The sequence below is a fragment of the Pseudonocardia adelaidensis genome (assembly GCF_039543345.1).
GTDB classification, from domain to species: domain Bacteria; phylum Actinomycetota; class Actinomycetes; order Mycobacteriales; family Pseudonocardiaceae; genus Pseudonocardia; species Pseudonocardia adelaidensis.
Genome location: NZ_BAABJO010000003.1, coordinates 333,170 through 376,804, shown reverse-complemented (window position 1 = coordinate 376,804; position 43,635 = coordinate 333,170). Strand labels below are relative to the sequence as shown.

Annotated in this window: 43 protein-coding genes (1 of these 43 running past the window's edge); 22 read left to right on the top strand and 21 right to left on the bottom strand. The window is 73.5% G+C overall.

Annotation, left to right across the window (positions count from 1 at the left end):
• The 12 genes from ABEA81_RS05655 to ABEA81_RS05600 form a co-directional block, all read left to right on the top strand.
• Window positions 1–989: HNH endonuclease signature motif containing protein (locus ABEA81_RS05655; RefSeq protein ID WP_345603713.1), on the top strand; the 989-nt coding region annotated here is incomplete at its 5' end.
• 100 nt (window positions 990–1,089) lie between these two features.
• Window positions 1,090–2,307 (top strand): CoA transferase, encoded by a 1,218-nt coding sequence (locus ABEA81_RS05650; RefSeq protein WP_345603712.1) that lies wholly within the window; start codon window positions 1,090–1,092, stop codon window positions 2,305–2,307.
• A 73-nt stretch (window positions 2,308–2,380) separates the two neighbouring features.
• Window positions 2,381–3,049: a GntR family transcriptional regulator gene (locus ABEA81_RS05645; protein WP_345603711.1), complete on the top strand. Its 669-nt coding sequence runs from the start codon at window positions 2,381–2,383 to the stop codon at window positions 3,047–3,049.
• Window positions 3,046–4,686, top strand: a complete 1,641-nt coding sequence (locus ABEA81_RS05640) for a thiamine pyrophosphate-dependent enzyme (RefSeq protein WP_345603710.1) — start codon at window positions 3,046–3,048, stop codon at window positions 4,684–4,686. Before ABEA81_RS05645 ends, ABEA81_RS05640 begins: the two co-directional genes overlap by 4 nt.
• Window positions 4,683–5,852 (top strand): mandelate racemase/muconate lactonizing enzyme family protein, encoded by a 1,170-nt coding sequence (locus tag ABEA81_RS05635; protein WP_345603709.1) that lies wholly within the window; start codon window positions 4,683–4,685, stop codon window positions 5,850–5,852. The genes ABEA81_RS05640 and ABEA81_RS05635 overlap by 4 nt, the downstream gene beginning before the upstream one ends.
• Window positions 5,849–6,805 carry an NAD-dependent epimerase/dehydratase family protein gene (locus ABEA81_RS05630; RefSeq protein WP_345603708.1) on the top strand — a complete coding sequence of 319 codons (957 nt, stop codon included), beginning with the start codon at window positions 5,849–5,851 and terminating at the stop codon, window positions 6,803–6,805. Before ABEA81_RS05635 ends, ABEA81_RS05630 begins: the two co-directional genes overlap by 4 nt.
• On the top strand, window positions 6,802–7,284 hold the full coding sequence (locus ABEA81_RS05625; RefSeq protein WP_345603707.1) for a RidA family protein: 483 nt from the start codon (window positions 6,802–6,804) through the stop codon (window positions 7,282–7,284). Before ABEA81_RS05630 ends, ABEA81_RS05625 begins: the two co-directional genes overlap by 4 nt.
• Window positions 7,281–8,324: a TRAP transporter substrate-binding protein gene (locus ABEA81_RS05620; protein WP_345603705.1), complete on the top strand. Its 1,044-nt coding sequence runs from the start codon at window positions 7,281–7,283 to the stop codon at window positions 8,322–8,324. The genes ABEA81_RS05625 and ABEA81_RS05620 overlap by 4 nt, the downstream gene beginning before the upstream one ends.
• On the top strand, window positions 8,321–8,848 hold the full coding sequence (locus ABEA81_RS05615) for a TRAP transporter small permease (protein WP_345603704.1): 528 nt from the start codon (window positions 8,321–8,323) through the stop codon (window positions 8,846–8,848). Before ABEA81_RS05620 ends, ABEA81_RS05615 begins: the two co-directional genes overlap by 4 nt.
• Complete coding sequence (locus ABEA81_RS05610; protein ID WP_345603703.1) at window positions 8,845–9,633, top strand: creatininase family protein; 789 nt, start codon at window positions 8,845–8,847, stop codon at window positions 9,631–9,633. The genes ABEA81_RS05615 and ABEA81_RS05610 overlap by 4 nt, the downstream gene beginning before the upstream one ends.
• Window positions 9,621–10,736 carry a TRAP transporter large permease gene (locus tag ABEA81_RS05605; RefSeq protein ID WP_345603702.1) on the top strand — a complete coding sequence of 372 codons (1,116 nt, stop codon included), beginning with the start codon at window positions 9,621–9,623 and terminating at the stop codon, window positions 10,734–10,736. The genes ABEA81_RS05610 and ABEA81_RS05605 overlap by 13 nt, the downstream gene beginning before the upstream one ends.
• Window positions 10,733–10,909, top strand: a complete 177-nt coding sequence (locus ABEA81_RS05600) for a hypothetical protein (protein ID WP_345603701.1) — start codon at window positions 10,733–10,735, stop codon at window positions 10,907–10,909. The genes ABEA81_RS05605 and ABEA81_RS05600 overlap by 4 nt, the downstream gene beginning before the upstream one ends.
• A gap of 12 nt (window positions 10,910–10,921) precedes the next feature.
• Here ABEA81_RS05600 and hutI read toward each other — a convergent pair whose 3' ends face one another.
• From hutI to hutH, 6 genes are read right to left on the bottom strand one after another with little or no spacing between them, the layout of a single operon-like run.
• On the bottom strand, window positions 10,922–12,088 hold the full coding sequence (gene hutI / locus ABEA81_RS05595) for an imidazolonepropionase (protein ID WP_345603699.1): 1,167 nt from the start codon (window positions 12,086–12,088) through the stop codon (window positions 10,922–10,924).
• Window positions 12,085–13,410, bottom strand: a complete 1,326-nt coding sequence (locus ABEA81_RS05590; RefSeq protein ID WP_345603698.1) for a formimidoylglutamate deiminase — start codon at window positions 13,408–13,410, stop codon at window positions 12,085–12,087. The genes hutI and ABEA81_RS05590 overlap by 4 nt, the downstream gene beginning before the upstream one ends.
• Window positions 13,407–14,585: an allantoate amidohydrolase gene (locus ABEA81_RS05585; RefSeq protein ID WP_345603696.1), complete on the bottom strand. Its 1,179-nt coding sequence runs from the start codon at window positions 14,583–14,585 to the stop codon at window positions 13,407–13,409. The genes ABEA81_RS05590 and ABEA81_RS05585 overlap by 4 nt, the downstream gene beginning before the upstream one ends.
• Entirely contained in the window at window positions 14,582–16,015 is a 1,434-nt protein-coding gene (locus tag ABEA81_RS05580) for a purine-cytosine permease family protein (protein WP_345603695.1), read from the bottom strand. Before ABEA81_RS05580 ends, ABEA81_RS05585 begins: the two co-directional genes overlap by 4 nt.
• Window positions 16,016–16,074: 59 nt before the next feature.
• Entirely contained in the window at window positions 16,075–17,751 is a 1,677-nt protein-coding gene (gene hutU, locus ABEA81_RS05575; protein WP_345603694.1) for a urocanate hydratase, read from the bottom strand.
• 12 nt (window positions 17,752–17,763) lie between these two features.
• Window positions 17,764–19,308, bottom strand: coding sequence for a histidine ammonia-lyase (gene hutH / locus ABEA81_RS05570; RefSeq protein WP_345603693.1), 1,545 nt, complete (start codon window positions 19,306–19,308; stop codon window positions 17,764–17,766).
• Between the two features lie 89 nt (window positions 19,309–19,397).
• Here hutH and ABEA81_RS05565 point away from each other — a divergent pair, with 89 nt between their 5' ends.
• Window positions 19,398–20,186: an IclR family transcriptional regulator gene (locus ABEA81_RS05565; RefSeq protein ID WP_345603692.1), complete on the top strand. Its 789-nt coding sequence runs from the start codon at window positions 19,398–19,400 to the stop codon at window positions 20,184–20,186.
• A gap of 12 nt (window positions 20,187–20,198) precedes the next feature.
• On the opposite strand, the gene ABEA81_RS05560 is transcribed toward ABEA81_RS05565, so the two are convergent.
• From ABEA81_RS05560 to ABEA81_RS05550, 3 genes are read right to left on the bottom strand one after another with little or no spacing between them, the layout of a single operon-like run.
• Entirely contained in the window at window positions 20,199–21,017 is an 819-nt protein-coding gene (locus tag ABEA81_RS05560; protein WP_345603691.1) for a citryl-CoA lyase, read from the bottom strand.
• A 46-nt stretch (window positions 21,018–21,063) separates the two neighbouring features.
• Complete coding sequence (locus ABEA81_RS05555) at window positions 21,064–22,596, bottom strand: class I adenylate-forming enzyme family protein (RefSeq protein ID WP_345603690.1); 1,533 nt, start codon at window positions 22,594–22,596, stop codon at window positions 21,064–21,066.
• Window positions 22,593–23,933, bottom strand: a complete 1,341-nt coding sequence (locus ABEA81_RS05550) for an MFS transporter (RefSeq protein WP_345603689.1) — start codon at window positions 23,931–23,933, stop codon at window positions 22,593–22,595. Before ABEA81_RS05550 ends, ABEA81_RS05555 begins: the two co-directional genes overlap by 4 nt.
• Window positions 23,934–24,023: 90 nt before the next feature.
• Between ABEA81_RS05550 and ABEA81_RS05545 the strand changes: the two genes are divergently transcribed.
• Together ABEA81_RS05545 and ABEA81_RS05540 are read left to right on the top strand one after the other, a co-directional pair.
• Complete coding sequence (locus ABEA81_RS05545) at window positions 24,024–24,839, top strand: IclR family transcriptional regulator domain-containing protein (RefSeq protein ID WP_345603688.1); 816 nt, start codon at window positions 24,024–24,026, stop codon at window positions 24,837–24,839.
• A gap of 167 nt (window positions 24,840–25,006) precedes the next feature.
• Window positions 25,007–25,675: a GntR family transcriptional regulator gene (locus ABEA81_RS05540; RefSeq protein ID WP_345603686.1), complete on the top strand. Its 669-nt coding sequence runs from the start codon at window positions 25,007–25,009 to the stop codon at window positions 25,673–25,675.
• Between the two features lie 5 nt (window positions 25,676–25,680).
• Here the strand turns inward: ABEA81_RS05540 and ABEA81_RS05535 are convergent, their stop codons facing one another.
• The 12 genes from ABEA81_RS05535 to ABEA81_RS05480 form a co-directional block, all read right to left on the bottom strand.
• Complete coding sequence (locus ABEA81_RS05535; RefSeq protein WP_345603685.1) at window positions 25,681–26,772, bottom strand: zinc-binding dehydrogenase; 1,092 nt, start codon at window positions 26,770–26,772, stop codon at window positions 25,681–25,683.
• Window positions 26,772–27,407, bottom strand: coding sequence for an alpha/beta hydrolase (locus tag ABEA81_RS05530; RefSeq protein ID WP_345603683.1), 636 nt, complete (start codon window positions 27,405–27,407; stop codon window positions 26,772–26,774). The genes ABEA81_RS05535 and ABEA81_RS05530 overlap by 1 nt, the downstream gene beginning before the upstream one ends.
• Window positions 27,404–28,354, bottom strand: coding sequence for a VOC family protein (locus ABEA81_RS05525; protein ID WP_345603682.1), 951 nt, complete (start codon window positions 28,352–28,354; stop codon window positions 27,404–27,406). The genes ABEA81_RS05530 and ABEA81_RS05525 overlap by 4 nt, the downstream gene beginning before the upstream one ends.
• 45 nt (window positions 28,355–28,399) lie before the next feature.
• Complete coding sequence (locus ABEA81_RS05520) at window positions 28,400–29,143, bottom strand: GntR family transcriptional regulator (RefSeq protein WP_345603681.1); 744 nt, start codon at window positions 29,141–29,143, stop codon at window positions 28,400–28,402.
• Between the two features lie 59 nt (window positions 29,144–29,202).
• Complete coding sequence (locus ABEA81_RS05515) at window positions 29,203–30,450, bottom strand: acyl-CoA dehydrogenase family protein (protein ID WP_345603680.1); 1,248 nt, start codon at window positions 30,448–30,450, stop codon at window positions 29,203–29,205.
• Window positions 30,447–31,757 (bottom strand): MFS transporter, encoded by a 1,311-nt coding sequence (locus ABEA81_RS05510; protein WP_345603678.1) that lies wholly within the window; start codon window positions 31,755–31,757, stop codon window positions 30,447–30,449. Before ABEA81_RS05510 ends, ABEA81_RS05515 begins: the two co-directional genes overlap by 4 nt.
• Window positions 31,754–32,728 (bottom strand): alpha/beta hydrolase, encoded by a 975-nt coding sequence (locus ABEA81_RS05505; protein WP_345603677.1) that lies wholly within the window; start codon window positions 32,726–32,728, stop codon window positions 31,754–31,756. Before ABEA81_RS05505 ends, ABEA81_RS05510 begins: the two co-directional genes overlap by 4 nt.
• The gene (locus ABEA81_RS05500; RefSeq protein WP_345603676.1) at window positions 32,725–33,981 is read right to left on the bottom strand and encodes an acyl-CoA dehydrogenase family protein; all 1,257 of its coding nucleotides are present in this window, start codon (window positions 33,979–33,981) and stop codon (window positions 32,725–32,727) included. Before ABEA81_RS05500 ends, ABEA81_RS05505 begins: the two co-directional genes overlap by 4 nt.
• 38 nt (window positions 33,982–34,019) lie before the next feature.
• A complete protein-coding gene (locus ABEA81_RS05495) occupies window positions 34,020–34,151 on the bottom strand; it encodes a hypothetical protein (RefSeq protein WP_345603675.1) in 132 nt (43 codons plus the stop codon).
• A 264-nt stretch (window positions 34,152–34,415) separates the two neighbouring features.
• The gene (locus ABEA81_RS05490) at window positions 34,416–34,838 is read right to left on the bottom strand and encodes a hypothetical protein (protein WP_345603674.1); all 423 of its coding nucleotides are present in this window, start codon (window positions 34,836–34,838) and stop codon (window positions 34,416–34,418) included.
• Between the two features lie 84 nt (window positions 34,839–34,922).
• Complete coding sequence (locus ABEA81_RS05485) at window positions 34,923–35,591, bottom strand: class I SAM-dependent methyltransferase (RefSeq protein WP_345603673.1); 669 nt, start codon at window positions 35,589–35,591, stop codon at window positions 34,923–34,925.
• Between the two features lie 259 nt (window positions 35,592–35,850).
• A complete protein-coding gene (locus ABEA81_RS05480) occupies window positions 35,851–36,645 on the bottom strand; it encodes an IclR family transcriptional regulator domain-containing protein (protein ID WP_345603672.1) in 795 nt (264 codons plus the stop codon).
• Window positions 36,646–36,772: 127 nt separating this feature from the next.
• On the opposite strand from ABEA81_RS05480, the gene ABEA81_RS05475 reads away from it, so the two are divergent.
• The 7 genes from ABEA81_RS05475 to ABEA81_RS05445 all read left to right on the top strand — a co-directional run.
• Window positions 36,773–38,044, top strand: a complete 1,272-nt coding sequence (locus ABEA81_RS05475; protein WP_345603671.1) for an aromatic ring-hydroxylating dioxygenase subunit alpha — start codon at window positions 36,773–36,775, stop codon at window positions 38,042–38,044.
• Window positions 38,041–38,541 carry an aromatic-ring-hydroxylating dioxygenase subunit beta gene (locus ABEA81_RS05470; RefSeq protein WP_345603670.1) on the top strand — a complete coding sequence of 167 codons (501 nt, stop codon included), beginning with the start codon at window positions 38,041–38,043 and terminating at the stop codon, window positions 38,539–38,541. The genes ABEA81_RS05475 and ABEA81_RS05470 overlap by 4 nt, the downstream gene beginning before the upstream one ends.
• 8 nt (window positions 38,542–38,549) lie before the next feature.
• Entirely contained in the window at window positions 38,550–39,518 is a 969-nt protein-coding gene (locus ABEA81_RS05465; protein ID WP_345603669.1) for a PdxA family dehydrogenase, read from the top strand.
• Window positions 39,515–40,552 (top strand): 2Fe-2S iron-sulfur cluster-binding protein, encoded by a 1,038-nt coding sequence (locus ABEA81_RS05460; RefSeq protein WP_345603668.1) that lies wholly within the window; start codon window positions 39,515–39,517, stop codon window positions 40,550–40,552. Before ABEA81_RS05465 ends, ABEA81_RS05460 begins: the two co-directional genes overlap by 4 nt.
• Window positions 40,553–40,634: 82 nt before the next feature.
• Window positions 40,635–42,005 carry an MFS transporter gene (locus ABEA81_RS05455; RefSeq protein WP_345603667.1) on the top strand — a complete coding sequence of 457 codons (1,371 nt, stop codon included), beginning with the start codon at window positions 40,635–40,637 and terminating at the stop codon, window positions 42,003–42,005.
• Between the two features lie 56 nt (window positions 42,006–42,061).
• Window positions 42,062–43,561, top strand: coding sequence for a purine-cytosine permease family protein (locus ABEA81_RS05450; RefSeq protein ID WP_345603666.1), 1,500 nt, complete (start codon window positions 42,062–42,064; stop codon window positions 43,559–43,561).
• A gap of 47 nt (window positions 43,562–43,608) precedes the next feature.
• Window positions 43,609–43,635: the 5' end (the start) of an SAM-dependent methyltransferase gene (locus ABEA81_RS05445; RefSeq protein ID WP_345603665.1), read on the top strand. 786 nt of this gene lie beyond the right edge of the window; only the first 27 of its 813 coding nucleotides appear in the window; its start codon is at window positions 43,609–43,611; the stop codon falls past the right edge of the window.

Sequence of the window (43,635 nt, the reverse complement as noted above, 5' to 3'; positions counted from 1 at the left end):
AGGCCGGCTACCAGTGGCTCACCCGCCTGGCCCTGGGTTGCGGCAAGGACGATCCGCGGGGCATGGACGCCCGCCGCGCCGACCTCGCCGCCGCCCTGCTGTCCGGCCGCCTCACCAACGCCGCACCCGACCCCGGCAGCGACACCGATGCCGACAGCGACAGCGGCGCCGCCACGGACGAAGGCGCGGACGAAGGCGCGGACGCCGACACAGACACAGACACAGACGCCGGAGGGTCCGGAGACGCCGACGACGAGGATTGCGGCGAGCCGGTGTGTGACGCGCAGGCCTCAGCGGCTGGTGAGGCAGGTGGATCCGACGACGGTGCGGAGGCGAAGGTTGCCGTCCCCCGGCCGGTCAACCCCGGCAAACCCCTCGTCCAGATCCTGATCCCCTTCACCACCCTGCTCGGCGCCGACGACCACCCCTGCGAACTGGTCGGGCACGGCCCCATCCCGGCCGACCTGGCCCGCGAGATCGCCGGCGACGCCACCCTCAAACGCCTGGTCTACGACCCACTGTCGGGCACCGTGCTGGACCACGGCCGCAGCACCTACCGGCCCCCGGCCGGACTCGCCGACCACGTCCGCGCCCGCGACGTGTACTGCCGCGGCCCGATCTGCCGCCGCCGCGCCCTGGACGGGCACCTCGACCACATCACCCCCTACCCGCACGGCCCCACCAACGACAAGAACCTGCACGGCTGCTGCGGACACGAACACCGCATGAAACACGCCCCCGGCTGGGCCGTGCGCGCGCTACCCGACGGACGGATCCAATGGATCACCCCCACCGGCCACCGGTATCACAGCCACCCCCACGACTACCGCACCGACGACGAAATGCCACCCGACAAGACCACCACCCGCAACGGCCTGCCGAAAGACCTCGCCGCCCGGCTGGAACACATCCAGCGCGCCCGCGGCACCACCGCCCTGCGGGACGGCGAGGCCATCCCGGACGACGGGGACGAGCTCCCACCCTTCTGACACAGCGCGCTCCTGCGCACGTTGCCGGTGCGCGCCCGTCGGCGGGCTACTGGCAGGACCTGATGGGTCGCGGCAGCCCGGGCTCGGGGAGACTCGGAACGTGACGAGCACACCGCACCGCCCGCTGGACGGCCTGCAGGTCGTGGAATGCGCGAGCTTCGTGGCCGGCCCGACCGGTGGCATGACGCTCGCCCAGCTCGGTGCCTCGGTGATCCGGATCGACCCGATCGGCGGCGGCCCCGACCACGGACGCTGGCCCGCCGCTGGGCACGGCACCGGCGACTCCTACTACTGGGCATCGCTCAACAAGGGCAAGCGCTCCATCACCGTCGACCTGCGCTCCGCCGAGGGACGCGAGCTCGTCCTCGCCCTCGCCACCGCACCCGGGGACGACCGCGGCGTCCTCGTCGACAACGTGGTGGGCCGCCGCTGGATGGCCAACGAGGCGCTCACCGCCCGCCGGCCCGACCTGATCCACGTCCGCGTCCAGGGCTACCCCGACGGCCGCCCCGCCGTCGACTACACCGTCAACGCCGAGGTCGGCATCCCCCAGATCACCGGCGGCGAGGACGGCGCCGCACCGGTCAACCACGTCCTCCCCGCGTGGGACCTCGTCACCGGGCTCACCGTCTCCACCACCGTGCTCGCCGCCCTGCACCAGCGCACCCGCACCGGTCGCGGCGTCTACTCCGAGATCGCTCTGTCCGACGTCGCCCTCGCGGGCGTCGCGAACCTCGGCTGGCTCTCCGAGGCCGAGGAACAGCATCGCGAACGCCCGCGCCACGGCAACCACGTCTACGGCAGCTTCGGCGTCGACTTCGCCTGCTCCGACGGCCACCGGGTCATGGTCGTCGCGCTCACCCCCGGCCAGTGGACCGCGCTGATCACCGTCACGGGCACGGAGGCGGTCTTCGCCGCACTGGAGAAGGCGCTCGACGCCGACCTGGCGGACGAGACCGAGCGCTACCGCCTGCGCGACACGATCGCCGCCGTCCTCAAGCCGTGGTTCCTCGCGCGGGACTCGGCCACCGTGGAGTCCGAGCTGAACCGGGCACGGGTGCTGTGGGGGCGCTACCAGGGCATGACCGACGTCGTCGACGAGTACCGCGGCGGGGCCCACCCGCTGCTCGCCGACATCCGGCTGCCCGGTGGGACCACCGGGATCACCGCCCGCTCCCCCATCCGCTGGGACGGCGAACACGGTGCCCCCGGTGCCGCCCCGCAGCTGGGCCGGGAGACCGACGAGGTCCTCGCCGACGTCCTCGGGCTCTCCGGGCCGGAGATCGGAGCGCTGCACGACCGCGGCGTCGTCGGCTGACCCGGGGATCCAGGCTGCGGGCACTGACGATCACTGTTGCGCTCGGGTGCGCTTTGTGTTTTATATATAAACTATGACAGGCCCGGGCATCCCTCGCGACGGTCTGACCGACCGCGCGTACGAGACCCTTCGCGACCGCATCCTCGACGGACGGCTGGCACCGTCCGAGCGCCTCCAGATCGACCGCCTCAGCAAGGAGCTCGGGGTCAGCCACACGCCGGTCCGCGAGGCGTTGAACCGCCTCACCTCCGAGAAGCTCGTGACACTGGCCCCGTACAAGGGGTTCAGCGTCACCCCGCTCCTCGACGTCGACAGCCTGCGCCTGCTGCTCGAGGCCCGCCGCGTCATCGAGCTCGGGGCGCTGGACCGCAGCGTCGTCCTCGCAACCGAGTCCGACCTCGACGGGATCCGGCAGGTACTGGCCAAGCTCGACGGGATCGTGGCCGAGCCGGATCTCGACATCGTCAGCTTCAACCAGCTCGACGCGGAGTTCCACCGGCTGACCGTCACCCCGTGCCGCAACCCCTACCTGATCGGCTCCTACGACGACCTGCGGGTCCACCTGCAGATCGCGCGGTACTACCGGGGGCGCCCGGCCACGGACTCCCAGCAGGCCCAGGTCGAGCACCACGCGATCCTGGACGCGCTGGCGGCCGGCGATCGGGACGCCCTCGTCGACGCCGCGTCCCGGCACGTCGACACGGTCAGCGGCCGGCTCGCCGGCGAGGGGCCGACGGCATGAGCACCGCCGCGGCAACCGTCATCGACCTGCTGGAACGCGCCGGTGTCACTCGCTTCTACACGGTCCCGGGCGAGAGCTTCCTCGAGCTCATGGACGAGGTCGACCGGCGTCCCGGCCTCCGGCTGATCTCGACGAGGCACGAGTCCGGCGCCGCTTTCATGGCCGAGGCCGACGCCAAGGTGACCGGCCGTCCGGCCGTCGCGATGGCCACCCGCGCCGTCGGCGCGGCGAACCTCGCCATCGGCGTGCACACCGCGCGCCAGGACTCGACGCCCATGATCGCGCTGCTCGGCCAGGTGGAGACCGACCACCTGGGCAAGGAGGCCTTCCAGGAGGTCGACCTGCCCCGCTTCTACGACGAGATCACCGTCTTCGGGGCGACGGTGCACCGCCCGGACCGCGCCGCCGAGATCGTTTCCAGGGCACTGCTGCGCAGCACCGGACCGCGGCCGGGCCCGGCCGTCGTCGCGTTCCCCGCCGACGTGCTGGCCGGTGCGGGCCTTCCGGCCGACCCGCCCGTCCCGATCTCCGGGCCGGCCGCCACGGACGGTGACGTGGGCCGGGCCTTCGACCTGCTCGCCGCCGCCGAACGCCCGGTCGTGATCGTCGGCGAGGGGGTGCCGGACGGGCACCACGAGCTCACCGAGCTGGCGGAGGCGTTCGGGCTCGGCGTCTACGCGGCCTTCCGCCGCCAGGACACGTTCCCGAACGACCACCGGCACTACCTGGGTCACCTGGCGCTGGGCACCCCCGCGGAGATCACCGGACCGCTGCGCGACGCCGACGTCGTCCTCGTCATGGGGAGCAGGCTCGACGAGGTCACCACCCAGGCCTACACGCTCCCGGCCGCCGGACCCGCGGTCGTCCAGGTCGATGCGGCCGCCGAGAACCTGGGCGCGGTCGTGACCCCGCGGCTCGCCGTCCACGCCTCCCCGCTCCTGTTCGCCCGGGAGCTGACGCGGCTGGCCGCGGACCGCCGCCACCGTTCGGCCTTCCCCTGGCAACGGGCCCGCGCCGGGTACGAGCGGTTCAGCACCCCGGAGACCGTGCCGGTCGAGGGCGAGGGCCTGCACCCGACCACGGTCATGACGGCGCTGCGCGCGCACCTGCCCGGCGACAGCATCGTGGCGAACGACGCCGGCAACTTCTCGGTGTTCGGCCACCGGTACTGGCGCTTCAACCACCCCCGGACCCAGGTCGCACCGATCTCGGGCGCGATGGGCTACGCCGTCCCGGCCGCCGTCGCCGCCTCTCTCGCGGCCCCCGGCCGGACGGTGCTCGGACTCGTCGGCGACGGGGGGTTCCTCATGACGGGGCAGGAGCTGGAGACGGCCGCCCGGTGCGGCGCCGGACCGCTGGTCGTGGTCTTCCAGAACGGGCTCTACGGGACGATCGCCATGCACCAGGCACGCTCGACCGGCCGCCCTGCCGCCGTCGACATCAGCCCGGCCGACCTCGGCGCGTTCGCCCGGTCCCTCGGGGCCACCGCCCGCACCGTCGACGAGGCCGGCGAGCTCGACGACGCGGTTCGCGAGTTGCTCGCCACGCCGGGGCCACGGGTGCTGGTCGCCCGCACCGCCGCCGACGTGCTGACGCCGTCGGCCACCCTCAGCGGCCTGCTCGGGGGGCGCGCGTGAGCGAGCTCGCGAGCGAACCATCGGCGCAGAGCACCGTCGCGCGCATCGAGGCGATCCCGGTTGCCGACCCGCTGGACGTGGCCGACCGGTACGGGTCGTCGCGGGGCCTGGTGCCCGGCCGGGCCGCCGTAATGGTCCGCCTCGAGACCAGCGACGGGGTCGTCGGCTGGGGGGAGGCCTGGGGTGGGTCGCCCGCGGCCAGGACCCTCGTCGAGGAGCTCGGCGAGACGTTGGTCGGGAGCCCCCTGCGGCCGTCGTCGAACTGGCTGACCGGCCTCCTGCAGCGGTCGTACCACTACTCGTCGTCCGGGCTGCACGTCGTCGCCGCCAGCGCGCTGGACATCGCGATGTGGGACGCCTTCGCGCGCACGCTCTCCCGCCCCGTGCACGAGCTGCTGGGCGGCCCCACCCGCGACCGGATCAGTTGTTACGCCTCCACCGGGTACGTCACGGTCGACAACGACCTCGGCCGGTTCCGCAGCGTGTTGCAGGAGTCGGCCGACGCGGGCTACCCGGGCGTCAAGATCAAGATCGGGCTCGGCCGGGACAGCGACGAGGAACGCACCCGGATCACCCGCGAGACCTTCGGCCCCGGCGCCGTGCTGTTCGTCGATTTCAACGGCAACTACACGGCCGACCAGGCGATGCGCTCCCTCGAGGCGATCCGGGCACACGATCTCGGGTGGGCCGAGGAACCGGTCACCCCGGACGACCACGAAGGCCTGCGGCTGCTGCGCCGGTGCGGGGTGCCGCTCGCCGCGGGCGAGGCCGCTTACACGCGGTTCGGGTTCCGCGACCTGATCGCCGGTCGCCTGATCGACGTGGCCCAGCCCGACGTCACCAAGTGCGGCGGCATCAGCGAGGCGCGTGTGATCGCCCACCTCGCACAGACGTGGAACGTCCGGTTCTCGCCCCACGTCTGGGGCGGCGCGATCTCGCAGGCGGCGACCGTACAGCTGCTCGCCGGTGTGCCCACCTACCCCCACACCGACAACGAGCCCGAACCCCTCTGGTTCGAGATGGACCGCGGCACCAACGCCCTCCGCGACGAGCTCGCCGCCGTGCCGCTGGGCCGGGACGGCACCGACGTCCTCGTCCCCGGGACGGCCGGGCTCGGCGTCGAGATCGACGAGAAGGCCCTCGCCCGCCTGCGGAGCGACCGGTGACCGGCCGGCTGGCAGTCGTGGGCGGCAACGGCTTCATCGGGCAGGAGGTGGTCCGCCAGGCACTCGCCGCCGGCTGGGAGGTGCTGACCGTCGATCCGGCCGCACCCCGCCGTCCGGCCGGCCTGCCGACCGGACGGGGAGTCCGGCACGCGGCCGTCAGCGTCACCGACGAGGACGCGCTGACCGCGGCCCTGACGGAGTTCGCCCCGCACAGCGCGGTCAACCTCGCTGCGTACGGCGAGGGCACGGGCGGCCTGGCCGGGGGCGCCGGCAGCAACCCGACCCGCGCGGTCGAGGTCAACGTGGGCGGCACGGCCGTCCTGCTGCAGGCGCTGCACCGGGCCGGCTGCCGGCACCTGTCGTGGTCGAGCAGCAGCACCGTGTACGGCCCGCGGACCTCCTACCGGGAAGGCGTGGTCGACGAGGACGCGGCGCCGGCCCCGCAGTTGGTCTACGGGGCCACCAAGGTCGGCGCCGAGCAGATCGCCCGGGTGCTGGCCCCGGAGTACGGGATCCGCGCGGTCGGCGTCCGGTTGCCGCTGGTCTACGGCAGCGGCCGGTGGTACGGCGGGAGCCAGCTGGACCTCGTGACGTTCGCCGAGCGCATCGCGGCGGGCGCGCCGGCCGTCCTGCGGGCGTGGACCGACACCGCGGACTGGATGCACGTCGACGACGCGGCCCGGTGCCTGCTCGAGTGCGCGGTGAACCCGGCGGCCACCGCGCCGGTCTACAACGCCGCCGGGCACCGGTCGAGCCTCCACGAGCTCGGGACCGCACTCGCCGCCGCAGCCGGAACCACCGCGAGCGTGGAGGCCACGGCGGACGGCGCGCCCGACCTCCCCCTCATGGACGCCACCCGGATCCGCGCCGACATCGGGTTCGCGCCCCGCATCGCGGACCCCGCCTCCGGTGCCCGCCGGTACCTCGATCCCTCCCAGGAGGACATCCCATGACAGCTCTCCCCAGTGCGCGGCTGACAGAGCTCGGTCTCGCGCTCCCCGACCCCGCTGTGCCGAGCTTCGACTACGTACCGGTCACCGAGAACGCAGGCGTGCTCTACGTCAGCGGCCAGCTCCCCAAGGAGGACGGCGCGGTCCGGATCACCGGGACGCTCGGCGCCGACCTCGGCATCGAGCAGGCCCAGGAGGCCGCGCGCATCTGCGTGCTGCAGGGGATCGCCTGCGCCGCGGCGCACGTCGGTGGCGTGGACGGCCTGGAACGGGTGCTCCGGGTCATCGGGTTCGTCGCGAGCACCCCCGACTTCCACGACCAACCGCGGGTCATCGATGCGGCCAGCGAGCTGCTCGGCCGCATCTTCGGCGAGAACGGACGCCACGCCCGCTCCGCCGTCGGGGTCGCGGCGCTCCCCCGGCGAGCACCCGTCGAGATCGAGTTCATCCTGACCGCGCGCGACCCGGAGGCACGTCCATGAGGTTCCGCAGAACGACCGTCCTCGCCACCGTCGCCGCGCTGTGCACGGCCCTCACCAGCTGTGGCTTCCTGACCGGCGGTTCGGCCTCGTCCGGCGCCGACGGGTCGTGCGCCCCGCAGGACCTGCGGTTGGCGACGATCCGGGCCGAGGGGGATCCGGCGACCCTGGCCGCCCAGCGGTTCGCCGACTCCATCGCCCGCGCAACGGACGAGCGGATCAAGGTACGGGTGTTCCCGAACAGCCAGCTCGGCGACGTCAACGGCATCTTCGCCGGGCTGAGCTCCGGCCAGGGCGTCGACATCTTCTACGAGGGCATCACGATCTACCCGACGCTGTCCGGGGCGAACGCGTTCACCGTGGTCAGCGTCCCGTTCATGTGGGACAGCTACGAGCAGCTGCTCGGTGTCCTGCGGTCCGACGAGTTCACCCAGCTCTTCGAGCAGGCCGCCGAGCAGACGGGCGTGCGGGTCATCGCGGTCGAGGGCGACGCCGAGCCGCGGGCGCTGTCGGCGAACCGCCCGATCGTCACGCCGGAGGACATGCGAGGGCTCAAGCTGCGGATCGCCGAGGCGCCCATGCCGCAGGCGTTCGCCCGTGCACTCGGCGCGAACCCCCAGGTCGTTCCGCTGTCCGACCTGTACCTGGCGCTGCGCCAGGGCGTGGTCGACGCGCAGGAGAACGGCGCGATCACGATGATCAACCAGAGTCTCGACGAGGTCCAGGGCTACTACATGCCGACCAACTACATCCGCGACGCCCGGTCCTGGTACGTCAACGACGCGTGGTGGGGTGGCCTCTGCGCCGCCGACCGGGACGCGGTCACGAAGGCGGCCACCGAGGCCGGACAGCTGGACACGGCCGAGGTCGACAGGCAGCTGGCGGCCGCCGAGCAGGAGCTGCGGTCCCGCATCACGGTGGTCGAGCCGGACGTCGAGGCGTTCCGCGCGGCGTTGGACGGCCAGTTCGACCAGTTCGACGGGCAGCTGTGGCCCGCGGGCGTGCTGGACACCGCGCGCAGGATCAGGGACGAGCAACGATGAGGGCCTTCACGCTGGCCGAGCCGGGAGCGTCGTCGCGGCTCAGCGGCCCGATCGGCCGCCTCGCGCAGGGGGTGTCCGCCGGCCTGTTCATCACGCTGCTGGTCCTCAACCTGGTGCAGGTCGGCCTGCGGGCCGCCGGGGGTGGCTTCGTCTGGGTCACGGACCTGAGCCAGCTGATGCTGCTCTGGATGGTGATGACCGGCGTGGTCGCCGCCTACTGCGCGGGCGAGCACATCGTCACCGGCTACCTCGACACGAAGCTCGGCGGCCGGCCGCAGATCGTCCTCCTCCTCGGTCTGCGGGTCCTGGAGGTGCTGTTCTTCCTCATCCTGGTCATCGCCGGGTACACGGTCGCCACCGTGCGGGCGGCCATCCCGTACGTCCAGCTCGGCATCTCCACCGGGTGGACCTATGCCGCCATCCCGGTCGCCGGGGTGCTGCTGCTCGCGGCCGCGCTGTCCCGGCCGCTCAGCCTGCCGAGCCCGGAAGTCCCCCTCGACGACCTGCCGGAAGGACGCCCGTGAGCGCCATCCACGACCTGACGACCACCGAGTTCGCCGACCTGTCCCCGCGGCCCCGGCTCGCCCTGATCCCGGTCGGCGCGACCGAGCAGCACGGACCCAACCTGGCGATGGGGGTGGACTGGCGGATCGCCCACGCGATCGCCACGAAGGTCGCGGCGGCCCTGTCCCCCACCGTCGTCACGACGCCGCCGCTGCCGTTCGGGCTGTCCGCCCACCACATGGACTTCCCGGGGACGATCAGCATCGGTGCCGACGCGTTCCGCGCCGTCCTGACCGACGTCGCACGCAGCCTGGCAGTGCACGGAATCACGAAGCTGGTGTTCGTCAACGGGCACCGGGGGAACGAGAACGTCCTCGGCGTCCTGATCACCGAGCTGGCCTACCAGCACGGCATCGAGGCGGCGTCGACGTTCTGGATGACCCAGGCCGCCGACGTCATCGCGCGGCACCGCGTGACGGAGCGCTGGGGACACGCCTGCGAGATCGAGACCGCGGTCGCCATGGCACTGACCGAGGACCTCGTGCGGCCGGACGCCCTGGAGGCAGGCGACCTCATCGAGGACTACGGCGTGCTCGAGGACAACTACCGGCCGTTCGCCGCAGGCGTGGTCCGCTCGTTCGCCTCCCGCACCCGCAACGGGGTCTTCGGGGACGCGACCCGGGCGACCCTCCGGTCCGGCACCGAGATCAGCGCCGCCGCGGTCGAGCGCACCACCGAGTTCGTCCGGGACTTCGCCCAGCGCCCGTCCCGGCTCGCCGACCGGGGTGGCCCGTGGACGTCCTGATCCTCTTCGGAGCCCTGTTCGCCTTCATGGCCCTCGGCCTGTCGGTGTGGATCTCGATGGGGGCCGCGGCCCTGGTGGCACTGGCCGTCCTCGGGCTCGGCGACGCCACCGACCTCCCGACCGCCATGGCCGACGGGGTGGGCAACTTCGAGCTCCTCGCCATCCCCTTCTTCATCCTCACCGGCGAGCTGCTCAACCGCGCGGGTCTCACCGACCGGATGGTCGCGCTGCTCATGTACTTCCTCGGCCGGTTCCGCGGTGGCCTCGCGTACGCGACCGTCGGGGCGAACGTCGGGATCTCCGGCGTCTCCGGCAGCGCACCGGCCGACGCCGCCGCCGTCTCTTCGGTGATGCTCCCGGCGATGCGCAAGGAGGGCTACGAGCCCTCCTACGCCGCTGCCATCAACGCCAGCGCACCCGTCATCGGGCCGGTCTCCCCGCCCAGCATTCCGATGATCTTCGTCGCGCTGGTCACGCACCTCTCGGTCGGCAAGCTCTTCCTCGGCGGCGTCGTCCCGGCCCTGCTCCTCGCGGCCTCCATGGTCGTGGTGATCCTCTGGCAGGGCCGGCGGGGGAAGCTGCCCGACGCCCGCCCGGACACCTACACCGCCGCGTCCCCGCTGCTCCTGCTCGGGAGGGCGCTCCCCGCGCTGCTGGCGCCCCTGTTCCTCGTCCTCGGCATCATCACGGGTTTCGCAACGGTCACCGAGATCTCCATCCTCGCCGCCACCTACGTGCTGTTCCTCGGCCTGGTCGTCTACCGGACGATCACGCCCGCCGACCTGTTCCCGCTGTTCCGCACGAGCGCCGTGAACAGCGCGACGATCATGGTCCTGTTCGCGGTGGTGGGCACGTTCTCCTACGTGCTCACCGTGGGCGGGCTGAGCGAGAACGTCACCCGGCTGGTCGGTGCGCTCGACGTCGGCCCGGTCGCGTTCCTGCTCCTGGCGATGGTGTTCTTCCTGGTCGTGGGGATGCCGATGGACGCGGTGCCGGCCATCCTGATCTTCCTCCCGATCCTGCTGCCGGTCGCAGAGGGCCTCGGGATCGACCCGATCCACTTCGGCGTGATCGTCGTGGTCAACCTGATGACGGGCTGTTGACCTGGCCGGTCGGCGCGCTGCTCTACGTGGTCACGAAGACGAGCGGGGTGCCGTTCGGCCGGCTCAGCGTCGCCGTCCTGCCGTTCTTCGGCGCCATGCTGGTCGTGCTGCTCCTGCTCGCACTGGTGCCGGGGCTGGTGACCTGGCTGCCCAACCTCCTGCTCGGTCCCTGAGGGCCGCCGCTTTCACGGTTCGCCGACCGGGATGGCGCGGACCAGCGGAACTCCGGGCCGGTAGGCGAGGTGCCGATGGGACGGGGCCTCCAGCACGGACAGGTCCGCACGTGCACCGACCCCGAGGCGGCCGACATCAGCGCGCCGCAGGGCCGCCGCGCCACCGGCGGTCGCCGCCCACACGGCCTCCGCCGGCGTCATCCGCATCTCGCGCACCGCGAGCGCGATGCAGATCGACATGGACGAGGAGTAGCAGGTCCCCGGGTTGCAGTCGGTGGCCAGCGCGACGGTGACCCCGGCGTCGAGCAGCCTGCGGGCGTCCGGGTAGGGGCTGCGGGTCGAGAACTCGACACCCGGGAGCAGGGTCGCCACCGTGTCCGCGGACGCCAGCGCGTCGACGTCGGCGTCCGCCAGGTACGTGCAGTGGTCGACGCTCGCGGCTCCCAGCTCGACCGCCAGCCGCACACCCGGGCCGGGCCCGAGCTGGTTGCCGTGCACCCGCAGGCCGAGCCCAGCCGCCCGGCCGGCCTCCAGCACGGCCCGGGAGGCGTCCCCGTCGAAGGCGTGCGGGGAGGCGGGCTCGCAGAACACGTCCGCCCAGCGCGCCGACGGCGCGCACGCCGCCAGCATGGGGCCGGTGACCAGCGCGACGTACTCCTCGACGCGGCCCGCGTACTCCGGCGGCACGACGTGGGCACCGAGGAAGGTGGTCTCGTCGGTCACCTCACGGGCGAGCCGCAGGGCCCGCGCCTCGTCGGCGACGCTCAGGCCGTACCCGCTCTTGACCTCGACGGTCGTCGTGCCCTGGGCGCGCATCTCCGCCACCAGCGCCCGCAGCCGCGCCCGCAGCCGGTCGTCGTCGGCCGCGCGGGTGGCCGCGACCGTGGACGCGATGCCGCCGCCGTCGTAGGGCACGCCGGACATCCGGGCCTCGAACTCGGCCGAACGGTCGCCCGCGAACACGAGGTGGGTGTGGCTGTCGACGAAACCGGGCAGCACCGCCCGGCCGTCCACGTCGATCCGCTCGTCGGCCGGCGGGCCGGCGGCGGCAGGCCCCACCCAGGCGACCAGACCGCCGTCGACCACCAGCGCCGCGTCGGCCACGATCCCCAGCGGGCCGGGCCCGAGGACGGGGTCGTTGGTGACGAGCTCGGCGATCCCGGTGACGAGAGTGCTCACGATCCCTCCCAGAGCGGGGCGATGGCGTCGGCCAGCAGCCTGCCCACGTCCCCCAGCGCGTGCCTGCCCTCGCTGACGACGACACGCCCGTCGACCACGACCGTGTGGACGTCGTCGGCGCATGCGGCCATCACCACCTGCTCGGGCGCGACCCCCGCGGTGCGGGGGCGGTCCAGCCCCACCGCCACCAGGTCCGCCCGTGCACCCGGGGTGATGCGTCCGGCGTCCGGCCAGCCCAGGCAGGCGTGGCCGTGCACGGTGAGCGCGTCCACGAGCGCGGCGGGCGCCAGCCGGCCCCGTTCACCTGCGGCCAGCCGCTCGTGGGACTCGACGAGCCGGGCCTCGGCGAGCAGGTCGACCGCGACGTGCTGGTCGCTGCCGACCGTCAGCGACGACCCGGCCCGCAGCAGCGCCCGGAACGGGCCGATGCCGTCGGCGAGGTCGGCCTCCGTGCTCGGGCAGGCGCACACGCTGGTGCCCGAACCGCCGAGCACGGCGATGTCCTCGCGGCTCAGGTGCGTGGCGTGCACGGCGGTCGTGCCCGGCCCGAGGACGCCCTGTTCGGCCAGCAGCGCCGTGGGAGTGGCCCCGTAGAACGCCTGACACGCGTCGTTCTCCTGCGGCTGCTCCGACAGGTGGACGTGCAGGGGGCGCCGGCCCGCGGCCCGCACGACGGTCGGCAGCTGCGCGGCGGGCACCGCGCGGACCGAGTGCACCGCCGCGCCCACGCGCACGCCGTCGGTGTCCGCGAGCGAGCCGACCCGCTCCGCCCACGCGTGGGCGTCGCCGTCGCCGAACCGCACCTGCACCGGGTCGAGCGGGGTGTGGCCGGACGCGCCGAGCCCGCCCGAGAGGTAGCACGTGTCCAGCAGCGTGAGCCGCACGCCCGCCTCGGCAGCCGCCTGGATCAGCGCCTGCCCCATCGCGTTCGGGTCGGCGTACCGGGACCCGTCCCGCTCGTGGTGCAGGTAGTGGAACTCACCGACGCAGGTCACGCCCGCCAGCGCCATCTCCGCGTAGACGGCCCGGGCCAGCGCGAGGTAGCGGTCGGGGTCGAGCCGCGCCGCGACCCCGTACATCCGCTCCCGCCAGGTCCAGAACGTGCCGCCGCGGTCGTGCGTGCGCCCGCGCAGCGCACGGTGGAAGGCGTGGCTGTGGGAGTTCGCGAAGCCGGGCAGCACCAGGCCGGTGAGGCGCAGGTCCTCGGGTCCGGGGTCGTCCCCGATCGTGACGCCCGCGATCCGGCCGCCGTCGACCGTGACCCGGACCCGGTCGCGCGGGCCGCCCTCCAGCCAGGCGCGCTCGCACCAGTACGTCGTCATCCGAGCTCCCCGACCACCCGGACCAGGGCTTCGACCCCGCGGTGGCAGTCGGCGGGGTCGGCGTGCTCCTCGGGCGAGTGGGACACCCCGGTCGGGTTGCGCACGAACAGCATCGCCGTCGGGATCCCGGCGGCGGAGAGGATCCCCGCGTCGTGGCCCGCGCCGGTCGGCAGCACCGGGGCCGCGAGCAGCGCGGCCAGCCGGTCCCGCAGGCCGGCGTCGAAAGCGGTGGGCCCGGTCCACGACTCCTCGACCGGCTCGCTCCCGGCGGCCTCCCCCACGGCGGCGACGACGGACCGCACGTCCGCCTCGACGGGGCCGCGGGCGTCCAGCCACGCGACGACGCGGGACGGGATCGCGTTGACCCCGCCCGGCTCCACCCGCAGCTTGCCGATCGTGGCGAGCGCGTCGTGCTCACGCGCCGCCCGCCGGGCCGCGGTGACGGCCTCGGCGAGGTGCAGCATCGGGTCGTCGCGGTCCTCGAGCCGGGTGGTGCCGGCGTGGTCGGCGCGGCCGCGCAGGTCGAGCCGCCACCTGCCGTGGGGCCAGATCGCGCTCGCCACGCCGACCGCGGCGTCGTCCGGTGCGTCGACCAGCGCCCTGCCCTGTTCGACGTGCAGCTCGACGAAGGTGCCCACGCGGCGCAGGGTCTCCGGGTCCGGGCCGACGTGCGCCGGGTCGTGGCCCGCCGCGGCCATCGCCTCGGCGACGGTGGTGCCGTCGGCGTCGGCGAGCGACCGGGCGCGGTCGGGGGCGAGCGCGCCGGTGATGATCCGGCTGCCCGCGCACGCCACACCGAACCGGGCGCCCTCCTCGTCGGCGAAGACGGCGACCCCGAGCGGGCGGCTCGGCGTCCACCCCCGTGCGCGCAGGGCGTCCACGGCGGCGAGCGCGGACACGACGCCGAGCGGGCCGTCGAACGCGCCGCCGTCGGGCACCGAGTCCAGGTGGCTGCCGAGCACGAGCCCGGGCCCGTCGGCGTCCGGGTTCCCCCACCAGGCCCACAGGTTGCCCGCGCGGTCGGAGGTGACGTCGAGCCCGCGTGTCGCCGCTTCGCCGGTGAACCACTCCCGCAGGGCCGCGTCCTCGGCCGTCCACGCGAACCGCCGGTAGCCGCTGCTGCGCGGATCCCGGCCGACCGGGTGCAGGTCGGCCCACATGCTGTCGAACGTCATCTCGCCGCGACCGTCCCCACGGGGTAGATCATCTCGGCGGGTACGTCCGTGGTGCGCTTGGCCCACGGGTAGTACACGGCGGCGGTGACGACGAGGCCGACCAGCCAGGAGATGTCGGCGCCGTTCAGCGCCTCGGCGATCGGGCCGGTGTAGAGCGCCTGCGCCATGAACGGGATCTGGGCGACGATGCCGATCGCGTACGAGACCAGCGCGACCGGGTTCCACCGCCCGTACCGGGCGTCGGGGTCGTAGAGCGCGGGCACGTCGACCCGTTCCCGGGAGACCAGGTAGTAGTCGATCAGGTTCACCGCGCTCCACGGTGTGAAGACCATGAGCAGGGCGAGGATGAACTGCCGGAAGTTGTCCAGGAAGTTCGCCGACGCGAGCAGCGCGATCAGCACCGACGCCACGAGGAACGCGCCGATGAACGCCACCCGCCCGGCCCGCGACACCGAGGCGGCCCTGGTCACCGAGGTGACCGTGGTCAGCAGGCACATGAAGCCGCCGTAGGCGTTCAGGCAGTTGACCGTGAGCTTGCCGACCACGATCACGAGGTAGATCGCGATCGCCGCGGCGCCCCCGCCGGCCAGCTCGCCGAGGAACCCGACCTGGTTGTCCAGGAAGCCGCCGCCGTCGGCGATCGGGATGGCGGCGATCAGCGCGCCCAGGCTCATCGACCACTGCGAGCCGAGCACGCTCCCCCACAGCGTCGAGTGGAACGTCACGCGCTCGCTGGTGTGGCGCGGCAGGTAGCGGGAGTAGTCGGCGACGTACGGGCCGAACGTCAGCTGCCAGCCGGCGCCGAGGGAGATCGCGAGCAGGAACGTCGCGACGTCGAACGGCACGACGCCGAGCAGCGCGGGCACGTCGTGCCCGACGAGCAGCCGGATGCCCAGGTAGGTGAAGCCGACGACGCCGACCACGGTCGAGACTCGCCCCAGCATGTGGATGTAGCGGTAACCGAGCGTCGCGACGATCCCCGTGAGCGCGCCGAAGACGAGGATGCCCACCACCGGGGCGTCGACGCCCACGATCTCGTTGACCGCCTGCCCGGCGAGCACGGTGCCGGTGGCCGCGAACCCGAGGTACAGCAGCACCACCAGAACCAGCGGGACGACGGCCCCGTACACCCCGAACTGGGCCCGGCTGGAGATCATCTGCGGGAGCCCGAGCCGGGGCCCCTGCGCCGAGTGCAGCGCCATGACGCAGCCGCCCGCGAGGTTGCCGATCAGCAGGCCGATGATCGCCCAGAGCGCGTCGGCCCCGAACACGACGGCGAGCGCACCGTCGACGATCGCCGTGATCTGCATGTTGGCGCCGAACCACAGCGTGAACTGGTTGATCGGTGACCCGTGCCGCTCGGCGTCCGGGATCACGTCGATGGAACGGCGCTCGATGCGGGACGGGGGTGACGAGACCTCCGGCTCCATGCGGCTCCTCCTGGGGTCGTCGGCGGATGTCAGCAAAGCCACTTTCATGACGGCTCGTGTCATGAAAGTGGCTTTGCTGACGCTCCTTCGGACATCGGGACGCGGATGCCGTGGGCGTCCGCCGTCGCTTCCGCCAGGTCGTAGCCCGCGTCCACGTGACGCAGGACGCCCGTGGCCGGGTCGTTGGTCAGCACTCGTTCGATCTTGGCCGCCGCGAGGTCGGTGCCGTCCGCGACCGTGACCTGCCCCGCGTGGAGGGAGCGGCCGATGCCCACCCCGCCGCCGTGGTGGATCGACACCCAGCTCGCCCCGGACGCCGTGCTGACCAGCGCGTTCAGCAGCGGCCAGTCGGCGATGGCGTCGGAGCCGTCGGCCATGCCCTCGGTCTCGCGGTAGGGGGACGCGACGGAGCCGGTGTCGAGGTGGTCGCGGCCGATCACGATCGGCGCGCTGATCGCCCCCGAGGCGACCAGCTCGTTGAACCGCAGCCCGGCCCGGTCCCGCTCGCCCTGCCCGAGCCAGCAGATGCGGGCCGGAAGCCCCTGGAAGGCGACCCGTTCGCGGGCGGCGCGGATCCACCGGTGCAGCCGGTCGTGCTCGGGGAACAGCTCGAGCACGGCCTCGTCGGTGACGGCGATGTCGGCCGGATCGCCGGACAGCGCGGCCCAGCGGAACGGGCCCTTGCCCTCGCAGAACAGCGGCCGGATGTAGGCGGGCACGAAGCCCGGGTAGGCGAACGCGCGGTCGTAGCCGCCCTGGCGGGCCTCGTCGCGCAGCGAGTTGCCGTAGTCGAAGACCTCGGCCCCTGCGTCCTGGAACCCGACCATCGCCTCGACGTGCCGCGCCATCGACTCGCGGGCCCGGTCGGTGAACTCCTCGGGCTTCTTCGCCGCGTAGTCGTCCCAGTCGTCCAGGTCGACACCGTCGGGGAGGTAGGACAGCGGGTCGTGCGCGGAGGTCTGGTCGGTGACGATGTCCACCTCCACGCCGCGGCGCAGCAGCTCCGGCAGCACCCGTGCGCAGTTGCCGACCAGCCCGACCGACAGCGCCCGCCGGTCCTCCTTCGCCGCCACGGCGCGCGCTACGGCGTCGTCCAGGTCGGTGGCCAGCTCGTCCAGGTAGCGGTGCTCGACCCGCCGCCGCAGCCGGGCCGCGTCGACGTCGACCACCAGGCACACGCCGCCGTTGAGCGTCACAGCGAGCGGCTGCGCCCCGCCCATGCCGCCGCAGCCACCGGTGACGGTCAGGGTGCCGGCCAGCGTCCCCCCGAAGCGCTTCTCGGCGACGGCCGCGAACGTCTCGTAGGTGCCCTGGAGGATGCCCTGGGTGCCGATGTAGATCCACGAGCCCGCGGTCATCTGGCCGTACATCGTGAGGCCGAGCTTCTCCAGCCGCCGGAACTCCGGCCACGTCGCCCAGTCCCCCACCAGGTTCGAGTTGGCGATCAGCACCCGCGGCGCCCACTCGTGCGTGCGCAGCACCCCGACCGGGCGGCCGGACTGCACGAGCATCGTCTCGTCGTCGGCCAGCGTGGTGAGCGTGCGGACCATCGCGTCGAACGATCGCCAATCTCGCGCCGCGCGCCCGGTGCCGCCGTAGACGACGAGGTCATCGGGCCGCTCGGCCACCTCCGGGTCGAGGTTGTTGCAGAGCATCCGCAGCGGGGCCTCGGTCTGCCATGACCGGGCCGTCAGCGTCGTGCCGCGCGCCGCACGGACGGGACGAGCACCCTCCATGACCATCTCCTCTCAGTTCAGCGGGCCGGTCACGCGCTCGGCGGCGGCGAGCACCTCGCCGGAGGCGGCGAGCCCGACGGCGGCCTCGATCTCCGGCGCCAGCCACCGGTCCGGCCCCGGGCCGGCCACCTCGGCACGCAGCCGGTCCCGCACGGCGGCCGTGGCCGCGGCGGGCGCGAGCGGCGCCCGCAGGTCCAGGGCCCTCGCGGCGGTGAGCAGCTCGATCGCCACCACCCTCGTGAGCCCGTCGACGGCGCGCCGCAGCTTGCGCGCCGCCGCCCACCCCATCGAGACGTGGTCCTCCTGCATCGCGCTGGACGGGATCGAGTCGACGGACGCCGGGACCGCCAGCCGCTTCAGCTCGGACACGATCCCCGCCTGCGTGTACTGCGCGATCATGTGGCCGGAGTCGACCCCGGGGTCGTCGGCGAGGAACGGCGGCAGGCCGTGGTTGCGGGCCACGTCCAGGAACCGGTCGGTGCGCCGCTCGCTCATCGACGCGACGTCCGCGACCGCGATCGCGAGGAAGTCCAGCACGTAGCCGAGCGGTGCGCCGTGGAAGTTCCCGTTGCTCTCCACCCGCCCGTCCACGGTGACCACCGGGTTGTCCACGGCGGCCGCCAGCTCGCGGCCGGCCACCACCTCGGCGTGGGCGAGGGTGTCCCGGGCGGCGCCGTGCACCTGCGGCGCGCACCGCAGCGAGTACGCGTCCTGGACGCGCGTGCAGTCCGGCGTGCGGTGGCTGGCCATGATCCCGGACCCGTCCAGCAGTGCCCGGAGGTTGGCCGCGCTCTCGGCCTGGCCCGGGTGCGGGCGCAGTGCCTGCAGGTCGGCGGCGAACACCGCGTCGGTGCCCAGCAGCGCCTCGACGCTCGTCGCCGCGGCGACGTCCGCGGTGCGCAGCGCCGTGCGGAGGTCGTGGCAGGCCAGCACGAGCATGCCGAGCATGCCGTCGGTGCCGTTGATCAGGCCGAGGCCCTCCTTCTCCGCCAGCACGACGGGCTCGACGCCGGTCGCGGCGAGCGCCTCCGCCGCGGGGCGCAGCGCCCCGGAGGCGTCGCGCACCTCGCCCTCGCCCATGGCCGCCAGCGCGCAGTGCGCCAGCGGCGCCAGATCCCCCGAGCAGCCCAGCGACCCGTACTCGCGCACCACCGGCGTGATCCCCGCGGTGAGCATCGCCGCGTAGACCCGCGCGGTCTCCGGCCGGACCCCGGTGCGCCCGGTCGCCAGCGTCGACAGGCGCAGCAGCATGAGTGCCCGCACGACCTCGCGCTCGACCTCGGGACCCGAGCCGGCCGCGTGCGAGCGCACGAGGCTGCGCTGCAGCTGGGCGCGCCGGTCCACGGGGATGTGCCGGACGGCGAGCGCTCCGAACCCGGTCGAGATCCCGTAGTGCGGCTCCGCGTCGTCGGCGAGCGCCTCGACCACCTTCCGCCCCGCCGCCATCGCGCTCTCGGCCTCGGCGGACAGGCGGACGCCCGCGCCCTCCCGGGCGACGGCGAGGATCTCTGCGGGGGCGAGCGGGCCGGTCCCGACCTCGACGGTGATGTGGCGCATCACTGCATCGGACACCCGCGAGCCGCCGCCGCACCATGCGGAGGCGCGCGAATCCGTCCGGGATCCCGGACAGTTGCTAGTTTCCCACCGTGCCCCGCCCGGTGAAGGTGCCCGCCGCGCACCAGGTGCTGGCCATCCTGAGCCATCTCGGGCGGCAGGCGGGCCCGGTGCCCGCGGCGACCGTCGCGCGGGAGCTGGGGCTTCCCCGCTCCACGACGTACCAGCTGTTGGCCACGCTCGCCGAGAGCGGGTTCGTCGTGCACCTCGCCGACGAACGCCGCTACAGCCTGGGGGTCGCGGCCTACGAGCTCGCCACCGGCTACGCCCGCCAGGCACCGCTGCAGCGCGTCGCGCGGGTGCCGCTCGCCCGGCTCGTCGACCGCACCGGCCACACCGCGCACCTGGCCGTCATGCACGGCCACGAGGTCATCTACCTCATCGAGGAGCGCGCGCCGGGCCGCCCGCCGCTGGTCACCGACGTGGGGGTGCGCCTTCCCGCCCACCTCACCGCCAGCGGCCGCGCGATGCTCGCCGCCCTGCCCGCGGCGCAGATCCGCGCGCTGTACCCGCACCCCGACGCGTTCGTGACCCGGCACGAGGCGGGCCCCCGCTCGCCCTCCGCGCTGCGCAAGCTCCTCGTGGAGACCCGGCGCCGGGGGCACGCCGTCGAGGTCGGCGAGGTGACGCCCGGCTTCGCCTCGATCGCCGTCGCTGTGCTCGACCACACCCGGCACCCGGTCGCGAGCGTCGCCGTGACGGTTCCGCGGCCGGAGCTCGGCCCGGACCTGCGCGACGTGCTCGTCGTCGAGGTCGGCCGGACCGCCCGGGCGATCGCGGCCCGCATCAGCGGCCACACCCGACCGGCGCCGGGTACATGAGCGGCCCGGGTCTCAGGCCCCGGCCCCGTGGATGTGCCGCGTTGCGGCCTCGTCGGTGGTCCGCCACAGGGTGGTGGCCATCGGCCGGGCGAGCTCCTCGCGCAGGTGCCCGACCAACCCGACCGTCCGCGAGATGACTCCCAGCCCTCGTGCGATGCGCCAGTCGAGGCCCAGCAGCGCGACGACGGTGCCGATGGCCCCGGTGACGTTGACCGGCAGCGCGCGGCCCGACGCCTCGCTGCCCGCAGCCGCGACGGCCCGCACGAGCCGGACCGGCAGCGTCGGGAAACCCTCCGCCTCCGCGATCTCGAAGAGCACCTCGGCCCGGGGGTCGACCGGCTCGTGGATGGGGTGCCCGATCCCGGGGACGTGCTCCCCCCGGGCGCGGAAGTCGGCGACGATGCGCTCGGCCTCGGCGCGGACCGCCGCGTCGTCCAGCGCGTCGTCCAGCGCGCCGTCGGCCGTCAGCCGCGCGGCACCCCCCGTGACGAACCGCGCCGCCCCCTCGATCGTGCCCACGAACCTGCTGCCCAGCCCGAGCAGGCCCGCCGCGACGGCGCTCTGCAACGACTCCGGAGCCCCGAGGTGGGTCAGGCGGGTGGCCATCGCGTTGGGGGTGATGCCGTGTTCGACGAGGCTCACGAGCGCGGCGTTGAACAGCTTCGCCTCGGCCTCGCCGGGCATCCGCTCGGTGAGCAGGAGGAACGCGAAGCTCCCGAAGTCGAGCCGGCCGATGATGTCGTGGCAGAGGTCGCGGCCCAGGACGGTGATGCTCGTCGCGTCGCTCCAGCAGATGTCGCTGCGGACGTCGAGCGCGGTTCCGTCGGACAACTGGTTCTCCTGTCGGGTCTGTGGTCGGGGTGTTCGGCGGTCGTGTTCAGCGCTCGGCGAGCAGCTGCTCCAGCTCGCGCCGGACGAGCTTCCCCGAGGGGTTCCTGGGGAGGGAGCCGGGCGCGGCGAAGACGATGTCCTTCGGCACCTTGTAGGAGGGCAGGTGCTGCCGGCAGGCCTGCTGCAGCGCATCGGCGGAGGTCTCGCCCGCGTGCACGACGACCGCGACCGGCACCTCGCCCCAGGTCGGGTCGGAACGGCGGACGACCCCGGCCTCCAGCACGCCCGGCAGGCGCAGGAGAACGCGCTCGATCTCGGCCGGGTAGATGTTCTCCCCACCGCTCTTGATCATGTACTTGACGCGGTCGACGAACGTGAGCCGACCGTCCGCCTCCCGGACGAGCACGTCGCCCATGTGGAACCAGCCGTCCCGGAAGTCGGCGTTCGTCGCCTCCGGGTTGTTCCAGTAGCCGCTGAAGAGCGTGGGGCCGCGCATGCAGAGCTCGCCGGGCACGCCGTCGGGCACGTCCCGGCCGTCCGGGTCGACCAGGCGGACCTCGCAGTAGCCGCTCTGCTCCTTCGGGAAGGTCGTGGGCGCCTCCCCGACCGGGATGACGCCCGCGGAGCACGGTGGGCAACCGGTCTCGGTGGCGCCGAAGGTGTTGGCGAACGGGGCGTCCAGCAGGCTCGTGATCTCGGCGATCTCCTCCGGCCGGACGAGGTCGGGCATCACGCCGCAGAGCCGTACGCCCGCCGGCCGGGTGCCGCGGGCGCGCAGGGCCTGCGCGAGCCGGGCCACGGTGCCGGGCATGACGAGCAGCCATCCCAGCCGCTCCGCGGCGACGACGTCGGCCAGCTCGTCGGGCCGGAACCCGTCGACGACGACGACCTTGCCCCCGGACACGAGCGTGCTCACCGAGTTGTCGAGCGCGCCCATGTGGTGCAGCGGCGACCACGCCACGAACGTGTCGTCGCCCGCGATGCCGAGCTCCGCCCGGGTGGCCATGCTCCGCACGACCTCGGCGCGGTGGCTGATGCACGCACCCTTGGGCACGCCGGTGGTCCCGCTCGTGTAGATGATCACGGCGAGGTCCTCGGCGTGCGCCGCGGACGGCTGCGTCCACGGCTCGGCCGACGCGAGCGCCTGCTCGTACGCCGCGCCGAGCACGATCCGTTCCCCGGGGCGCGCGAACAGGTCGTACCGCGCGTCGGCGCGCTCGGACGCGACCGTCACGGCCGGCGCGACGAGGTCGAGGCACGCCGCCAGCTCCTCGTCGGATGCGCGCATGCTCTGGCAGGCGACGATCGCCCCGAGGCGCCCGGCGGCGAGGAGGACCTCGAGGTACTCGGGCCGGTTCTCCGACAGCAACCCGACGCGGTCGCCGCGGCGCACCCCGGCGGCCGCGAGGAGGCCCGCGGCCCGCCTGCTGCGCTCCTCGAGATCGCCGTACGTCGTCCGCGACGCGCCGGCCTGCACGGCGACCCGCGCCGGGTGCAGCCGGGCCCGCGCGTCGAACAGGCTGACGATCGTGCTGTCGGCGGCCCGGACGACGAGCTCCGATCGGGCGGGGTCGGTCACCGGGCCGCTCCCGGGGTGTCGACCGGCTCGGCGCCGACCGGACGCACGAGCAGCACCCCGACGATCCCGAGCAGGCTCGTCAGCAGCATCCAGCCGGAGACCGCCCAGCTGGACCCGCCCTGCCAGGCCAGGAGCCCGGCTGCGATCAGGGGCGCCAGGCCCCCACCGATCACCGTGCCCCCTTCGCGCCCGATCGAGACCCCGCTGAACCGGCTCTGGGTGCCGAACATGCCCGTGAAGTAGGCGGGCTGGATGGCGTCGGCGGCGGCCGCGCCCCCGGCGATCGCGACGACGACGGCGACGAGGATCGCCGCGAAGTTCCGCGTGTCGACGAGCAGGAAGAACGGGAACGCGAACGCGGCCTGCACGACCAACGCGACGAGCATGACCCGCCCGAAGCCGAAGCGGTCCCCGAGGTGGCCGTACAGCGGGCACAGCAGCCCGGCGACCAGCGAGCCGATCAGGGTGGCCGCGAGGATGGTCGGCCGCGGCAGGTCGAGCGCCGTGGTGGCGTAGGTCAGCACGAACACCGAGACGATGTAGAAGGTCGTGTTCTGGCCGAGCCGCATCAGGAAGATCGCGATGACGTTGCGCGGCCGCCGCAGCGCGGCGATGATCGGCGCCCGCTCCCGCACCTCGCTGCGCTTGACCCGCTCGAACTCGGCCGTCTCCGGCAGGTCGCGGCGGATCCACAGCCCGACGACGACGAGCAGGACGCTCACGAGGAACGGGACGCGCCAGCCCCAGCCGAACAGCTGCTCCTCCGTGAGCACGGAGGCCAGCGCCGTGTAGACGACCGAGCCGAGGATCAGCCCCGCGAAGACCGATGCGGACAGGAACGAACCGAAGAAGCCGGGTCGCGAGCTGCCGTTCTCCTTCGTCATGAGGGCCGCGCCGCCCCACTCCCCGCCCGTGCCGAGTCCCTGGACGATCCGCAGCGCGACCAGCAGGACCGGTGCGGCGACCCCGACCTGGTCGTAGGTCGGCAGCAGGCCGATGCCGACCGTGGCCACGCCCATCAGGATCAGGGTCGTCACGAGGACGGTCTTGCGGCCCACCCGGTCACCGAGGTGCCCGAAGATGATCCCGCCGAGGGGCCGTGCGGCGAAGCCCGTCGCGAAGGTCGCGAAGGACAGCAACGCACCGACCGTGCCGTTCTGCGCCGGGAAGAAGAGGTGCGGGAAGACCAGCGCCGCCGCGGTGCCGTAGAGGAAGAAGTCGTACCACTCGATGACCGTTCCCAGCGAGACCGCTGTCGTGACCCGCTTGGTCAGCTGGGGCGGCGGTACCTCGGCACCGGACGGTGTCGCCCCCGCCTTCTGTGCAGCACTGCTCATCACGCCTCCTCGTTGGGGCTTGACGGAGTTTCGCTCAGCGAATAACGTTTCGCTCTCCGAACGCGCGCAGCATGCGGCGGAGGAGGCGGCATGTCAACCCCGGCCCGGCCCGCGCCGGACAAGGAACAGTTCGTCAGCTCGCTGGCCCGCGGCCTGGCCGTGTTGCGGGCCTTCGGGCCAGCAGGCCCCGAGCTCACCCTCAGCGAGGTGGCCGCGGCCACCGACCTCAACCCGGCCGTCGCCCGGCGCTTCCTGCTGACGCTCGTGCAGCTGGGATACGTCAAGAAGGTCGGCCGCACGTTCGTGCTCACGCCCCAGGTCATGGAGCTGGGGGCCGGCTACCCGGACTCGATGAACCTGGCCGAGGTCGCGCAGCCCCACCTGCAGCACCTGCGGGACGAGACCGGCGACAGCGTGTCGCTGACCACCCTCATCGGGGTCGACATCATCCACCTCTGCCACATGCAGACCGAAGGCCTGCTCCGCTTCGCGGTGACGCCGGGCAGCCGGGTGCCCGCCTACGTGTCGGCCACGGGCCGCGCCATCCTCGCCTTCCAGCCCGAGCAGCGTCTCACCGCGTACTTCGCCGCGGCGCACCTCATCCGGCGCACCCCGCACACCGTCACCACCGAGGCCGGGCTGCGCGAGTGCCTGGAGCGCACCCGCCGGGACGGGTACGCACTCGTCGCCGACGAGCTGGACTTCGGGATCACGGTTCTGGGCGTGCCGATCTTCAACGACGGCGTCGCCATCGCGGGGATCAGCTGCGCCACCACGTCCGGCCGCCAGCCCACGGACGAGTTCCTGCGGTCCCGCCTCCCGCTGCTGCAGTCGGCGGCCGCGGCCCTGCGGCGACAGCTGGACCGCTTCCCCGCGCTGGTCCACTCCCTGGACCTGGGCGTCTAGCCGCTCGCCAGGACGACAGGATGGCCGCACACATCGTCTGGGGCCGGCACACATCGCCGGGAGTGTGTGCGGTGCAGCGGAGGTGTGTGCGGCGCCCGCAGGGCGTGCGACCGGTCTGTGCGACAGAAGTCGATCTTGGCCGGGTGGGCGGCTGATAGAGTTGCGCGGTGCCCGCCAACGACGGCTCGGCCACGCCCCCATCCCAGCCCGCTGTCGTCCGCGACGCGGTGTTGCGCTGGATCGTCCAGGGAACGCTGCGCCCCGGCGACGCCCTTCCCGTCGAGGCGGTCGTCGCGCGCACCGGGGCGTCCGCCGACGCCGTGCGGGACGCCCTCGGGGAGCTCGCCGAGCTCGGCGTCGCCCGCCCGGACGCCGACGGGGTCGTGATCGCCGACCCGACGGCGCACAACATGGCCGAGACCGACGAGATCCGGCACATCCTGGAGGACGTCGCCGTCCGGCGTTTCGTCCAGCAGGCCACCGAGTCCCAGGTGGGCGCCCTGCGGCGGTCGTTGGAGGCCGTGGAGGAGGTCGCGGCGCGACCGGACCCCGCGCTCGAGCAGCTCGTCCGCGCACGGGACTGGTTCTTCGTCGTCATGCTGCGGACGGCCGGCCTCGCCACCCGCGACCTGCTGCGGAACCTGCGGTCGCACGCCGGTCTGGTGATGTCGCTCGCGGTGGCGGGCCCGGGCAGGCCCGCGGAGGTCGTCGAGGAGCTGCGCGCGATCTACCTCGCGCTCGCGGCCCGCGACGCGGAGGCGGCCATCGCCGCCTGCGACCGGCACCGGGCGAACTCGACCGACGCGGGCCTCAAGCAGCTCGGCAACGCGACCTGAACGGCTCAGCGAGCGCCCGGCACGATCACACCGATCACCGTGCGGTGCGCCCGCGCCGCCTCCTTCGCCTCGTCGATCTCGTCCAACGCGAACTCGGCGATCCCGACGAGCGACGCGTCGAGCCGTCCGTCCTCGAGCATCCGCACGAAGCGCGGGATGTCGTGGTGCATCCGCACCCGCCCGTTCTGGCTGCTGACGACCGTGCGGCCGTGCAGGGCGATCGGCACCTGCGGGAGCGAGAGCTCCGCGCCGAGCGGCTCGCAGCCGGTCAGGACGGCGGTGCCGCCCCGGTGGGTCATCAGCACGGCCTGCCGCTGGGCGAGCGCGGGCCCGGCCGCCTCCAGCGCGTAGGTCACGCCGTACCCGCCGGTCAGGGCGCGCACCTGCTCGACGGGGTCGGCCTCGGCCGGGTCGAGGGTCACGGTGGCGCCGGCCGCGGCGGCGCGCTCGCGGCGGCCGGCGTCCGGGTCGAGGGCGATGATCTGCCCCGCCCCGGCGACCCGGGCGCCTTGGATCATCCAGAGCCCCAGCTGCCCGCAGCCGACCACGGCCACGTCCGACCCCGGGACGACGGCGGCCACGTTGAACACCGAGCCCAGGCCCGTGGTCACCCCGCAGCCCAGCAGCCCGAGCACGACGTCCGGCACCGCGGTGTCGACCTGGACGACCTGGCGGGCGTCCACCGACATCAGCTCCGCGTACCCGCCGACGTTCCCCGCCGCCGTCGCGATGCTCCCGTCCGCGAGCCGGGCCACCGGCGGCGGCCCGTCCGGCCGGTCGAAGATCACCGAGCACTGGTCGGTGCGGCCGCGCACGCAGTAGAAGCATCGGCCGCACTCGGCCGTGCCGTGCACGACCACGCGGTCGCCCACGCGCACCCCGGTGACGTCCGGGCCCAGCTCCTCCACCACGCCCATCGAGGCGTGCCCGAGGATCGTCGGCGGTTCCTTGCCGAACACGCCGTCGGCGTTCATCACGTCGGTGACGCAGAACGGCGTGGCCCCGGTGCGCACCCGGATCCGCCCGGGCGCGAGCGGGAGCAGGTCGACGTCCTGCACCTCGAGCCTGCCCGGCGCCGTCATGATGGCGGCGCGCATCAGCCGGTGGCGCGGGTCAGCAGGTCGCGCACCGCCGCGACGGTGTCGTCGTTGACGTGGTGCTCCGGGTCCTCGTCGACGCGCAGGGTGACCTCGGCGCCCGCCCCGCGCAGGAGTGCCGCGGTCTCGCGCACGCGCTCGACCGGCACCCAGCCGTCACGCGAGCTGGACGCGAGCAGCACCGGCGTGCCGGCGAGGTCGCCCGCCACCTCCCGCCCCGATCCGGGTGGCCCGGCGAACCCGCCCGTCAGCAGCGCGGCAGCGGCGTACCGGCCGGGGTGGCGCACGAGGTACTCGCTGAGCAGGCAGGCGCCCTGGGAGAACCCGAGCAGCACCACGCGGTCCGCCCGGAACCCGTCCCGGCCGACGCCGCCGAGCACCGCGCCGATGGCGCGCAGGGACGCCGACAGGAAGGGTTCGTTGGCGGCGAACGGCTCGGTGAACCGCTTCGGGTACCAGGTGCGCCCTGGCGCCGCGGGCGCGTACCAGGCGAGCCCCTCCAGGCCGACGCGATCGGTGACGGAGCGCATGAAGCCGGGCTCCTGGTCGCGGCCGTGCACGGCGAGCACCGCGAGCGCCGCCCGCTCCGGCGCGCCGCCCCACCGCTCGACGCGCAGGGTGGCCTCGGCCGTCATACCGAGATCGGCTCGAGCTGGTCGAGCAGCTCCGCCCTGCGGTCCTCGAACTGCTCGGGCAGCTGGAAGGCACTGCCGAGCTCCTTCGGGGACTCGTCGCAGGTCCAGCCGCCCTCGGCGTGCGTGACCGCGAGCTCGAACAGCGCCCCGCCCGGCGTGCGGACGTAGACCGACTTGAAGTACTTGCGGTCCTTGAGCTCGGAGATGTCGGTGTAACCGACACCCTCGATCTCGAACTTCAGCGCGTCCTGGTTCTCGAGCGTCTCGGCGTTCCACGCGAAGTGGTGGATGGTGCCCTCACCGTAGCGCCAGGTGCCGGGCTCGTCGGTGCGGTTGACCACCAGCTCGACCGAGCCGCCCTGGCCCGGCCGGCCGACCTGGTGCACCACCCGGTCGCCCTCCTCGACGAGGCCCTTGCCGTAGAAGGAGTCGCTGAGGAACTCGACCATGTTCTCCGGGTTCGCCACGTGCACGCCGACGCCGTACACGCCGTGGATCGCGTGCTCGGCCGGGACGCCCGCGCCCGGGTGACCCACGCGGGGGTCGTCCTCGACGCCCACCATCGCGTACTCGATCCCGCACGGGTGGCGGAAGAGCAGCCGCCGCTGGTCGAGCACCTCGGCGTTCTCGACCTCGACCCCGCGCGCGGCGAGCCGTTGCTGCCAGAAATCCAGCGAGCCGGACGGCACCGCGAGGTGCACCTCGCGGGCCTGGTTGGTGCCCCGCCTGCCGCGCAACCCCGCCTGCCGGAAGGGGAACGTCGTGACGACGGCACTCGGGTCGCCGTTCGCGTTGCTGTAGTAGAGGTGGTAGATCGGCAGCGAGCCGTCGAAGAGCACGGTCTTCTTGATGAACCGCATACCGAGGGTGCCGACGTGGAAGTCCACGTCCTCCTGCGCGGGCCCGACCGACAGCGTGACGTGGTGGCTACCGTTGAGGTGCGCCATGTCTCCTCCTCGAGACAGCAGGAATGTCATTCGGTCATACGAAACTCAGCGAGTGGTCGCGGGCGCGCCGGCCTCCTGCGAGGCGCGCATCGCGGCGATTCCCAGCCGGGCGGCCGCCCGGACGTGGGCGATCATGGCGGCCGAAGCGGCCGAGGCGTCGCGGGCCTCCACGGCCTTGACCATGTCGCGCAGCTCCGAGACGGACCGCGCGGGACGGCCGGGATCCGACGACAGCGAGCCCGCCCGCAGGAGGCTCACCCGGGCGTGCAGCTGCGAGAGGCTGGTGCGCAGCGCCGAGTTGCCCGCGCCGTCGAGCAGCACGTCGTAGATCACGTCCTTGGCGCGCAGCACGTCCATCGTGCCGCCGCCCTCCGCCACGACGTCCTCGAGCTTCGTGAACGCGCGGCGCAAGGCGACGAGCCTGCCGTCCGGCGCCTGGGCGACGAACCGCCGGACGAGGTGTGCCTCCAGCACCTCGCGCAGCTCGTAGAGCTCCTCGGCCTCCTCGGGCGAGAGCGCGACGACGACGGCGCCCTTCTGCGGGACGGTGCGCACGAGCCCCTCGGCGGCCAGCTCGCGCAGCACCTCGCGAATCGTGGTGCGGGAGACACCGGTCATGTCGATGAGCTCGCGCTCGACGAGGCGCTGGCCGGGCGCGAAGCGCATGGTCAGGATGGCCTCGCGGAGCGCGTCGCGCACCTGGGGGCGCAGCGGCGCGGCGACCCGGCCGATCCGGGATGCGAGGTCGGGTACGTCGGGCTTGCCCTGCTGCCGACCTGGCTCGTCCACGGCGGAATCCTACTGGATGGTTGTCATACGTTCGGTCATGACCGATACCTCCTCGTTCACTACAGCGGCGTCGGGAGTCCGAAGTGGACGCGGGCGTTCGCGGCGAAGTGCAGGTCGGCCTGCGCCCCGATGTGCGTGCGGTACATGGCGACGTCGCGGAAGCAGCGCTGCAGGCGCGAGCCGCGCTTGGCCGCGGACGTCCCGCCGGTGGTGAAGAGCCGGTCGACGGCGTCGGCAGCGAGGCGGGCGGCCTGCTGGGCCATCCCCCGCGGCCGCACGTCGGCGCCGACGGGGAACGCGCCGGTACGCTCCCACTCGCGGCCTGCGGCCGTGTAGCGCTCACCGGCCGCGACGAGCACGGCGAGGGCGGAGTCGGCCAGGCTCTGCGCCTCGCCGAACCACCGCTGGTGGTCCGGCGACTCGCAGCGCAGCACCTTCGGGGGCACCGTGGTCGGGCGCGTGCGCAGGATCTGCTCGTATTCGTCGAGCGCCGCGAAGGCCGCGCCGACCACCGGTGCGGCGAGGCCCCCGTAGTAGATCGTCAGCGAGCGCCCGAGGTAGAGCGGGTTGCGGTGCAGGCGGTAGCCCGGCGTGCCGTCGGGCGGCATCGCGAAGGCCTTCCAGTCGTAGTGCTCGGCGAGGTGCTCGGGCACGAAGGCGTCGTCCACGCGCACCGAGTTCGAGCCGGTGCCCTGCAGGCCGAGGGTGGCGCCGCCGCCCCAGTCGTCGAGCACCGTGTAGTCGCCCCGCGGCAGCACGCACGCCAGTGGGACGGGCGGGCCGTCCGTGCCGGGTGCGGGGCCCATCGCCGTGGCGATGAAGTGGGTGGCGTGCGTGATCCCGGAGCAGTAGTCCCAGGTGCCGCGCACCCGGTACCCGCCGCGGACGCGTTCGGCCGTGCCGGTGGGCGCCGCCCGGTGCGGCGAGCAGAAGTGGCCGTCCGGGGAGAAGAGCTCCTCCTGCGCCCGCTCGGAGAAGAACGAGGCGATGTGGAAGACGTGGTCCGACGCCAGGCACACCGACCAGCCGGTGGCCGGGTCGCCGTGCGAGATCTCGGTGATCAGCCGGAAGAACGTGTCGAGCCCGAACTCGTACCCGCCGTACCGGCGGGGCTGCAGCACCCGGTAGAAGCCGGCCTCGGTGAAGCGCTCGTGCAGCCGCTCCGAGTAGCCGCCGCGCTCCTCCCCCGCCGGCGCCTCCGCCACCAGCTCGCCGCGCATGGCGGCGGCCCGCGCGATCATCGCCTCGGGCGTCGGGTCCGGCTCCGGGGGCTCGATCACCAGCCGGCCGGGGTGCGTCCGCGTCATGCCCTGCCCCCGCTCACGGCGGGCACGGCGGCCACGCGCGGCCGCCCCGTCAGGACGGCCAGGCACACCAGCGAGATCACCAGCATCGCACCGACGTACGCCGCGACGGCGAACGGCTCCCCGGTGGCCCGCAGCACGATCGCCGAGATGCCCGGGCCCACCGCGCTGCCCAGCACCGTGGCGAGCTGGAAGCCCAGCGACATGCCCGTGTAGCGCACCCGGGCGTCGAACGCACCCGCGTAGACCGAGGGCTGTGCGCCGTACCCGATGCAGTACAGGACGCCGAACCCGAGCAGGTACCCGATGGTGATCAGCCCGACGTCCCGGGTCTCCACCGCGCCGACGAGCACGAAGATCCCCACGATCGACGCGACCGCGCCGGTCAGCACCACCGGGCGGGGGCCGTACCGGTCGGCCAGCCACCCCGAGAGCGGCACGACCCCCACCTGCACGACGTTCGCCAGCAGGATCGCGGTGATCACCGCGAAGCGATCGACGCCGAGGGTGACGGTGGCGTGGCTCAGCAGGAACGTCGCAGCCACGATCGACAGCGCACCGAAACCGAGGAAGCCGCCGCAGACCAGCAGCACTTCCCGCAGGTGGTGGCGCAGCACGTCGAACAGCGGGACGCGCGCCTCGGCGCCCGCCTCCTGCACGGCCACGAACTCCGGCGACTCGGCGATCCGCAGCCGGACCACGATCCCGATCGCGATCAGCACGATGCTCACCAGGAACGGGACCCGCCAGCCCCACGACAGCAGCTCGTCGTCGGGCAGGGCGGCGACCGGCAGGAAGGCGAGGTTGCCCAGCAGCACGCCTGCGGCCGGGCCGGTCTGCGGGAGGCTCGCGAAGAACCCGCGGCGCTCCGGGGGCGCGTACTCGTAGGCGAGCAGGACCGCCCCGCCCCACTCGCCGCCGAACGCGATCCCCTGCGCCAGCCGCAGGGCGACCAGCAGTGTCGGGGCCAGCGCGCCCGCCGTCTCGTAGCCGGGCAGCAGGCCGATCGCCGTGGTCGCGACGCCCATCAGCACCAGCGTGATCACGAGCATGCGCTTGCGGCCGACGCGGTCGCCGAAGTGGCCGAACAGGACGCCGCCGACGGGGCGGGCGAGGAACCCGGCCGCGAACGTGCCGAACGCGGCGAGCGTGCCCACGAACGGGTCGGCCGTGGGGAAGAACAGCCGCGGGAAGACCAGCGCCGCGGCCGTCCCGTAGATCGCGAAGTCGTAGTACTCGACGGTGGTGCCCGCGAAGCTCGCGGACGCGACCCTCCACGTCGACACCCGGCCCGGGGACGGTGTGGTCATCGGCCGCACTCCTCCTCGAGCCACCGCGTGAGCACGGCGAGCGCGTCGAGGTTGTTGCGCTCGAACTGCACGGCGTGCCCGTTGCCCCGCACGCCCCGGTCGGCCAGCCGGACGTGCTCCGCCCGGCACCCCGCGTCCCGGAGGAACGCGGTGATGTCCCCGGCGAACCCGTCGAAGGGCGACGCCTCGCCCGAGAACACGCCGATCGGCACCTTCGCGAGGCCCGGCAGCCGGTGCGTCCCGGGGACGAGGTCGGCCGGGTCGGCGACGGGCGGGTCGAACGCGGGCGGGGCGGCCGTCAGCCCCCACGGCAGCAGCCGCGGCCCGTCCGGGACCGTGAGGAACGGCGGTCCCATCGGCTCCAGCGCGAGCAGCCCGACGACGAGGTCCGGCCGGGCGTCCGCCGCCAGCCAGCCGCCCGGCGCCCCCGCGGAGTGCGTGAGCAGCACCGCGGGCCCGGTGCGTTCCAGGAGCTGGACGAGCCGCTCGGCGTCGAGGCGCTGGCTCGCGGCGAGGTCCGCCAGCATCGGGCCGGTCGGCGCGGCGACCTGGTCGAAGAGCGGGTCGTCGAGGTCGCGGGAACCCGGCCACTGGGTGTGCCGGTCGGCGGTGTCGTCCGGGGCGAAGAGGCCCTTCAGCCGCTCGTAGGAGAACGGCGGGCCCATCGGGCCGAGGACGTCGGGGTGGTGCGGTGAGCGGCCGTGCCCCGGCCGGTCGACCACGTACACCCGGTACCCGCCGCGGACCAACGCCTCCGCCCAGCCCGGGCGACCGTCCGGGGTGCCCATCCAGTCGGTGCCCTGGCCCCCGCCGCCGTGCACCAGCACGACCGGGTGCGCCGCGGTGACCCGCTCGGGTTCCTCCCACGCCACGTACATCGGGGCGCGGGGCACCGTGCCGGCCGCGTGCCGGGCGCGCTCGGTGCCGACCCAGAAGAACCCCCGCCGGGACGTGAGCGGCTCCGGACTCATCGCGCCCCGTCGCTGATCGGCAGGCCGAGGTGCAGCTGGGCGAGCTTGCGGAAGGACGTCTCCCGGAAGCTCGTGTTGCGGTGGCTCGCGATCATGGTGAGGTCGCGCCACACGCGCTCGAACGGCTGCCCGGCCTTGATCGCGCTGGAGCCGACGTTGCGGAAGAGGGCCTCGTCGACGGCCTCCCACACCTGCACGATGGCCTCGCGGGCGATGATCCCGATCCGCTGCTCCTCCTCCTCGCTGTAGGGCTCCCCGCCCGCGGCGGTGCGCTCGCAGATCTCCATGTGCTCCTCGGCGCAGCGGATCGTGAGCGCCTCCGCCGTCGCGAGCTTCGCGAGCCCGGTGCCGTACCAGCGCTGGTAGTCGCCGTCACCGAGCCGCGGGACCATCGGCGGGATGCTCGTCTTGCGGGTGCGCATCTGGCGCTCGAACTCGTCCAGCGCGCAGTAGCCAGCACCCGTGGTGAGGGCGGCCAGGGAGATCGTGAACGGCGCCAGCGCCCGGCCCACGTACATCGGGTTGCCGTGCAGCGCGAGGCCCGGGGTGCCCGCGCTGACGTCGACGTTGACCATGTTCGTGTCCTCGACGGCGAACTCCGCCGGGATCCGCCCGCCCTCGAGCCGGATGCTGTGCGAGCCGCTGCCGCGCAGGCCCAGCGTGTCGCCCCAGTCGTCGAGCATCGTCCACTCGCTGCGCGGGGCCACGTAGAGCAGCAGGTGCTCGGCGGCCTCCTGCGGCGGCAGCCCGGCGATCATCGCCTGGCCCATGAAGTGGGTCGAGTACGGGATACCGGAGCAGTAGCGGACGGTTCCGTCGAGCCGCCAGCCGTCGTCGAGGCGCTGCGCCTTCGCGTCCGGCGCGGCGACGGACGCGCAGCGGAAGTCGCCGTCGCCGAAGATCTTCTCCTGCGCCGCCTCGGGGAAGTAGGAGCCGATCTGCAGCGCGTGGCTCGATGCCAGCGCCCAGCACCACGCCGTGGACACGCACCCGCGCGCCATCTCGAGCTGCAGGCGCGCGAACGTCGTGAGGTCGTACTCGAGCCCGCCGTAGCGCTTCGGCTGCACCACCCGGTACAGGCCGGCCGCGCGGAAGGTCTCGTGCAGCTCCCGGGAGTAGTAGGTGCGCTCCTCCGTCTCGGCCTGCGCCGCCACCAGCTGCGGGCGCAGGTCGACCACGGTCCGGATCAGCTGCGCGGGGGTGGGCTCGGGCTGGGTGTCGGCGGGCCGCGTCGGTGAGGCGGAGGTGGTCATGGCTCCCTCGGTCGCATTCGGTGGCATCGGGTGGGCGGTCAGGCCTGGGGCAGCAGGACGGCGGTGATCAGCTCGCGGCCGGCGGCCGCGGCGAGCGCCTTGCCCGCGTCGGCGAGCGGGTAGGTGCGGTCGACCATGGCGGCGGGGTCGAGCAGGCCCGCCTCCAGCACGCGGGCGAACCGCGGCAGGTCACGGCGGACGTCGACGTTGCCGTACTGGCAGCTGCGGATCTCGCGACGTCCTCGACCGCCGGCGCCGCCCCGAATACCCCCAGCACCGCTGCGCGCACGGCCACCCGCCTCTCTGTCGGATGGTCATACATTCCAAGGCCTTGTCGGCCCTGTCAAGGCGCCACGGGGGGCCTGCGCCGCGCTCCAGCCCGGTTCGGCGCAGATTTCTGTCATACGAAGTGCGGCAGGGCTACTGTCGCGTCGTCAGGCCCCGCGCCACCGGTCACGGCCGTCGGACGCAGGCGCGCACACCATCGGCTTGCCCTTCTCCGACACGCCCGTGCCCGGCGGGTCGCAATACGCGCCCGGGTGCACCGTTCCCGCCGACGACCCGCCGCCGGGATCGCCGTCGTTGTCGTCGTTGTCGTCGTTGTCGTCGGCGGCCGGCGTCGGGTCCGGCTCGTCCGCGGGCGCCGGGTCCGGTGCGGGTGCCGGTCGTGGGGCCGGCCGGGGTGCGGGTGCCGGATCGGCAGCGCGGGACGTCGGCGGCGGGGTCGGTGCCGGCACGACCGTGGTCGTGGGTGCGACGCCGGGGCACCCCTCGGCGTCCTTGACCACCCCCAGCTCGACGCGGGTTCCCGCAGATGCGGGAACCGGCCCGGGGTCCTGGGTGCACACGACCCGCACGGGGTCGTTACTCCCCGCTACTCGCCGCCTTCTCCCCGCCACTGCCCGCCTCGGAGTGGCCGGCGCCGCGGCGGTGCCGGGTGGTCACCATTCGCGCCGGCAGCGCATGTGCAGGAACAACGGCTGGGCCGCCGCCGCGTCCGGGCGGGGCTCGCGCAGCGCCTCGACGACGAACCCGGCGTCCTCCAGCGCTCCCGTGTAGTACCCGAGCGGGCGGTCGATCGCCTCGAACGTCATCGTCAGCCCGTCCCTCTCGACGGGGACGGCCACGCGCTGGTGCGCGAAGTAGTCCTCCAGTGCCTCTGCGGGCCGGTTGAGCGGGTGCACGATCGCCAGGCAGAGCCGTCCGCCCGCTTCGAGCACCCGCCCGCACTCGGCGATCGCCCGCGCGGGGTCGTCCATGTCGTGCAGGCTCATGAAGGCGACCACGAGGTCGACGGTGCCGTCGTCGAGCGGGATCGCGGTGGCCGCGGCGTCGAGCACCCGCTCGTAGCCGCCGCCGTCGCGGGCGAGCGCCGCGAGGGTCGGCGCGGTGTCCAGCCCGACGAGCCGGTGTCCCACGGGCTGCAGCAGCCGCCCCACTCGGCCCTCACCGCAGCCCAGGTCGAGGGTCAGCCGGCCCGGCGCCGGGACGAGCTCCTCGAACGCGGGCCAGTTGAGGTGCGTGAAGTGCACGTCGTGGCCGGCGGTGCGGGCCCACGCCGTCCACTCGGCGGCCCGTCGTTCCCACACGTCACCGAGTCGATCACCCACCGCGGCACGGTACCCGGCGCTCAGCGATCATGGGTAAATGGCTGCTCTGCAGCGGTGACCAAGGGCGGATGGTCGCCCCCGGGAGATCATTCGGCCACCATTTCCCCTTGATCGGCGATCCGGCGCGGATGCTGCACCTCGGACGACACCACGTGCACGGCGGGCCCGGGTATCCGCTTCGACCGCCCCGACCACCGCGCCGCCCCCCTCGAGCGTTCCCCGATCGCCCTCGACCGATGAGAACCCGGGGACCAACCGTCTAGAGCTTCCGTCCGAGCCGGCCGGCCTCCCGGCGGAGCACGGGGACGAACTCGCGGCGCATCCGTTCCGCGGAGACCCGCGCCGCGGATGCGCTGACGCTCATCGCGGCGACGGTCCTGCGTGCGCCATCGGTCACCGGAACCGCGATGGCCCGCATCCCGAGCTCCAGCTCCTCGTCGCTGATCGCGAAGCCCTCCTCCCGCACGTGCCGGACCACCTCCAGCAGGGCGTCGGGATCGGTGACGGTGTGCGGTGTCCGGCGTTCCCGATCGGCGCCCGCGAGCTGCTCGCGGACCTCGTCGTCGCCGAGCGCGGCGAGCAGCACCCGCCCCGTCGCCGAACAGTGCGCCGGGAGCCGGGCCCCCACCCGCACGCCCGTCTTCACGATCCGCTGCGCCTCGGACCGGGCGACGAAGATCGACCACCCCTGCTCCCAGACCGCGAGGGACACCGACTCGTCGAGCTCGTCGCGCGCGTCGACGAGGTGCTGGTCGGCGAGACCGGGCAACGACGACGTGTCCAGGTAGGCGCTGCCCAGCCGGAGCATGCGGGGGGTCGGCCGGTAGTACCGCCCGTCGTACTCGACGTAGCCGAGGTCGACCAGGGTCAGCAGGCAACGACGTGCGGTCGCCCTGGCGACCCCGATGCCCTCCGCCGCCGACGCCACGGACAGCCGTGACGACGTGCTCCCGAACAGCTCGATGATGGCGAGGCCCTTCGCCAGCCCGGCCATCCCCTCCGGCGCCCGGGAACGCACCTCGTCGGCCGGCGTATCGATCTCAGCGTCCTGCACGCGTTCGTTATACGAACCGAGTTCGCGTCCGTCAACGCGGATCCCTTGACTCGTCGAGCAATCGCAAGCTTCCATGCGTTCGCTGTAGGGATTGACGTTCGATATTCGAACAACTGGAGGGAGGGCGATGGATCGCCTCGACGGTCCGGAGACCGAGCCGCTGTCGGACCGGACCTGGCCCGGATCGCTCACGCGGGTCCCCTACTGGGTGTTCCAGGACGAGGAGGTCCTGCGCACGGAGCTCGGCCGCCTGTTCCACGGGCCGTACTGGAGCTACCTGTGCCTGGAGGCGGAGCTCGCCGAGCCCGGTGACTTCTGCGCCACGTTCATCGGCGACCAGCCCGTCCTCGTCACCCGGGACGTCGACGGGCAGCTGTACGCCTTCGAGAACCGGTGCGCGCACCGCGGGGCGTTGATCGCGATGGCCGAGCACGGCAACGCGAAGGACTTCACCTGCGTCTACCACGCCTGGACCTACAACCTGCAGGGCGACCTCACCGCCGTCGCGTTCCAGGACGGCATCGGCGGGGCCGGCGGGATGCCGCCGGAGTTCTGCATGGAGCGGCACGGCCCGAGGAAGCTGCGCACGGCCGTGCTGAACGGGCTGGTGTTCGGCAGCCTGTCCAACGACGTGCCGCCGCTGGAGGAGTACCTCGGCGAGGAGATCGTCGCCCGGATCGACCGGCTGCTCGGCGGCCGCACACCCGTGGTGCTGGGCCGGTTCACCCAGGAACTGCCGAACAACTGGAAGCTCTACGTGGAGAACGTCAAGGACTCCTACCACGCGAGCATCCTGCACCTGTTCTTCACGACGTTCGGGATCAACAAGCTCTCGCAGCGCGGCGGCATCATCGTGAGCGAGGACGGCGCGCACCACGTCAGCTGGTCGGCGATCGACCGCTCCGCCGCGGAGGACGGCGGGTACCGGGACCAGAAGATCCGCTCGGAGAGCGAGTACCGCCTCTCCGACCCGAGCATGCTCGACGGCTTCTCGGAGGTCGGTGACGACACGACGCTGCAGATCCTGTCGGTGTTCCCCGGATTCGTGCTCCAGCAGATCCAGAACGCGGTCGCCGTCCGGCAGATCCTGCCCACCGCCGTGGACCGGACGCGGCTGAACTGGACCTACCTCGGGTTCACCGACGACACCGACGAGCAGCGGCTGGTCCGCCTCAAGCAGTCCAACCTGGTCGGCCCGGCGGGCTACGTCTCGATGGAGGACGGCTGCATCGGCGGCTTCGTCCAGCGTGGGATCGCCGGCGCTGGCGACGAGTTCGCCACCTTGCAGATGGGTGGCTCCGAGGCCGTCTCCAGCAGCAGCCGGGTCACCGAAGCCTCGGTGCGCGGGTTCTGGAAGGCCTACCGCGCCGGCATGGGATTCACGCTGGAGGACGCATGAGGAGCCCTGCTCTGACCTCGCGGGTGCACGGGGCGATCCTCGAGGCCCAGGGGCACTACGTGCGCTGCATCGACGACGACCGGCTCGAGGACTGGCCCGGGTTCTTCGTCGACGAGTGCCACTACCGGATCACCACCGCCGACAACCACCGGCGTGGGCTCCCAGCGGGCATCGTCTGGGCCGACTCGCGCGGGATGCTCGTCGACCGGGTGTCCGCGCTGCGCGAGGCCAACATCTACGAGCGGCACAGCTACCGGCACCTGCTGGGGGCACCGGCCGTGCTGTCGGCGGAGCCGGGCCCGGGCGGGGCGGTCGACGTGCGGAGCGAGACCTCGTTCCTGGTCGTGCGCATCACCGGGGACGGGCCGATGGACCTGTTCGCCAGCGGCCGCTACATCGATCGCTACCTGGTCGAGGACGACCGCGCGCTGCTGCGCGAGCGGGTCGTGGTCTGCGACAGCTCGCGGATCGACACGCTGCTGGCGGTTCCCCTGTGATCGGCGCCGTGGTTCGCACACTTCTCAGCACCGGGGACCCGAACGGGATCGGGCCGGAGATCGCGGTCGCCGCGGCCCGCCGGACCGGTGCCGCACCGGTCCTGGTCGGGGACCGGGCCGTCGTCGAGTGGGCGGTCCGGGTCACCGGAGGCACGGAGACGGTCCGCGACCACCGGCCCGGCGCCGCGCCGGAACCCGGCACGCTGGACCTGATCGACGTCGGCGCGCTGCCCGCCGGCGCCCACCGGCCGGGGACGGTGGACGCCGCCGCCGGCCGGGCCACCCTGGAGTACGCCCGCACCGCGATCCGGACGGCGCTCGCGGGCGGTTACCGGGCCGTCGTCGCGGCGCCGCACTCGGAGACCGCGGTCCGGGCCGGCGGGGCGTCGTTCACCGGCTACCCGTCGCTGCTCGCCGAGGTCACCGGCGTCCCCGCCGACCGGGTCTTCCTGCTGCTCATCGGCGGCGGGCTGCGGATCGTGCACTCGACGCTGCACCAGCGGCTGGCCGACGCCGTGACCGCTCTGGACGTCGACCGGGTGGCCGCGGCCGGACGCGCCCTGCACGGCGCCCTCGGCGACCTGGGCGTGCCGGGGCGCATCGCCGTGTTCGGGATCAACCCGCACGCGGGCGAGGGCGGGCTCTTCGGCGGCGACGACGAGCGGGTCACGGCACCGGCCGTGGCCCGGCTGCGTGCCGAGGGGCTGCCGGTGGACGGACCGACCGGCGCCGATGTGCTGCTGGCCGCGAACGATCACGCCGGCTACGTCGCCGCCTACCACGACCAGGGCCACGTCCCGGTCAAGCTGCTCGCCGGGCGGACTGCCGTGGCGCTCTCGATCGGAGCGGGCGTGCCGTTCTGCAGCGTCGGGCACGGCACCGCGTTCGACCTGGCCGGTACCGGGCGCGCCGATCCCGAGGCGCTGGTCCGGGCCCTGCAGACCGTCGACGCCCGGCGCGAGGTGATCCCGGCGTGACCGCGGCCCACCAGGTCAGCGTGGCGGAGTCGGACATCGTCTTCGACTGCGTCCCCGGTCAGACCGTGCTCGACGCCGCCGAGGCGGCCGGCTGGACGATCCCGTACTCCTGCCGGCGCGGCGCCTGCACCAGCTGCATCGGGACGATCGTCAGCGGCACCGTGCGGGACCGGCGCAGCGGCCGGCCGGACGGCCCCGGTGCCGACGCGTTGCTCTGCCAGGCGGTGCCGGACGGCCCGGTCGGCATCCGGCCGCGCCGGATCGCCCACTCCGGCCCGCCGCGGCGGCGCGAGCTGACGACCCGGGTGTACCGGGTGCGGCGGCCGGCTCCGCGCGTCGTCGTCCTGGAGCTGCGGTACCCGATCGGTCGCCGGATCCCGTTCCGGGCGGGGCAGTACCTGGAGGTCCGGCTGCCCGGCGGGGAGTCCCGGCCGTACTCGCTGGCCAACCCGCCCCGCGACAACGACACGGCGGAGCTGCACGTGCGGATCGAGCCGGACGGCCTGTTCTCCGACCGGACGGCCCGGCACCTGCGCCCGGGCGACCTGCTCACCGTCGAGGCGCCCTACGGCGACACGACCGTCGGGCCCGGCACCGAGCCGATGGTGCTGCTCGCCACCGGGACCGGCTTCGCCCCGGTGCGGTCGGTGCTCCTGGACCAGGTCATCCGGCGCGCCGCCCGGCCGACGACCCTCTACTGGGGCGGCCGTGACGAGTCGGACCTGTACGAGCTCGACACCGTCCTGCGCTGGTCCCGGGCGCTGCCCTGGCTGACCGTCCACCCCGTGCTCTCCCGCCCGGACCGGACCTGGAGCGGGGCCACCGGCCACGTGCAGGACGCCGCCGCCGCCCGGCACCCGGACCTGACCGGGCACACCGTCTACGCCTGCGGCAACCCGGAGATGACCCGCGACGCCCGCGAGCTGCTGACCACCACGAGAGGGCTGCCCGGGGAGCGCTTCCTCGCCGACGCCTTCGTCCCGGTCGACGCCGTTCCGATCGACACCCTCCGAAGTCCCGTGCCGACCAGCTGACCACCCACCCACCCACCCACCAGCAGCGACACCCACCACAGCGACACCCACCACAGCGACGCCGTACAGCGAGGTCACGAGCGTGCCCGAACACCCCCGAACCGTTCACCTCCCCGGATTCATCGACGACCGCCCGATCGGACGGCTGCAGTGCATCGTCCTGGCCCTCTGCGGCCTGGTCATGTTCCTCGACGGGTTCGACACCCAGGCGATCAGCTACATGGCCCCGTCCATCGCCCGGGAGTGGGGTCTCTCGCCGTCGGCGATGGGGCCCGTCCTCTCGTCCGCCCTGGTCGGTCTGATGATCGGCTACCTCGTCCTGTCCCCGCTGGCGGACCGCTTCGGCCACCGCGCGATGGTCATCGCCGCCACCGCCTCGTTCAGCGTGCTGACCGTGCTCACCACCTTCGCCCCATCGGTCGAGGTGCTGCTGGCCGCGCGCCTGCTCACCGGTATCGGCCTCGGTGCGGCGGCGCCCAGCGCGATCGCGCTCACCAGCGAGTTCGCCCCGCGGCGGCGGCGGGCCACCTTCGTGCTCGTCATCTACTGCGGGTTCTCGCTCGGCTTCGTCGCCGCGGGCATGGCGGCCGGGACGTTGATCCCGCTGCTGGGCTGGCGCTCGATGTTCCTGGTCGGCGGCGTCGTGCCGCTCGTGCTGGTGCCGCTGCTGTGGCGCCTGCTCCCCGAGTCGCCGGCCTACCTGATCCGCCGGGGCCGCCCCGTGGCGCACACCCTGCGGCGCCTCGACCCGTCCCTGCCGGCCGACACGGAAGTGCGCAGCGCCGACCAACCGGACGCCCACGCGCGGATCCCGATCGTGCGGCTCTTCGAACGCCGATGGCTGCTCGGCACCCTGCTGCTGTGGCTGGTCTTCGCGATCAACCTCGCCGAGTTCTACGCGCTGCAGAGCTGGCTGCCGACCATCCTGGAGAACCTCGGCCACCCGACGAGCACGGTCGTCACCGCGACCACGCTGACCACCGTCGGCGGCATCGCCGCCGCGCTGATCACCGGGCCGGCGATGGACCGGTTCGGCGCCGGGTACACGCTCGGCATCCTCTACGTCGTCGGGGCGGTCTTCGTGGGCGTGCTCGGCATCGTGTTCGGAGCCTCGCTCTGGCTGCTGCTGTGCGTCACGTTCCTGGTCGGCTGCTGCGTCAGCGGCGGCCAGAAGAGCGTGATCGCGTTCGGGTCGCTGTTCTACGCGCCGGACATGCGCTCCACCGGCGTGGCGTGGGCGCTGGGGATCGGCCGGGTCGGCGGCATCCTCGGGCCGATCGTCGTCGGGCTCGCGGTCGGCGCGGGGTGGTCCACGGCACAGCTGTTCACGGCGCTCGCCGTACCGATGCTCGTCGCGGCCGTCACGGTCCTCGCACTCGCCCGGCGCCGGCACCAGGACGCGCCGGCCCCCCACACCCAGACCCGGCAACCCCACGTCGCGGTTCCGGACTGAGGTCTGCGGGTCGTGCAGAGCGCCCGGCGGATGCACTCGGTAGTGTGCCCCGAGCGGTGGGCGTGGACCTTGGGGGGCGGCTCATGGGCGTCGGGCGTCGGGAGTTGCCGGAGGATCGCACGGAGGTCCACGAGGCCAGCACAGCAGGTCGCGCGATCGAGCGTCGTGGTGTCGACCGCATTCCCGACGAGGAACGCACCTCGACGCCCGGTACGTTCTTCGTGATCTTCGTGGGCACCTCGGTCGGTCTCGGTGCCGTGGCCTTCGGATGGGTCGGGATCACGTTCGGGTTGGGGCTCTGGGCCACGATCACCGCGATCGCCGTCGGGACCGCCGTCGGGCAGGTACTCCTGATTCCGCTGATCATCCTCGGTTCGCGGACCGCGACGAACAACGCGACCGCGTCCGGGGCGACCTTCGGCGTCCGCGGGCGGATCATCGGCAGCACCATCGGATTGGCGACCTGCCTCGTGTCGGTTGCCCTCACGGTCTGGACCAGCGGCTCGGCCGGTATGTCGGTGGCCGGCCGGCTGTTCGGACTCCCGGAGTCCGGGGGTGCTCAAGCCGGGGCGTACGCGGTGGTCACAGCGGTCGCGGTGGTGGTGGCGATCTGGGGGTACCGGTGGTTGGTGCGCTCCACCGCGATATTGGCGCTGATCGGTGGGATCCTGCTGATCCTGATTCCGTTCGCCTTCGCCTCCGACATCCGGTGGGACTACGCCGGCGGGGACTACCTGCTGGGTGGTTTCTGGCCCACGTGGCTTTCCGTCGCGACGACGGTCGGAGTTGCCGGCGCGTTGGTCGTCTGCACCATCCTCGGCGACTGGACGCGGTACATCCGTGCGGATCGTCATCCGGCACGGAGGCTGGTGCCGATCGCCTCCGCCGGGATATTCGTGGGGTTCGTGGTGCCTGCGACGGTCGGGGCGATCGTCTCCACCGCCTTCACCGATCCCTTCGCCCCGTTCACGGTCAGCCTGGCTGTGGAGTCGCCGGCTTGGTACGCGATCGTGTTGCTCCCGCTCGCCGTGCTGGGCGGGGTAGGGCTCACAGCGTCGTCGCTCTACAGCGCCGGCCTGGACCTCGACGCGCTGGTGGTCCGGCTCACGCGCCCCCGGGCCACCGTGATCGTCGGTGTCGTCGCGGTCGCCCTGGTGTACGTCGGACTGCTCGCGCCGGCCGTGCAGGACTCGATCGCGGCGGCTCTGCTGGTCCTCGCCGAGCTGAGCGCCCCGTGGGCCGCGATCGTCGGGATCGGCTTCCTGCGCACCCGCGGTCGTTACCACGCCGATGACCTGCAGGTGTTCAACCGCCGCCAGTCCGGCGGCCGGTACTGGTACACCGGCGGTTGGCGGCTGTCGGCCGGGGTCGCCTGGGCCGTCGGCTCCGTCGTCGGCCTGCTGACGATCCAGACGTCGCTCTTCAGCGGTCCGCTGGCGGGGGTCGCGAACGGCGTCGACATCAGCCTTGTCGCCGCCTCCGCAGTGGCAGCACTGGTGTACGGCCTGCTCTCTCCGCTCGGGAGCAACGATCGTCCTATCGTCGGGGACCACTAGGGTCATCCGGACGCAGTGGTTCGAGAAAGCGGGCGGGTGGGGAAGCCATGACGGATGGCGCGGACGACGGTGGC

What these genes read in the sequence shown, in the direction of transcription:
- ABEA81_RS05625 (WP_345603707.1), top strand. Translation starts at nt 6,802, where the DNA reads ATGACAGCTCTCCCCAGTGCGCGGCTGACAGAGCTCGGTCTCGCGCTC.
- ABEA81_RS05530 (WP_345603683.1), bottom strand. Translation starts at nt 27,407, where the DNA reads ATGACGGCCGAGGCCACCCTGCGCGTCGAGCGGTGGGGCGGCGCGCCG.
- ABEA81_RS05525 (WP_345603682.1), bottom strand. Translation starts at nt 28,354, where the DNA reads ATGGCGCACCTCAACGGTAGCCACCACGTCACGCTGTCGGTCGGGCCC.
- ABEA81_RS05590 (WP_345603698.1), bottom strand. Translation starts at nt 13,410, where the DNA reads ATGACGACGTACTGGTGCGAGCGCGCCTGGCTGGAGGGCGGCCCGCGC.
- ABEA81_RS05615 (WP_345603704.1), top strand. Translation starts at nt 8,321, where the DNA reads ATGAGGGCCTTCACGCTGGCCGAGCCGGGAGCGTCGTCGCGGCTCAGC.
- ABEA81_RS05620 (WP_345603705.1), top strand. Translation starts at nt 7,281, where the DNA reads ATGAGGTTCCGCAGAACGACCGTCCTCGCCACCGTCGCCGCGCTGTGC.
- ABEA81_RS05645 (WP_345603711.1), top strand. Translation starts at nt 2,381, where the DNA reads ATGACAGGCCCGGGCATCCCTCGCGACGGTCTGACCGACCGCGCGTAC.
- ABEA81_RS05545 (WP_345603688.1), top strand. Translation starts at nt 24,024, where the DNA reads ATGTCAACCCCGGCCCGGCCCGCGCCGGACAAGGAACAGTTCGTCAGC.
- ABEA81_RS05500 (WP_345603676.1), bottom strand. Translation starts at nt 33,981, where the DNA reads ATGACCACCTCCGCCTCACCGACGCGGCCCGCCGACACCCAGCCCGAG.
- ABEA81_RS05580 (WP_345603695.1), bottom strand. Translation starts at nt 16,015, where the DNA reads ATGGAGCCGGAGGTCTCGTCACCCCCGTCCCGCATCGAGCGCCGTTCC.
- ABEA81_RS05585 (WP_345603696.1), bottom strand. Translation starts at nt 14,585, where the DNA reads ATGACGTTCGACAGCATGTGGGCCGACCTGCACCCGGTCGGCCGGGAT.
- hutH (WP_345603693.1), bottom strand. Translation starts at nt 19,308, where the DNA reads ATGCGCCACATCACCGTCGAGGTCGGGACCGGCCCGCTCGCCCCCGCA.
- hutU (WP_345603694.1), bottom strand. Translation starts at nt 17,751, where the DNA reads ATGGAGGGTGCTCGTCCCGTCCGTGCGGCGCGCGGCACGACGCTGACG.
- ABEA81_RS05515 (WP_345603680.1), bottom strand. Translation starts at nt 30,450, where the DNA reads ATGACGCGGACGCACCCCGGCCGGCTGGTGATCGAGCCCCCGGAGCCG.
- ABEA81_RS05505 (WP_345603677.1), bottom strand. Translation starts at nt 32,728, where the DNA reads ATGAGTCCGGAGCCGCTCACGTCCCGGCGGGGGTTCTTCTGGGTCGGC.
- ABEA81_RS05550 (WP_345603689.1), bottom strand. Translation starts at nt 23,933, where the DNA reads ATGAGCAGTGCTGCACAGAAGGCGGGGGCGACACCGTCCGGTGCCGAG.
- ABEA81_RS05535 (WP_345603685.1), bottom strand. Translation starts at nt 26,772, where the DNA reads ATGCGCGCCGCCATCATGACGGCGCCGGGCAGGCTCGAGGTGCAGGAC.
- ABEA81_RS05475 (WP_345603671.1), top strand. Translation starts at nt 36,773, where the DNA reads ATGGATCGCCTCGACGGTCCGGAGACCGAGCCGCTGTCGGACCGGACC.
- ABEA81_RS05510 (WP_345603678.1), bottom strand. Translation starts at nt 31,757, where the DNA reads ATGACCACACCGTCCCCGGGCCGGGTGTCGACGTGGAGGGTCGCGTCC.
- ABEA81_RS05640 (WP_345603710.1), top strand. Translation starts at nt 3,046, where the DNA reads ATGAGCACCGCCGCGGCAACCGTCATCGACCTGCTGGAACGCGCCGGT.
- ABEA81_RS05470 (WP_345603670.1), top strand. Translation starts at nt 38,041, where the DNA reads ATGAGGAGCCCTGCTCTGACCTCGCGGGTGCACGGGGCGATCCTCGAG.